This window comes from Leptotrichia sp. oral taxon 879 str. F0557 (assembly GCF_000469385.1).
Lineage (GTDB): Bacteria > Fusobacteriota > Fusobacteriia > Fusobacteriales > Leptotrichiaceae > Leptotrichia > Leptotrichia mesophila.
In genome coordinates this window covers 12,001-69,671 of record NZ_KI271304.1, presented here as the reverse complement: position 1 = coordinate 69,671, position 57,671 = coordinate 12,001, and the positions used below count along the sequence as shown (strand labels likewise).

Here is a 57,671-nt window from a genome sequence, read left to right as displayed (position 1 = left end):
TAATAAATGGAGAAGTTTTAATGAATAATAGTGACAAAGGTATTGAGAAAGAAAAGGATATTGGAAACAAGGACAATATAAAAAATGAAAATCTTGTGATGTATGTTGACAAATTTTTGTATTATGAAGAGGTTATTCTTGGGAAAAGTTTTAATACGATTAGAAGTTATCGTCGAGATTTACTGCAGTTTATGGAGTATCTAGATGAATATGAGGAAATTCATAATTTTGAAGAAATTGAAATGATGACATTCAGATCCTTTATTGCGTATTTAAATTCTCCTCAGAAGCTGGCTAAAGAGGAAGATAAGAAAAAAAAGGATTCTCAGAAAAATACTGCAAATAGAGAAATTGATAATACAGAATCAGAGATTGATAAGATAAAAAGTATTGAAGATATGGAAGAATTAAATACAAAAATGAGTGTCAAGCCAGTGTCTAAAAGGACTATAAATAGAAAGATTTCAGCACTTAGGACATTTTTTAAATATCTTCAGGAAATAAAAGTGATTGAAACGAATAAGGCGGCTTATATTAATGTTCCAAAATTCGAGAAGGAATTGCCAAATGTCTTGAATAGAGATGACTTGAATAGATTGAGAAACGTTATAAATACCGAAAAAATTACTGGGATTCGAGATAGATTGATTATTGAACTTCTTTATTCTAGCGGGCTTCGATCAATGGAACTTATTAATTTGAGTGAATTTATGATTGATATTGAAGAGCGGGAAATTAGAGTTATTGGAAAAGGTGATAAGGAACGGATAACTTTTTTTAGTGAAAATGCTAAGAAATGGCTGATAAAGTATATTGAGGAAAAGAAAAAGCAATATGAAAATTACACTAGGGAAGTATTGATTGTAAACAGTAAAGGAAAAAAATTGACAACACGTTCGCTAAGAAGGCTTATTTCGGCACACGCACATGAAGCTGGGATACAAAAGGAAATAACACCGCATGTATTTAGGCATTCGTTTGCAACAGAACTTTTGAATAACGGAGTGGATATCCGATATTTACAGGAATTGCTTGGGCATAGCAGTATTGCGACAACGCAAGTTTATACACATGTGAGCAAGGCTTTCTTGAGAGATATTTATATGAATACTCATCCGTTGGCTAAGGAATAATGGATTTGATTGGATTGAATTTTAATGTAAAAGGAATGAGAAAATAGGAGGAAATTTTGATTATAAAAAAATGTAGCGGTTGTGGAATTGAACTGCAGTTTGAAGATAAAAATAAGGAAGGATATGTTCCTGAAGAGAAGTTTATAACAGAGGATAACTTACTTTGTCAGAGATGTTTTAAAATTAAAAATTATGGGGAAAACCTTGTAAATAATTTTAGCAGGGAAGATTATCTGAAGGAAGTAAATGAAAGTGTGAAAAAAACTGATATAATACTTCCGATTTTTGATATTATTGACTTTGAAGGCTCATTTACTGAGGAAATTTTGGATTATCTAAGAGACTACAGATCTATAATTTTAATTAACAAAATAGATTTGCTGCCTGACTTTATACATCCAACTGAAATTTCAAACTGGGTAAAGGACAGGCTTGCAGAAGAAGATATTGTACCTGATGATATTGCTTTTATCAGTGCAAAAAATAAATACGGAGTAAATGGAATAATCAGAAAAATTAAAAATATTTTTCATAACAAAAAAGTAAAGGCAACTGTGCTTGGAGTTTCAAATGTTGGGAAATCATCAGTTATAAATTTACTTCTTGGGAACAATAAAATAACGACTTCTAAATATTCTGGAACTACTTTAAAATCAATTAACAATAAAATTCCAAATAGTGAAATTACGATAATTGACACGCCTGGACTTATTCCAGACGGAAGAATTTCTGATTTGATTAGTGTAGAAAATGGATTAAAGCTAGTGCCAGCTGGAGAAATTTCCCGAAAAACTTTTAAACTTGAAGAAAATCAGGTATTTATGTTTGATGTTTTCTGCAGATTTAAAATACTTGGAAATGAACTTTTAGAAAGTGGAAGCAAGCCTATATTTTCTGCTTATGCTTCAAAAAGCGTGAAGTTTCACGTGGCTCGTGAGGAAAGAGTGGAAGCCTTGTTAAATGGAAATTACTTTGAGATTTTACAAGGAAATGAAAAAGAAAAGTATTTTCAAAATAAATTTGTGACTCATGAAGTGGAAATCGAGGAAAATGAGGAACTGGTAATAGCAGGACTAGGCTGGATAAATGTTAAAAGAGGTCCGCTAAAGGTACAGCTTGAAGTTCCCAAAAATGTGAAAGTAATTGTTAGACCATCAATTTTTAAAAACAGGAAATAAATTAAGTAAAGAGAAATTAAGAAAGGAGAACATGATTTTTAAAAATTTCATGTAAGAAAATGGCTTTTGGTAATAGTTATTATGGAAAGAACAAAAATAGAGTGACTAAAAATATTACCCTTCGTGGTATAACTTTTCTTGTGGTAGTGTTTATCGCAATATTTAATGTTGTTATTCTATTTTCAAGAAAGATCGATAAGCTTATAATGGCTGATATTCAGGTTGAAACTGTAAAATTGCAGAATGCAGTGAAGGAATTTAACAAAAAAACTGGCTCAAATCCCAAATTAATCGGGCTTGAAAATAACCTTAGGGATGTGAGAAGCTCAGATGGTAAATATAATTTTGAAGCTTTTTATGGAAGGGATAAAATTTATGAAATTCCTGAAAGCATAAAGGATTCAAGAGAAAGAAGCAATAGAATTGTAACGAAAAAGGATAAAAAAGGTGGATGGGTTTATGATGAGGCAAAAGGGACTATTTCGCCAAATATTTAAAATTATAAAGTGAAAAATGGGGGAGTTAAATAAAGAAACTCAATTAGAAAGAAGATTAGTAAAAAAATGAAATTTTCAAGTTTGGGAAGTGGAAGCAGTGGAAACTCTAGCTATATTGAAATGGGAAACAAGAAATTTCTTATAGATGCAGGATTTAGTGGAAAAAAAATTGTAGAAAAATTGAATAATATTGAAAAAAGGATTGAGGATGTAATGGGGATATTTGTGACACATGAGCATTCTGACCATATTCAAGGACTGGGTGTTGTTTCAAGAAAATACGATATTCCAATTTATCTTCACGAAGTAACTTATAATGTAATTAAGGACAGAATTGGAAAAATTGAGAAAAAAAATTTAAATTTTATAAGAGATGAAAAAATTGTTATTGATAATTGTGTGATAAATAATTTTGAAGTAATGCACGATGCTGAAAAGTGCTTGGGATATACATTTGAATATGAAGGAAAAAAATTGTCCTATGCAAGTGATGTTGGCTGTGTAAACAATATTATTAAGGAAAATTTGAAAAATAGCGATGTAATTGTACTGGAAAGTAATTATGACTATAATATGCTAATGACAGGGCCTTATCATTGGGAACTGAAAAATCGTGTAAAGGGAAGAAATGGACATTTGTCAAATGCAGAAGCATCAAAGCTGATTGGGCAGGTGCTTAGCGAGAAACTGAAAAAGGTTTATTTAATGCATATAAGCAAGGACAATAACACGCCAGAGCTGGCTTATAATTCGCTGTATCAAATTTTAGAGCGTGAAAATAAAAGCCATTTGGAAATTGAAATTATTAACGAAGAGGGAACAGAAATTTATAAAATATAGAATACTAGAATAAAGAATAAGGAAAAAGTTATGTGGAATGACTTAAAGCTGGAAATCGACATTTGTACTAAATGTATATTAGAAAAAACTAGAATTAATCCAATTGTTGGCGAAGGGAATAAAAAGGCAAAAATTTTATTTGTGCTGGATAGCATAAGTGAGGAAGAGGATGTAAAACAGAAACTTTTAATTGACAGAAATGGAAAATATTTTAAAAAATTTTTAGAATATTCAAAGCTCGATTTTAAGAAATGTTATTTTACAACTCTCACAAAATGCAGTTCACATGGTAATTTAATCGAGAAAGACAGCATTTCAAAGTGTAATGAGTTTCTTGTAGCACAAATTGCCTTAATTAATCCAAGGTATATTGTAACAGTTGGAGAAAGGGCAACTAAATCACTTTTAGAAGACGTAGAAAAAGAGGATATAAAAGATTTGGTGGGGAAAGTGTTTGATTTTTATGGAGAAATTAAGGTTGTGCCGATTTACGATATTTCCTATTTGTTTAAAGCGACAGATAAGGAAAAATGGAAATTAATAAAAATTTTGGAAAAATTATAAAATAAAGAAAGGAAATAAAAGAAGAATGATAGGAATAGGAATTGTAGGATTACCAAACGTAGGAAAATCAACATTATTTAATGCAATAACAAAAACACAGAATGCAGAGGCGGCAAACTATCCATTTGCAACAATTGAGCCAAATGTAGGGCTTGTAAGCGTGCCAGATCCACGTTTAAAAGATTTGGAGAAAGTAGTTAATCCAGAAAGAACGGTTGGAGCGACAGTTGAATTTGTAGATATTGCAGGACTTGTAAAAGGTGCATCAAAGGGAGAAGGGTTGGGAAACCAGTTTTTATCAAACATTAGAAATACAGCTGCAATTTGTCAGGTTGTAAGATGTTTTGATGATGACAATATTATTCACGTGGAAGGAAGCGTTGATCCTATAAGAGATATTGAAACAATTAATGCAGAATTGATTTTTGCTGATTTAGACACAGTTGAAAGGGCAATTCAGAAAAATCAGAAGCTGGCTCGTGGAGGAAACGCAGAAGGAAAAGAATTAGTCGCAGTTCTTGAAAGATGTAAAGTTCATCTGGAAGAATTTAAATTATTAAAAACATTGGAATTTACTCAAAGAGAAGAGGAATTAATAAAAGTTTATCAATTTTTAACAGTAAAACCAATGATGTTTGCCGCAAATATTTCGGAAGAAGATTTGACGGCTGGAATTGAAAATGATTACGTAAAAAAAGTGCGTGAATTTGCAAAACAGTACGATAGCGAAGTAGTAACCTTTTCAGCAAAAGTGGAAGCAGAACTAATCGAAATCGAAGACGAAGAAGAAAGACAAATGTTCATTGACGAATTAGGAATAAAAGAACCAAGTCTAAATAGACTAATTAGAGCAGGATTCAAATTGTTAGGACTAATCACATATTTTACAGCTGGAGTAAAAGAAGTAAGAGCATGGACAATAAAACAAGGAACAAACGCTCAAAAATCTGCCAGTGAAATTCATACAGACATTGAAAAAGGATTTATCAGAGCAGAAGTAGTGTCTTTCGACAAATTCATCGAACTAAACGGATGGAACGGCGCAAAAGAAAAAGGTGCAATGAGACTGGAAGGAAAAGAGTACATTGTGCAAGATGGGGATGTAATGTTCTTCAGATTTAATGTTTAAGAAAATATTTATTAATTATAGAAGCTCTTTTTTAAGTTTGTTGCTTATTAAGGAGCTTTTTTGAATTATTTAGGAGATTAAAATGAAAAAATTTGAGATTTTTGTTAAACTATTTGTAGTACTGCTAGTTATTTTTTGTTTTGAAAGTTATTTTAAAGGAGAAATTATACAAAAAACTTTTATGAAAATAAGTGAATATTATCATCTTGAAAGTGGACCCAATCCTTTTTATTCAGTATTTATATGTGAGTCAAAAGGTAATTTAGATTGTTTTGTTGTAGAAGAAATTTCAAATCAGGATAAAAATTATTTAATAGGGAAAATGGAAAATAACCAATATTTTTATATTAATTATTCAGATAATAATAAAAAGAAATTTAATTTAACAAAAGAAGAGATAGAAAAAATTTTTTCTCAAAAAATTAAATTGGAAAAAGCTAAAAAATATATAAATAAATATGGTAAAGATGAATTTAATCTATTTTACGAAATGTTAGTTGCTAAATTTATAATAGCTTTATTTTTCAGCCCTGTTATTTTAATATTAATTAAATTTAAAATATATCCAAAATCTTGGGATAAAGATTAAATGTACTGATTTTTAAGAGTTTGAGAAATTTATTATCTAGAATATTATAATTTATATATTCTGCTTTTAAGCAATAGCTATTTTTAAAATTATAATTGAAATTTAATTAAAAATATAGTATAATAAAATATATATTAATATTTAATTAATAATTTATTTTAAAAATATCAATTAAGTACTAAAATAGAAGATTTTTAAATTTCAGATTATTTTGACTAATAATTACTTTTTATTTATATTTTTGAAAATTTTTTTTATTATAATTGTTATAATTAAATTTAAAGTGTCGTGATTTTTTTGGAATAAAAACGACTGTTTGAGCGAAGTTTTACGTAGCGAGTTTCGTTTTTGTTTCAAAAAAATGCTTAGACTAGCGGGGATTGTAAAGGGGATGGCGATTGATCCCCTTTACGTTATAAAAAAGAAAAAATATATAAATCATTGAAAAAATATTTATTAACAACAATTCTGTTTATAAAAATTAGAAATAATTGTTATTTTAGTACTTAAGGATTAAAACTGTAAAATGATTATTAAATAAAATTAATAAAAGGAAATAATTGAGGTGGTAAAAATGAGTAAAGATGTAAATGTTGAAAATATGTATGAAGGGAAAAATATTGGAATCATACTGAATAAAACAAAGTTAGAGAATTTTGTGATTCAGGAATTTGTGTTGGATGAAAATATTAATGAACATCAGAAACTGGAAATTCAATTGGAAATGGATGATGAGCAGAGAAAAAATCTGGAAAGAATTATTGAAAAAGAAGATGTTGGGATTGAAATTGAACTTGCTAATGTAGATAAGGATGTCAAAAGAAGAGTTTTTAGTGGGATTGTTGATTATTTTGAGATTTTGGATTATGGGAGTTATGGATGCAGGATTTTGATGAGGGCGTTTTCTAAGAGTGTGCTTTTTGACAGGAAAAATGAGAAGAAATACCGGGTTTTTCAAGATAGGAATTTAATGTTTTCAGATATAATTGATGAGATTAATAAGGATTATGCTGATAAAAAGTTGGAAATAAAATATTCTGATATTGCGAAAAAGCAGATAGGCAGTTTGATTGTTCAGTTTGATGAAACAGACTGGGAATTTTTGGTAAGACTTGCAAGTCAATTAAAAACGGGGATGTTTGTAATTGAACAGGGAATAATATTGTTTGGAATAGTAGAAATGGGAGAAATTAAGAAGGAAAATAAATATTTTTCAGATTATTCGCTGGTAAGAGATTATAAAAATCTATATTATAAAGTTCAGTCAAATAAAGTAATAAATTTGGGAGATACTGTTTCTATTTCTGAAAACGCTGTAGAAAATGAAGGAAATGATAAAGATTCTAGTGGGAATAAAGGCAGTTTTTCTGTATTGCAAACTAGAATATTTTTGAAGGATTTTATTTTAAAAAGTGAATTTTTAGCAACGGATATGAAGAGTTATCACATATTCAAGAAATATAATGAAAAAATAAAAGGGTGCAGAATTGAAGCAAATGTTGAACGGGTGTTTGAAGATAGCGGAATTGCGAAAATGGAAGTCAGATTTGCAGAAGGGCTGAAAAAAATTGTTCAGGAAAGAAGCAATGATGAAAGTAATGACAAAGCGTACGATGATTATGGGATAAAAAGATTTCCATTAAGTTATCAGACTTTTTATTCGCAAACAAATACTGGATTTTTCTGCACTCCTGAAGAAAATGATACTGTGGAAGTTTATTTTCCAAATGAAGACGAGCGATTTGCAAAAGTGTCGTGGGCAATAAACAATAAAGGAAATGGAAGGTTTAGTGATTATACCAAAAGAAATTTTCAGGTTAATCAGAGTGATTTTAATTTTAGCTTGAATTTGAACAGTTTTGAAGTGAAAACGGCTGAGAAATATAGCGTAGAATCACCAAATATAGTTGAAAATGCAGATAATTTTGTAAATAAGGCTAATCAAAATATGATAGTGGCTTCTAATAATTATTTGGGGATAGAGTCGATTGGGGATGCTGATTTTTATGGCTCTAAGATAAATATTATTGGGAAAGAGAAGGAAATAACGATGGAATCATTAAGTTCAGATGTTAGAATTAAAGGGAAAAAAGTTCACAGTAATTAATAGCAGTTAATAAAAAAATACAGGAGAATAATAAGATTAGTTAAAGCTTACTGTTCTTCCTGTATTGAAAAGATTTTAGTATAATTTATTTTTTTCTTTTGTTTCTTATAAATTGTATAAAAGTTATAATTTCCTGTTTTTCTGTATCTGTATAATTTTGGGAGTTTAAAACATATTCATCTAAATCATCATCTGGAATTAAATCAGTTTGCCGATTTAAGAAATAACTTGTGATTGCTCCCGTAATCATTCCAAAAGTTCCCATTCCAATCAGTATCAGAAAAATAGCAATTATTCTTCCAATAAATGTATGCGGATAGACATCTCCATAACCAACAGTAGTTGCAGTTACAAAAGCCCACCATAGGCTATTAAAATAAGAGAGTTTTTCGACATAGGAAACTATTAGGGCAGATACTATGATTCCAAGTACAGCAAATATTAACAAATAAATAAGTCCATTTGCTCTCAAGATTTTTTTTATTTTTTTGTAGAATTTTTTTACAGACAAATAAGCTTTTGTCAGTTTTAAATGCTTAAAAACTCTTGCTAAACGTCTAATCTTAAAAATTCTGAATAGCCTAAAAATAGAATAATACGGAATAATTGAGATTAAATCAGGAATATTGCTTTCAATAAAATCTAATTTATTATCTGAATTTGTAAAACGTATAAAATAATCCACTGCAAAAATTAAATAAATTGATACATCAATAAATTCCAGGATTGGATTATTAAAAATGCTAATATCGCCATGTAAATCTAAAAGTGTAGTGACAAAGCTGTATAATGCCAAGAAAATAAAAATAATCTGATAACTTATACGAAATCTTTTGTTTTTATGTAATTTTTCAATTTTCTTTTTCATAAAAACTCCTGTTTTATTTAATAACTTTTCTATATGTTACTAATAACGGATTCCAAACACTTGCATTTGTTGGGGAATATGCAAAGTCAATTTCTATGAATTTTTCAATAGGTGTTTCAAGAGCAATAACAATAGCCATTTGATCTACAAATTGTGCTACTGCTTCTTTTCCTACCATTGCTCCACCAAGAACAATTTTTCTGTCTTTATCGTAAATAATTTCGGCACTTGCAGGAACAGAGTCTTCAAAGCCAGAATTTTTATACATTGCTTTCATTGAAACTACATCGGCATTGTATCCTAATTGCAGAGCTTCTTTTAGAGAAAGTCCAGTTTGTGCTAGTTTTACATCATAAAATGAAGTTGCAAAAGAACGGATTAACCCTTTCCAGCTCACATCTTTTCCAGATAAGTGTTTTGCAAGCAACATTCCATGCTTGTTTGCTACATCTCCAAATGGAGCATATAAATTTCTGTCAGTTTTGTAATATTTGTTAAAAACGCAATCTCCAATGGCATATACATCTTTAATGTTTGTCTCAAATTTATCATTTACAACAATTTTCCCAGAATCAGTTTTTAATTCTTTCGGCAAGAAATCAATGTTTGGAGTAATTCCGATACTAAATAGTGCAGTATCAAAGTCTACAGTTTCCCCATTATCCAATTTTACTGATTTTGCTATATTATTTTCAGAAATTATTTCTGAAACGCCAGAGTTTAATTTTAATTCAACATCATTATTTTCTATTTCTTTATAAATTCTTTTTTTCAAGTTTTCAGAAACATTTGGAAAAATTTGATCAGCCTTTTCAGTAAGTGTAACGTTTAATCCATTTTTTCTGAATGATTCAGCCATTTCAAGCCCAATGAAACCAGCTCCTACGACAACTGCATTTTTTAATTTTGATTTATTTTCGTTAAGATAATCTTTTATTTTAAAGGCATGTTCTGCGTGAGATAGAGTAAATACATTTTCCAGATCCTTTGAATATCCAGTAATATTTGGCACAAATGATTTTGCTCCAACGGCAATTACCAATTTGTCGTAAAAGATTATTCCATTAATTTCATCTCCTTTTACTGTTACAGTTTTATTTTGAAAATTTATTTCTGTAACTTCGTGATGAATTTTTACTTCAATTCCACGATTTATAAAATCTTCAGGTGTTCCGTGAAGAACATCACTTTTTTTCAATTCATCAGCGATAAAATAGGGTGTTGGACATCCAGCCCAAGCCACATAAGAGGATTTTTCAAATAAAATAACCTCATCTTCAGGATTTGCTTTTTTATATTGAGTCGAAAACATCATTCCAGCTGCTCCGCCTCCAATTACAACTATTTTCATAATATTTTTTGTATGATAATTTAAGAATCATACACTCCTTTCATTTTATTATTTTTATTTTTGATTCATTTTGTTAAACAAATATCTAAGTCTGCTTGCTACCATGTTTATACCGACTTTGTTGTCTTTTCCACGTGGAATTATAACATCAGCATATCTTTTGGAAGGTTCAACAAACTCCAAGTGCATAGGCTTTACAGTATCAATATATTGATTTTTTATACTTTCAAAACTTCTTGCCCGCTCGTTTAAATCCCTCTCAATTCTTCTAAGCAGCCTTTCATCATCATCAGTGTCAACAAAAATTTTTGTATCAAAAAGACTTCTGATTTTTTCCATTGCAAGTACTAAAATACCTTCAACGATGATTATATTTGCAGGCTCAATATGCTGAGTTTCATTAACTCTGTTATGAACCTGGAAATCATAAATAGGCTTTTCAATAGATTTTCCATCTTTTAATGCCAGTATGTGCTTTTCCAGCAAGTTAAAATCAATTGCATCAGGATGATCATAATTTAACTTAGCCCTTTCTTCATAAGTTAGATGATCATTTCTCTTATAATAAGAATCCTGCTCCAGCAAAATCGAATGAATTCCCGTTCTTTCTAAATTTTTGATAATAGCTTGAGTTACACTAGTCTTACCAGAACCAGTACCTCCAGCAATTCCAACAATTATAGTTTGATAGCTCATAAAAATATTTCCTCCTGAATAGATTTTTGTAATTTTTGAATTTTTTAGAAGAATTGTATCTTGTTGTATTTTTTAATAATTTTATCATTTTTTTTGCAGTTTTACAATGATGTAAAGGTTTAAAATTTTATATTTTTTTAAAATTAAAAAATCAATAAAAATATTTGAAAAAAATTTAATTATATGATAAAATTAAAATATAATTAAATATTGGAGGGGTTATGAATAGAGAGAATGAAATTTTTGAAAAGGAAATGCTTGGAAAAAGTCTGAGAGAGATGTTTTTTGAGATGAATGTGGAGATGCAGGAGAGATTTCAGGAAATCAAAGATAAGTTTTTAGAAGCGAAAATTAATGAGAGTTCCGAATATGAAGATATTTTTGTTGAAACAGTATTAGTGGAAAAAGAAGATGTATTTAAAATGGATGGAGTGTTTTTTCCTGTGGTTGATAAAATAGATATTATTGATGAGAATTATAAGGATATTTATTTGGAAAATGTATATTTGAATTTGGATTTACGTAAGATTAATGAGGTTTTGGAAAGAGAATTTTTTGGATGGATAGACATTGACGGAGATAATTACGAGGTTAAAGTCAGGTTTGTAAAAGATGAGAGATATTTTGACGAAATAAAAAAATTGTATAATTCTTTTGAACTTAATGGAAAAAAATGGAAAACTATTAATATGGCGCATTTTATGAGGTGTTATAAGATTAAACTGGCTGAGTATGGTTTTGATATGTCGCAGGATATTTTGGAGAAAATTCAAAATGGAAAATATGAGATTACTTATGATTTTGAAGAAATTCAGGATAAAGTTCTAAGAGATAGGGAATTGCTTTGGAATATTGAAAAGAAAAATATAATAAGCACCATTTTTGTACGTCCAACAAAAATTGACATATCTTTTGAATATACAATAAATTTTGAAAGTGATGAACAGATTTTGGTATCAAATAATGAAAATGAAGATATTTTGTGTTGCTATTACAGCGGAAAAAACAAATTAAATATTCTTTCAAAGAAAAATACAGGCGATATTTGGGATGTATTTTCAGTAAAGCCAATCGAAAAATGCATAAAAATTCTTGAACTTTATGGAAAAAGTAGCGAGAATCAGGAAAATTATTTTCATTTTACAAATTTTAGAAATAAGAGCTTTATCGATAAAATTCAAACAAAAAATAGAAATACTAGAAGTCGTGCATTTTTAGAAAAATATTTTTTGGAATATGAATTTACAAAAGATAAAATTTTGTTAAAAGATATTAATTTTAAAGAAAACATTGAAAAAAATATAGATACTTATGACTGTAATGAAAGTTTGAAAAATGATTTTCAAAAGGGATATTCTGATAAAAAGCCAAAGATGAATTTGTTTGTGGAAATAAAGGATTTTGATGATTATTCAGAAGATAAAGTGAGTTTTTTAATTTCAGAAATTCAAAATGACTATAATGAATTTGAATGCAGGGGGTACCTGTATGGCGAATAAAAATAAAAAAGGATACGCATATATATGGGCAGTTCCTCTGAATATGCAATTTGAGCTGGAAAATAGTGTTTCAGCATATATTGAGGTAAATGCAGATTTTTTGAATAATGAAATTGTGAAAAAGAAGGTTGTAAAAGTAAATCCGTATGTGAGGTTTAATAAAATTTTTACCAGTTTTGTAAATTATTATGATAATTTTTTTGAGTTTGAAAATAAGCTGGAAAAAGATACTAAAATTAAAAATCTAACAATGGAAAATACACCTAAAAAAGAGTCTAAAATAAACAGTTTTAGACGTAGAGACAGCATAGTTGAAGAAAAAAAGGGAAATATATCTGTTTTAAAAAAATTTAAGAAAAATATTGAAAATAATGCGATAAATTATTTACAGGAACTTGATTTTGTGAGTGGAACAACGGTAATTGATGTTATTTGTGAAAAAATTTTGGAAGATATAAAAAAAGGAATTCTAGGAATAAGCTTGAAAAAGTATTTTTTATTTTTGAATAGCGAAGAACAGCAATATATAGCACTTTTAATTTATAATGAAAAAATAAATAATGTAAATTGCATGAAAAATTTTAGATTGGGAATAAAATATTTTTTTATTGATTCACTTATTTATAGACAAAAATCAGAAAAAAATAAAATAATAGTTTATATAAATAAACCTAAAAATGAGGTAAATATTGCAAAAATAAAAACTTTGGAATTACTGTTTCTGGAACTTGGAATGGAATTAAAAGTATTTTGGAAAAATCATTTTGGAGTTGTAAATGTTGATGAAACAGTAAAAATTGATGAAATAGCAGTTTTTTAGAAAAATGAAGGGGTGGAATAAATGAAATATAGATTGAAAATTACAGATGAGGAAAATAAAAAGGAAATAAATGTAAGTGAAGATGAAATTATGGAAGTAAAATATAAAATCGGTCTTGCAGAAGATACAAATCTTGCAAACAGCAGAAGCACAGTAGAAATGGAAATAATTGGGAAAATTATTTCAAACTTGGAAAATACAGGAAATAATTTAGAAAATGAGAGTATAAATGATGATTTGTATGAAAAAAATAAAAAAAATATAATAGATTTAGTGGAATGGGCTGAATCATATTTACAAAAGAGTGATTATAGAAATCTGGAAATGTTTGTTGATTTAGGTTCAAATAAAAAAATGGATTTGAAATTTACGAATATGTTTGTGTATAAGTTTTCGCAGGAAATGAGCATTGAAAAAGGGATAGGGATTTTTAAATTGAAGTTGAGACAAAAATTTCATCAAAAAAATAAACTTGATATAAAATAATGAAAATTTTGTGGTATAATAAAAATATAGATATTCTATTAAATGAACTTAAAAATCATTCGATTTCTAAAAAAATTACAAAATTTATTTTAGGAGGAAATACTATGATTATAGATGTTGAATTAAACGAAAAAAAACAAAAACAGTTAAAGGAAGATTTAGAATATGATAACAACTTTATCAATGACTTAATATCAAAAGAATTAGATAAAATAGAAGAAAATGAACAAATTTCCAAATCAGAAATAAAAAGAATAGTGAAGTTATCTGAAAAAGCTAAAAAATCGCCAATGATACCTCTTGAAGATTTTGGAAAGAAAATGGGATTTTAAGTGAAATATAGAGTATTGTTATCTAAATATGCAGCAAAAAAATTACAAAAAATGGATAAAAATACAAGTAAAAAAATTTATGATTTTCTGAAAAAATAGACAATTCTGAAAATCCAAGAATCAAAGGGGAGGCTTTGAGCCATAATTTAAAAGGATATTGGAAGTACAAACCATTAAAAAATTACAGGATAATAGTTGAAATACAAGATGATAAATTAATAGTTTTAGCTGTTGAAATAGAACATAGGAGTAAAGTATATTTGATTTTAAATAAATTAAAAAAATCATTTTTAAAATAAATAATGATAAATTCAAATATAAGGAGTGAGTTTTTATGAATAGAAATATTTTTATTACTGGAGCTACAAGTGGAATTGGGAAGGAAACAGCTTATGCCTTTGCGAAAAATGGGGACAATGTGATTTTGTGTGCCAGAAATGTAGATAAATTGAAAGAGATAAAGGCTGATATTGATAGAAAATATGGTACTAATGCGTATATTTTCGTTCTTGATGTCATGAAATATAATGATGTTGTAAAATTTACTAAGAAAATATTGGATGATGTGAAAAAGGTGGATATTCTTGTGAATAATGCAGGACTTGCCTTGGGACTGGATAAATTTCAGGAATATGATATTGTGGATATTGAACGAATGATAGACACTAATATAAAAGGATTATTGTACGTTACAAGACAAATTTTACCAAGCATGGTTGAAAATGATGAGGGACATATTATAAATATTGGCTCAACTGCTGGAATTTATGCTTATGCAGGAGCTGCTGTATATTGTGCGACTAAATCTGCTGTAAAGGTTTTGAGCGATGGAATCAGGATTGATACAATTGATAAAAATATTAAAGTAACTACTGTTCAACCTGGAATTGTGGAAACTAATTTTAGTAATGTGAGATTCCATGGGAATACAGAGCAGGCTAAGAAGGTTTATGAAGGAATTGAGGCATTGAAGCCGGAAGATATTGCAAATATAATAGTTTATATTGCAAATCAGCCAAAACACGTACAAATTTCAGATATTACAATAATGGCAACAAATCAGGCAACTGGATTTAATATTTACAGAAAAAATCAAAATAAATAATACTGGGTAATAATGAAATTTCAAGAAAATAGTAGTATCTACACATAAAGAGATATATGGGATACAATAAATTCGTTGACTTTTATAGGCAAGTTTAGTATAATATTTGTAGTTATTTTGTAAAAGTGGAAGTATCGCCTAATGGTATGGCAGCAGCTTGGAAAGCTGTGGGCGGTTAAACGTCTTGTGGGTTCGAGTCCCTCTACTTCCGCCATTTATAAAAATAATTTGACAAATTAGTGAAAATATAGTAAACTAATTGAGATATACGCATAAAATTGGTGGCTAATACCAATGATAGCGATAAATTATTTGGAGGTGAACATAAATGTTTGCAGTAATTAAAACAGGCGGAAAACAGTACAAAGTAGAAGTTGGAACTGTATTAAAAGTTGAAAAATTAGCAGCTGATGTTGATTCAGACATCGAAATTAATGAAGTTCTATTAGTTGGAGAAAGAGATAACGTAACAGTTGGAACTCCAGTTGTAGAAGGAGCTAAAGTTGTAGCTACAGTTAAATCTCATGGAAAAGCTGATAAAAAAATTAACTTTAAATATAACAAAAAAACTTACTACAGAAAAAAAGGGCATAGACAATCTTTTACAGCAATTGAAATTAAATCAATCAATGCTTAATTGTATTTTTTAATATAATTTAGATTGTGAAAGCTGTTGTGGTTTGAATGATAAGAATAGAAATTCAAAGACAAAAAAATAAAATAACATATTTTGAAATAAAAGGACATGCAAATTTTTCAGAATATGGAGAAGATGTAATTTGTGCAGCTGTTTCGTCAGTAGGACAAATGACAGTAAATGGACTTATTGAAACTTTGAAACTTAAGAAAAAATTGAAGTTTACTGAGGAAGATGGGTATATTTTCTGTGATTTAAAAAATTCTGGATTGACTGATGATGAACTAGAAAATGCAGATATTTTGGTTGAATCAATGTATTTGTATTTGAAGGAAGTTGCAAAAAGTTATAGTAATTTTGTGAAACTTAAAGAAATAAAAATATAAATTTTAAGTTCAGAAGTTAAGATTTGAAAAGAATCCAAGAAATAAAATATGAAAAAGAAATCGAGGAGGTTGGAAAATGTTATTAAAATTAAACTTACAGTTATTTGCCTCAAAAAAAGGGCAAGGATCAACTAGAAATGGTAGAGATTCTAACCCTAAATATTTAGGAGTAAAAAAATATGATGGAGAAGCTGTAAAAGCTGGAAACATTATTGTAAGACAAAGAGGAAGTAAATTTCACGCAGGAACTAATGCTAAATTAGGAAAAGATTACACTTTATTCGCGTTAACTGATGGATATGTAAAATTTGAAAAATTTGGAAATGGTAAAAAAAGAGTAAGTATTTATCCTGAAAGAGTAGAAGCATAGTAATAAAATTGTATAATATATTTTTGAAATACTGTCTTAGAAATAGGATAGTATTTTTTATTTGAATTTTATAAAATAAATATTTATTAATGGATATTTTTCTAATGATTTATAAGAAAACTTCTTTAAAAGCGAACTCAAAAGCAATGACTACTAACTCAACCCTTATATTTATATGATTTTTAGTATTTCAATTTTGAATGAGTTCAAGTACACATATTTTTTAGTAAAAGAAGTCAATTGAAATTTAGTTTATATCTTTTGTTATCTATAACTTAATGAATAATACCTAAAGGACTATGCAGTATTTTTTTGAAAAAAAATTAAATTAAACTTATTAAAAAAATAAAAATATATTATTTCTTTATTTAGTAGAAAGGGGAGTAAGCCTTTGCAAAAAAAGTTTATAATAAGTTTAAATCTACTATTTTAGTAGTTAATAACAATAAATATCTTTTTTACTGTATTTTTTAACTCGTTACAACCCTATCTACTCTATCCATGTATTTTTCATTTATCAAATAAGCAGTAAGTATCTAAGTTTTTAGAATTTATTTTACTCTTAAAAATTGGAAAAATTAATTAAAAATCCTTGTATTCAGGAATCCATTTTGCATTTTTTATTGCTTCTTTTAAATCGCTTATGGGTTCTGTATTTAATTTTTGATCTAGTACGCTTTGTCCAACTGACAGTGCCACAGTTTCAGAAAATTCTGTCAGTTTTGATACTGGAGGAAGTACAGCAGCTCCAGGTTTTGTTGTGTCGATAATTCCACCTAGTGAATGTGCGGCTGCTGAGATTATTTTGTCGTTTACAATCTTTGATTTTGTTGCGATAATTCCAAGTCCTAACCCAGGATAGATTAGAGCATTGTTTGCTTGTCCAATTTCATAGGTGATTCCGTTAAGCTCTATTGGGTCTGATGGTATTCCTGTTGCAACCAGAGCTTTTCCGTCTGTCCATTCGATAAGATCTTTTGCACTGGCTTCTGCTAGCCTTGTTGGGTTGCTAAGTGGAAAAATTATTGGTCTTGCAGTGTGTTTTGCCATTTCCTGAACGATTTCCTTTGTGAAAGTCTTTGGCACTGTGGAAGTTCCGACAAGTATAGTTGGTTTTACAGCTTTTACAGCAGCTTCCAAAGTAGTTAATTCATTTGCATTTGTAAATTCGCTTCGTTTTCTTGCAAAAGGAGTTTGTTCTGGAGTTAGTCCTTCTGTGTCTTCAAATAATAAGCCTTGTCTGTCAACTAGATAAAACCGTTTTTTTGCCTCTTCTTCAGAAAGCCCCTGTGCAACCATTTCATTAAAAATACGTCTAGCAATTCCAGCTCCAGCAGTTCCTGCACCAAAACACATATAAACTTGCTCAGTAAGCTTTTCGCCTGAAATTTTTAATGCGCCTAAGATTCCAGCTAAAGTGATAATTCCAGTTCCCTGTATATCGTCGTTAAAAGTTGTGATTTCATTTTCATATTTATTTAAAATATTTGCCGCATTTAATCTTCCAAAGTCTTCCCAATGAAGATATAAATTTGGGAAAAGTTTTTCAGCTGTTTTTACAAATTTGTCTATAAAGTTATAATATGCCTCTCCTCGAACTCTCTCAAATCTATTTCCTAGATACAAGTCGTTTTCCAGCAGTTCTTTTCTATTTGTTCCAGCATCAATTACAACTGGCAGGATAGTAGCGGGATTAATTCCAGCGGCGGCAGTGTAAACCATCAGTTTTCCAACTGAAATGTCAACTCCGTTAGTTCCCCAGTCACCAATTCCAAGGATTCCTTCTGCATCAGTAACGACAATTAAACGGATTTTTCTATTGTCAGCAGCATTTTTTAAAATAGTTTCTATGTTTTCTGGTTCTTTTACTGACAAATAAGCCGCATTTTGAGGATTTACAAATAATTCACTGTAATTTTCTATGCTTTCTGCAATTACAGGATCATAAACAATTGGCATAAATTCAACTACGTGTTTGCTAAATAAATAATAAAATAATGTTCTGTTTGTATTAAAAATTTCCATTAAGAAATGTCTTTTTTCAATTAACTTGTCTTTTTTCAGAAATTGTCCATAAGCCTGTTTTGCCTGTTCATCTATAGTCTGAATATACGGTGGTAAAAGTCCTAATAATCCATATTCTTCTCGTTCTTTTTTTGTAAAAGCTGTACCTTTGTTAAGGAATGGATTGTTTAAAATTTCATAACCTAATTTCATAAATAATCACCTCTAAATAATATTTCAAATTTATTTTTTGCAATAATCAGATAATTCAAGTATAACACTGAAATATTCTGAAATCAATTTGTTTATCCTGTTATTTAAATTATTTTTTTTGTCTGTTGTAAAATAATGTAATAATATATTGTAACAAATTTAAAAAATCATGACAATTATGTATTAAAATATTAGTAAGGATAGAATATTAATGAAAAAATATTATAAAAATTGCATTGAATATGTCTTAAGAATTTTTGTTAAATGCCCGAAATCTATAATTTTGTGTCTTTGAGATTACATTCACCCTTTAATTTCTTTTTTATTTAAATCTAGTATGTTTTTTAGTTTAGTATAAACTTAACAGTATATTTGTTAAATAAATACTAGAACAAAATTCTGTTTATAAACATATTCCGCTATTAATATATTCTGAATTATGTTATAGTAAAACTTATTTAAAAGCGAATTCAAAAGCTATGACTACTTAACTCAACTTCTCAATTTATATAATTTTAGCAGTTTCATTTTAAATAGGTTTGGGTGTATATTAAATTTTATTTTTTAAAGTATTTTTTTCAGTTTATTTTAAGGTTCGTATGATAGAATCAATTTGTAAATCAAAATTAGAGCAGGAGAGTGGAAAGTTATGAAAAAATTAATTCTAGTATCAATGTTGGCAATAGGAATGTCTGTATTTGCAGAAAAATTTACACCTTCAAATAAAACATTGGAAATTTCATTGAATGAGGTATTGGAAGGAGCAACTCCTAACGGTTATTACTGGATGGATGGAAGTTTTGATAACAACAAATATCCTGAAAGATATTCATTTTTTATAACGGAGGATAATAAAGGGAAAATAGATGAATTAGTCCAAGGCTATGAAATTGGTAAAAAAACAGGTGGAGAAATACAAGAAAAAATCTATGACGATATTGATGATGACAGTACAGTATACGGATCATATAAAATTTATTCAGCAGGGAAAAAAGGTGTATATTATGTAAATAATTACGTAGCCTTGGATGGAAAAAAACACGCAAGATTGTATTTTGGATTTGATAAAAAACACAATACAGTAGTTATACTTGATAAAAACTTAAATGTAATCGAAGTTCTACAAAGAGTAGCCGTAAATTAAAATCTTAAAATATAAAGTAAAAATTAGAGAGCAGTTCAATATAAGATTGCTCTTTTTTATTTTAATTAATAAGTAATTTGACAAAATATTTAAATTAGAGTAATATATACGCAGAAGGATAAAATAAATTAAAATATCGTTGGTGGAGGTAAAAATTGTGAGCAGTAAAAAATATCAAAATTTATTAATTATAGTAACCTCTGTAATTTCTTCCATACTTGGAAGCAAAGTTATTGATATGTACGGATGGATTCCAGGATTATTGACTGCAGCAGCGATAGGTGCTGTTATTGGGTTAGGCGGAAAGTATTTGTTTAAGTTTTTTAATAAAACTGAATAGGTAATTTTTAATATTGCGCTAGAAAGGGACTTTCTGTATGTTTTGAAGCTCCTATTTTGATATATTTTAAGCTATATAACATAGTCTGTAATTCAAAATGTATTAACATTTACTATTTAAACAGAAATAATAGAAAATAGTTTATTTTATAATTTTCAGTATTTCATTTTTCCCATTTTTATCATTTTAGCTTCATTGTTATTAAAGTACAAAGTAATTTTCCAAATTTATTGCTCCTAAGAAAATATAAAAATAATCAATAGTGAAATAAAAAAGACAACCTTTAGGCTGCCCTTAAACAAACTACACTTTATGCTTTTTTTAGATATTCTCCTTTTTCAAAGTTTTAGTAAACAGTTTTCCATTTTTTACATAATGGTCAGCATTTTTTTGAATATGTTCTATCTCTTCATCAGTCAATTTTCTCACTATTTTAGCAGGACTTCCTAAAATGAGAACACCTTTCTCATAAGGAATTTTATGAGTAACTAAAGAACCTGCACCTATAAGACAGTTAGGAGCGATTTTTGTCCCGTTTAAAACTGTGCTGCCCATTCCTACTATCACATTATCTCCTATTTCACAGCTATGAAGTATCACATTATGACCTACAGTAACATTTTCTCCCACGATACAGGGAAGTCCAAAATCAGTATGTAATGTCGAATTATCCTGAACATTGCTATTTTTCCCTATAATTATTTTCTCCACATCTCCTCTTAGTACCGCACCGAACCATATATTTACCCCGTCATTCAGTTCTACATTTCCCATAACATCAGCACTTTCAGCAATAAACACTTCTCCCAATATTTTAGGTTTTATCCCGTCCAATTCATAAATCATCCTGAACACACTCTCCTAACTACATATTTTTCTTTTTCAAGTATTTCTTATAAACTTTCTTAAATTCTAAATCTTCATCAATATTTTCTAACTTTTTTTTAAACAAATCCATTCTATTCTTCATAGTTTTCTCAATTGAGTGAAACTGCCTATATTCATCAATTTTAGCATGATTGCCACTTCGCAATACTTCTGGAACAGTATATCCATCAATTTCTACAGGTCTTGTATATTGGGGAAATCCAAGAAGTCCGTTGTAAAATGAGTCTGTTTCAAAAGATTCTTTTTTTATTACACCTTCCTTTATACGAATAACAGAGTCCATAATTACAAGGGAAGGCAAGTCACCACTGCTTAGGACATAATCTCCAATGGAAATTTCTTCATCTACAAATTTATCAATTACTCTTTGGTCAAGACCTTCGTAACGCCCTGAAATAAGTACAATTTCATCTTTTTCTGAAAGTTCAGTAACTTTTTTGTGAGTCAGCTGTTTTCCTTGTGGGGATAAGAAAATTACATAAGGTTTTTTTGAATTTTCGTTATTTTCGTTGTTGTAAAATTCATAGTTTTCGTAAAAGAAGTTCCAGTAGGCTTCTGGCTTTAAAACCATTCCAGCACCGCCGCCAAAAGGGATATCGTCCATCTGGCTGTGTTTATTTCTAGTATAGTTCCTTATGTTTACAATATTAAAATCGATGATATCTTTTTCAGTTGCTCTTTTTAGTATCGTTTGGGATAAATATTGTTCAAATAATTCAGGAAATAGTGTGAGTACGTTAAATTTCATTAATTTTACCTCTTGTTTATTTTCAAATTATATCTATTCTCTCATTCCGTCAATCAGGCTTACTTCGATTCTGTTATTTGGAAAGTCTATTTTTGTTACAAATTCATCAATTAATGGAACCATAATTTCTTTTTTTGTATTAATATCTTCTATAATTAAGATGTTGTGTGCTGCAGTTTCCATTACATCAATAATTTCTCCAATTTTTTCATTTTCAGAAAATACTTCTATTCCAAATAAGTCTTTTACATAAAAATCATCTTCATTTCTTTCAGGGAGCAAATCACGGCGTATTTTGACCTTATAGCCATTCAGCTCTTTTGCGGCATCAATATTTTCAATTCCTTCAAAGTCTAAAATTGCTTTTTTGTCATTTAGCCTTTTTACGTTTTTTACGACAAGTAATTTCTTTTTGTCATTTTTTTCAAGAAGAACACGCTCATTTTCGATAAGCTCGATATTTTCAAAAATTGAGGTAATTTTAACGCTGCCACGTAAATGATGTGTTCCGACAATTGTTCCTATATTTACTAAGTTTTCCATTATTTGTTATTGCTTCTCTCTTTCTTGAATTTTTTTAAATTTCTTTTTTTAATTTTGTGAATTTTCTGCTATCTTCAGCAATTGTTTTTAAGTCAGCTAAGCTAATTCCATCAAAGTTAGCTGCAACTGCTGAAATTATTCCTTCCACCAATGGGGCATCTGCAATTTTTGCTTCAACTTGCCCTTCCAGCTCTTTTATTGCCTTAGCTGCATTAAATACAGAACTTCCCATATCTACGAAAACAAGTACTCCAGCACCGTTATCAGCACGGATTATTGCTTCCTTGACATTTTCGATATTTGTTCCGTAAACTTCCCTGCTTGCATTTCCACCATTTTCCAATGCAAAGTCTTCCTGCTTAAATACTTTTACAAAATTAATAATTTCCTGTGCAAGTGTGTTACTGTGGCTAACTACCACAATTCCTACTAAGTTATGATTATTTTCTTTCATTTTTTATTTATGTCCTTTCATATTATGGTTATATTTTTAGTTTTCTCCTAGCAATCTGTCTAAAATTATTGAAACAGCACTTCTGACAGACAAATGATTATATCTGGTATTCCCACGGATTGGCTCCAGAATTTTATAGGATAAATCCATAATTTCATTTGTAAGGCCCCATCCTGTTCCAAATAAAATTAAATACGGAGTATCATCTTCGATGATTTCTTTGCCTAAATCAGCATATCCAACAGTATTTGGAAAAATTTTTGCTGAAGTTGTAATAATTTTTGGTTTTTTTCCTTCAATTTTTTCAATTGTTTCTATAGCACTTTGGACAGAATCTTCAAGTTCTGTATTTTCAAAGGCTTCGTTTCTATTTTTGTTAAATTCTATCCCATTTCCTTCAGTCCAGTATCCGATAATTCTGCCAGTCAGCTCTTTTTGGGCATCAACTGGAGTTATAATGAAATATTTTTTTATATCGTAAGTTCTGCAAGTCCTAGAAATATCGTGTATATCAAAGTTTGTGACAGAAGTTGCCACAACATCGTTATTTCTGTTGTAAACAGGGTAGTGGACAAGCCCCACATATATGTTATCTCTCATTTTGATATTCCTTTCAGTTTTTTATTTATTTCGTCTCTGCCTGTAGCCACGTATCTGTTCATTTTGCTCCTTATAAGCTAAAGCCATAATAAATAGTAGTACAGTTTGTACCCAAAAAATTGCAAAATCGGTAAAATTATGTACTACAATTCCAGCAATCAGAGCAATTTTTAACACATTATTTCTGTCATTTCTCAAAATATCATATAAGTAGCGTAAAAACACAGCAAATAATGCTATTGTCCCAATTAGTCCGTAACTTAAAAGCAGTTCTACAAGTGCATTATGTGAATGTGGATACACATAATTGGTAAATTTGTAGTAAAAAAAGTTTCCGTGTCCATACAGGATATTGGTTTTTTTAAAAATTCTAAACGCCATATCAATAATTTCAACTCTCAGCCAGAAATATTCTATTAATGTACTTTCACGCAAGAATGGGAAAACGCCTGAAACTACTCCCAAAATATATGATAAAAGAATTAAAATACATCCAGCAAAATATCTTCTTCGTAAAAAGTAGAAAAATAATGTAAATATTCCTAAAACAACTGCAATTAACGAAGATCTTGAACCAGTAAGCAGTATTGTCAGAATATTCATTAAAAATACAGCAAAATTAATTTTTGATTTTTTTTCAAAAGTAAAATATAAATTTATGATTGCTGACATCATCATAATGCTTCCTAAATAATTTGGATTAAAGTACGCAAAGTATCCGATTCTGTTATGTGTGAATAAAAATTCTCCTAACCCAACTAAAAGCGAAATTCCCGAAAATTTTGCCATCCATTCCAAATTATTTTTTTTAAATTCTACATCAACAATTAACGTATAATAGCGCCCAACTACAATACATAAAAATATGGGAATTGCCATTAGACCTAAAATATTTTTATAAAAGGCGGAAGTTATAAGTGAAAATCCCAAAACAATTCCCACTGTAATGAGCGACTTGTCCTTAAATATTTTTTTATATTCTCCAGTTATAAATATATTTATTAATATTAGAATGCTAAATAAGATAACTAAAGCATAATGTATAAAAATTGAAGCACCTAAAAGTAAATACAATTTTTCTAGATACTTCTGATTTTTTGTATCCAAGTTTCCTCCTTATAGTTATAATAACATAGTAAAACTAAATTTTAAATTTTTTTATAATACTCCCTGCTCAAAGGCATAAGGAGTATATTTTCCACTTTTTGTATCAATGCTTTTAATAATTTTTTTCACTTCCGTTGCTGTTTCAAATGTGAAATCTAGCCTCAATTCATCTAAATTCAGTTCATAAATATCATCCAGCCTTGGTATCAGATTCATTGGCTTATCTAGATAGAGTTCAATATTATCGAGTTCATTTTTTACAATTTTGTACTTGTCATAAAATTCTCCTTCCAGCTCCTTGTATTCCTTATCAAAAATTTTATGTTCGATATACATTCCTTTTAGGTAACCGTAAATCACAAGCCCTTTTTTCAGTTTGTCAGATTTTATGTTTTTTAATTGCCGATAACTTAATTCTGGCGATAAAAATACTGTTTCAAGATTATTGAAAGTAGAAAACATATCAATTGTATGATTATTGAAAACATTTAAGTTCCAGTCCAGCGTTTGTCCTTTTGCTCCAGTTTTTTCTCCCATAATTGCCTGATAAAGATTGGAAACTAGGTTTGTACCTGTTTTTATCTTATCTGTTTTTGACAAATTCTTTTCCTTTGCAACATCAAACTGTTTTCGGTAAATTTTTGTTATTCCCATTTCACGGCAGGCGTTTTCCTGCTCATCATTTGTAACAAGTGCTGAAATAACAGGTTTTTTACTATCTTTAGATTTTCCATTTTCCAGATTAATTGTTTCAAAATTATATTTTTTTCGCTCAATAGCAGTTCTTTTGTAAGAGCCAAGCAATTTTTCCAAAAGTTCTGAAACACATTCTCTTTTGAGATTTTTTAGTTCACTAAAAGGAATGAACGAAGTTCCATCATAATTAATCTGAATTTTACCAAGTTCAAAAGTCGTATCTCCAAGTTCGCCAATTTTCTCTGCGATTTGTTCTTTCGTAATCAATTTTTTGGCATCTTGTTCAATAAGATTCCCTTTCTTTGTCACAGAAATTATCTCGTTTTTCAAATTTTCAATTTCCAGCGTAAGTTCGATTTCTTGACCTTTTTTTGCAAGTAATGTTGCATTAACAGCGGCATATCTTTTGGAAACTTTTATATTATGGATAATTCTGTCGTTAATTTCTTTAGAATAATTTTTGTAAATATATTTTGTTCCTTTTGGTAATTTTCCGATTGAAACAATGTCAAATCTATTGGCTTTTTGGACTTTTTCTTTCTCATTGTGACTATTTTGCTTTTTATTTTTATTTTCAGAATTTTCACTTTTTCCAGTTTCAATAATCCGAATTTTATTTACATATTCTCCGCCAATCTGCTCAAAATTCTCATCTACAAATTGAACACCATCTCCTAAAATTAATTCATCATCAATTTTAAAGTTATTTGATTCTCCAATTCTTGCTCCAAGAAAATATCCAAAATTTGAAGAATATTTAAAGTTCATAAGTTTGTTATCCAAATAAAAATACCCTTTTGAATATCCACGGTTAAACAACTTATAACTTTCCGTCGGACGTGGAGTGCCTTTTAAAATATTGTCATAGTAGCTTACAGTCTCGAAAACGTACTCGCTCGATTTTTTTCGCCCTTCAACTTTTATCGCATCAATTCCAATATTTTTTAACATATTGATTTCTTTTTCTTGTAATAACTGGTCATTAGGGCTTAAAAAATAAGCACTTTCTCCATTTTCATCGGTAAACTTTTTACGGCAGGAATAGGCACAAAGTCCACGGTTTCCGCTTCTTCCACCAATAAAGCTGCTTATGTAGCAATTTCCAGAATAAGAAATACAAAGTGAACCTGAAACAAATATTTCCAGTTCAATGTCAGTTTTTTCACGAATGCTTTTTATTTCTTCAAAGGAAAGTTCTCTTGCAAGGCAGACACGAGTAAGTCCTAATTCTTTTAATTTATTGGCTTCTACGTGATTTGCCACAGTCATCTGAGTACTTCCATGAATTTTTAAATTTGGAAAATTCTCCTTCAAAAACTTAACAAATCCCAAATCTTGTACAATGAACCCATCAATTCCGTGTTCATAGACTCTTTTAATATTGTTATACATGCTGTTAATTTCGCTATCCTTTAAAATTGTATTCAAAGTCATAAGAGTCTTTACTCCACGTGAATGAGCATAGTCAATTCCGTTAAGTACTTCTTGTATAGCTAGATTTTCGTTATTTCTTCTTGCTCCAAATCCTTTTAGACCAAAAAATACTTCATTAGCTCCAGCTTTTACAGCGGCGACTAGTTTTTCATAATTTCCAGCTGGCGCTAAAATATTCATTTTTCTTTTTTTATCAAAATCTATTACTTCTTCCAATTTAATTTTCTCTCCATTTTTTCTAAAAATTTTATCTCTTAATATTATAGCAAATTTGCTATTTTTTTCCAATTTATTTTTTAAAATAAAAACCAAATTCTAAATTGTACAAAATTAGTAATTTTTTATATTTTGATTATAGGTTCAGAATTTACGGAAATGAGTAATTTTAAGTAAATAAATTATAAAAGATATTTATTAAAATTTACCTCTTGATAAACTTTAAATAAAAATCACTAATTTGAAAATTTTAAGAATAAAATTTAGAAACATATTTAGAAATTCAAATTATTTTTTTTATAAAATTCTTTATTTATTGATAAAAAAATGATATTATTAAAGCAACTAAACTATAAAAAGGAAGGAGAAAATACCAAAATATGGAATTTTATAATTTTATTTATTTGGAGAACAAAAAAATTATAACTGATAAATTTTTTCTTATTATGATTGTTTTAGTAATTGCATTTGTATTATTTGCATTTTGGAAATGGTTTAAGGGAAGTATTTCTTTAAGAGATAAGCAGCTTAGCATGCTTGGACTAATGTTTATTTTTCTGTTTGGCTTGTATCATTTTGAAAATTATAGGGCTAGAAATAATCAGGAAAAAGTTTATAAAAATTCGGCAAGTGTTATTAAAAAATTAGCTGAAAAATTTAAAGTAAGAGAAGATGAGATTTTTATAAATACTCCTGAAATAACAGAGCATACGGTTTATAAAATAAGAGATAAATTTTATCAGATTCATTGGGTGGATAACAATATTCTAGTTGAACAAATGACAGTACCTTATGTGGATGAGATTAAGACATTTAAAAAATAGTGATATTTTTTATTTCTAAAAAAGCAAAAAATAGTAAAGAAAGTGAGATGATGTAATTTGGATTTTATAATTCCTGTGGCGATAAAACTTACAATCGGATTTATTGCTTTAGTAGTATTTATGAATTTAAACGGACGAAGCCAGCTAGCACCAACTTCAACAGAAGATCAGATAGGTAACTATGTTCTTGGGGGAATTATTGGAGGTGTAATTTACAATCCGAGCATAACAATAGTTCAGTTTTTAATAGTACTGTTAATATGGGGACTGTTAATGACAACGATAGATTTTCTAAAAAATTCAAACAAAAATGTAAAAAAAATGATAGATGGACAAATTGTATACTTAATAAAAGGTGGAAAAATGCTAACAGAAAATTTTGCTCAGGCAACTCTTTCTATTCCTGATTTTTATACAAAGTTAAGAACAAAAGGAATTTTTAAAATATCTGATATTGAAGATGCTTTCATGGAATCAAACGGACAGCTAATTGTTATACAAAAAAATGATGAAAATTATTCAAATTTATTAGTTTCCGAAGGTAAAATAATGGAGGATAACTTAGAGCATATTGGAAAAAATGATGAATGGCTTAAGGAAGAACTAGCAAAGTACAATGTTTTAGATATTAATGATATTTTCCTGGTGGAATACAGTAATGACGATAAGCTTTTTATTGTGAAAAAATAATATAAAATATAAAATACTCGGATTTAATAGCGTGAATTATTATTTTGGGTATTTTTTTTATTTGTACTATTTCTTTGAAAAAATTATTTTTCAGCAAATTGAATATTATATTTTTTAAGTTATTGTTTTCAAGAATACAAAATTCCATTGAGAAAATAATTACTGCTTTAATAATATTGTATTATTTTATATATAGACGGATAATAATTTAAAAAACTTGAAAAATAATTAGCATTCTTAGAAAAAAAATTACAATTTTTTGTGGAAAAATAATAGAAAAATTAAAGAAAATATGATATAAATATAGCGAAGGGAGAATTTATCTAAAATTTGAACTTTAATAAGAAATCACAATCAAAAAATAAAAATAAGAGAGGATTGGTTTGATGAACGGAGCAGCAGCTAGTGCAATTAATTATCAGCAGATGGCATTTGGATTCCTGGGAGGACTGGGATTATTCCTATTTTGTATAAAGTATATGGGGGACGGGCTGCAAATGGCAGCTGGAGATAGGCTTCGATATATTTTGGATAAATATACAACTTCACCGTTTTTAGGAGTTCTAGTTGGAATTTTTGTAACAGCTTTGATACAGTCGAGTTCAGGAACATCAGTTATTACTATAGGTTTAGTTGGAGCAGGACTTTTAACTTTAAGACAGGCAATAGGAATCATTATGGGAGCAAATATCGGTACAACAATTACAACTTTCATAATTGGATTTAACATTACGCATTATGCATTGCCAATACTGTTTTTAGGAGCGGCGTGCCTATTTTTTGTAAAACATAATTTCATAAATAATTTGGGTAGAATTTTATTTGGTTTTGGAGGAATATTTTTTGCATTGACATTAATGTCAAGTGCAATGGAACCGCTTAAACATTTACCAGCATTTACAGAATTAACAATAAAATTAAGCAATAGTCCAGTTTTAGGAGTATTTATCGGTACAATGATTACAATGCTGGTTCAGGCTTCAAGTGCCACAATCAGTATTTTACAAAATGTGTATCAGGAAAATCTTATAACGTTAAAAGCCGCATTGCCTGTGCTTTTTGGAGATAACATCGGAACAACTATAACAGCAATAATTGCAGTAATTGGAGCAAATACTTCGGCAAAAAGACTTGCTTTGTCTCACACAATGTTCAATGTTATAGGAACAGTTATTTTTATGATTTTCTTATCGCCATTTTCAATGTTTGTGGAAAAAATGGCTCAGTTTTTTCATTTGAATCCAAAAGTAACAATAGCGTTTGCACATGGATCATTTAATATTATGACAACAATTTTATTATTTCCATTCATTGGAGTTTTGGAATACATCGTTGTAAAGTTGATTAGGGAAAAAGATGAAGATCAAGTTGAACATAAGCCAAAATATTTAGATTCAGCATTGATTTATACACCTTCGATTGCATTAGGGCAGGTAAAGCAGGAAATGCTTTCAATGATTTCGATAGCATTAAAAAGTTTAGGAAGAGCAGTTGAATTTTTTCATGAACGAAATGAAAAATTAGCAGAAAAAGTTGAGAAAAGAGAAGAGGCAATAAATAATATTGATCAGGAAATTACAAAATATCTAACTTCATTATCCCAAGAACATATAACTGAAAAAGATGGAGAAGAAATCAGCATGTATCTTGATATGTGCCGTGATGTAGAGCGTATAGGAGATCATGCGATTGGAATTGTACGAGATGTACAATATGAAATTAAGAAAAAATTGGTATTTACTAAAACGGCTCATGAAGAAGTTCAAAAATTATTCTTTATATCAAAAGAAATTATAGAAACAGCTGCAGAAGCCTTGAAAAATGATGATACAGAAAAAGCTTTTGCAGTAGTTGATTTACATAATAAACTTTATGCTAAAGAAAAGGAAGTAAGAAAAGCACATATAAAACGTGTAAGCAAACATGAATGTGATATAAAAGCAGGACTTTATTACATCGATGTCATATCACATTTCACAAGAATTGGAGATCATGCGAGAAACTTAGTTGAGAAAATGATTGAAAACAAAGCAAATTAGAGGATATAAAAATAAGCTAGTGATAGCTTATTTTTATATTTTGTAGATAATTTAAGAATAAAAATTTTTTTCATACGAAATTTCATTTAACTAACAGAATAAATCTATTGACGAAGAGTTATACTTTTTACCAGTTTATCTGTAAGTGAATTTATAGTGTCACATAGTCTATCAACTACAATATTTAATATTTTGAATATCCTGTTGTGTATTATTTGTTTTCAGATTTGTTTAATGGGGGTGGCGGTAGATGTGCTAATAATGTTTCTGGGCGTCTTTAAATCTTTTGATTTATACCATCTCCATTTAGTTAATTTGGAAAAACGCTAATGTTACTTGTATTGCAGTTGGGTATAACTAAAGCATATCTGTCCTTATACAATGACAGGAAATACTGGATCTGAACTTGTTGCTGCATCAGAAGTACCTAGATTTTTCCAAAACTCGCTTCATCTTCAAATATTATTCTTAATTGTCCTATCTGGGTTTTTTGTTTTGGTTTCCTGCACAAGACTTGCAACTTTTTTAGACTGCTCGATTACTTTATCATTCGCTTTCTTTGAATGTCTGCTTCTAGGATTATTTTTTCTGTAGCCAAGAACTCTGTATATCTGTTCATAAAGTGTACCCTAAAGTTTAGATGGTTTTTACTTTCTCTATTTTTTTTAAGATTTCTTCATATTCATTTAAACTTGTAAATACTATTTTACTGTGTATTTTGTATTATTATATTAAAAATTATTTAGAATTGTACTATCTTATCAAACAAAATACAGAAGTAAGGGCTTCCTCAAGCATATTATAGTAAAACTCATTTAAAACTGAACTAATTTATTAAATAAAACAGAAGTAACTGCTTCTTCCAGTGTATTAAAATTATGAGCTATGTCTTCTAATTTCTTTTTAAGGTTGACCCATACTTTATTTAGATCTAGTGAATATGGTGGAAGAAATAATCGACAATGCTCCATTTCCTTAATTACCTTTTTTATATCCTTTTTCTATGAAATCTGATATTATCCATAAATATTAGTACACACTTCTTTAATTTTTCAATATTTCTTAAAAATATTTTTCTGAACCATTCTTCAAAAAATTTACTTTCCATTATTTCTGTGTTTTATCTGTTTTTTTTATTGTGTATCTTAATTTTTTCAGTGATGCCCTCACTGTCTCCTTCTTAAGCTTTATCTATTCATACAGTGTGCTAGAACTTATATTGAATTGAAATAATGTTTTTGTTTTTCCATTTTTGTAATAAAAATTTAAAATTGTTTTTCTATAATCTTTTTCATATATATAATACTATTATATTTTTATATTTTTAGATCGTTTTCGTATAGGTTTTATTATAATATTTTTTTGTAACAAATGTTTGACATTTATACAGCTTTTTAAAAAAAATTTTAGAATTATAGTGAAATAAATTTAATTTTAGTGTATAATATAGGAAATATTTTATATAAAGGAGTCTGATAGAAAATGTACTAAACTTATGTAAATTTCTATTATTTAATAGAATGAAAAATATATAAATTATAAAATTAATTTTAGTATAATTTTAAAATATATTCATTTTTTTTGAAATTTAAATAAAAAAGTAAATATAATTATAGAAAGAGGTGTAAAAATTATGTGGTTTACAAAATCACAAAATGAAGTTTTAAAGGAATTAAATGTAAATCATAAGGTTGGATTGACAACAGATGAGGTAAATACAAGGCTCGAAAAATACGGGCAGAATAAATTAAAAGGGAAGGCTAAAAAGACATTGCTGCAATTATTTATTGCACAACTTCAAGATATGCTAATTTATGTGTTAATTGCGGCGGCTGTGATAAATTTGATAGTGGATATTAAACACGGCTGGACGGATGCTTTGATTATAATGGCGGTAGTGCTTATAAATGCGATAGTCGGGGTGGTACAGGAGTCTAAGGCTGAAAAGGCACTTGAGGCACTGCAGCAAATGACAACTCCTAAGAGCTTGGTTCGAAGAAATGGAGAAGTTATAGAGGTTAACTCAGAAGATTTGGTTCCAGGAGATATTTTGGTAATTGATGCTGGGAGATTTATTCCAGCTGATGTAAGACTTATAGAAAGTGCCAATTTACAAATTGAAGAGTCGGCACTTACGGGAGAATCAGTACCAAGTGAAAAAAATGCTGATTTTATTACAAAAGATGAAAAAATTCCTGTTGGAGATAAGGAAAATATGGCATTTATGTCAACTATGGCTACTTATGGACGTGGAGAAGGTGTTGTAGTTGCAACAGGAATGGAAACTGAAATTGGTAAAATTGCAAAAATACTTGATGAAGATGAAAATACATTAACTCCTCTTCAAATAAAGCTGGATGAACTTGGTAAAACTCTTGGTTATATTGCAATGGGAATTTGTGCTGTAATATTTATTGTTGGAATTATTCAAAAACGTCCTATCTTAGAAATGTTTATGACGTCAATAAGTCTGGCAGTTGCCGCAATCCCTGAAGGACTTGTTGCAATTGTTGCAATTGTGCTTGCAATGGGTGTAAATAAAATGTCAAAGAAAAATGCGATTGTAAGAAAATTGCCTGCAGTTGAAACATTAGGAGCAGTAAATATAATCTGCTCGGATAAAACAGGAACATTGACGCAAAATAAAATGACAGTTGTAAAAACTTATACACTTGATAATTTGAGGGATATACCGTCAGAAAGTAGAGATTTTGTGGCAAATAAAGATGAAACTGAATTAATTCGTTCGTTTGTCCTTTGTTCAGATGCTTCTATTGACAGTGGACAGGATATTGGAGATCCTACAGAAGTAGCGCTGGTTGTACTGGGAGATAGATTTAATCTTGAGAAAAATACTTTGAATGTAGAGCATAAAAGAGTAAGCGAAAATCCATTTGATTCAGACAGAAAATTAATGTCAACCTTAAATGAAGAAGGGGATGGCAAGTATAGAGTCCATACAAAAGGTGCTATTGACAATATTCTAGTAAGAGCAGATAAAATTTTAGTGGATGGAAAAATTGTTGCATTGACTGAGGAAATGAAAGAAAAAATATTAAAAGTTGCAACAGAAATGTCTGATGATGCACTTCGTGTGCTAGGAGTAGCTTTTAAAGATGTGGATACTGTAATTTCTCCAGAGAAAATGGAAAAAGAACTGGTTGTAGTTGGAATTGTTGGAATGATTGACCCTCCAAGAACGGAAGTAAAAGATTCGATAACAGAGGCAAAAAGTGCCGGAATTACTCCGATTATGATTACAGGAGATCATAAAAATACCGCAGTTGCCATTGCGAAAGAATTAGGAATTGCTACAGATATAAGTCAAAGTTTGACTGGTGCTGAAATTGATGAGCTTTCAGATAAGGAATTTTCTGAAAATATTAGCAAATATAGAGTTTTTGCAAGAGTATCGCCTGAACATAAGGTAAAAATTGTAAGAGCATTTAAGGAAAAAGGTAATATTGTTTCAATGACAGGAGATGGAGTAAATGATGCTCCGTCGCTTAAATTTGCTGATATTGGTGTCGCTATGGGAATTACAGGAACTGATGTTTCCAAAGGTGCAAGTGATATGATTTTGACTGATGACAACTTTACTACGATTGTTCATGCGATTGAAGAAGGAAGAAACATTTATAATAATATCAAAAAAACTATCATATTCTTGCTTTCATGTAATTTGGGAGAAATAATTTGTATTTTCTTATCAACATTATTAAATTGGGACTTGCCATTAGTTGCAACACAGTTATTATGGGTAAATCTAGTTACTGATACATTACCTGCATTGGCACTTGGAATTGATCCAGGGGATAAAGATGTAATGAAGCGTTCTCCAAGAAATCCTAAGGAAAGTTTCTTTTCGGAAGGTGCAGGAATGCGGGCAGTAATTGGTGGAACATTAATTGGTTTGCTGACATTAGCTGCATTTTATATTGGAATTAACGAAACTGGAATGATTGGGAACTTAGGACAGCTGGAAGCAATGGCAAAAAATGGAAATGAAGCTGCAAAACACGCATTGACACAAGGTAGAACAATGGCGTTTATCGTGCTTACGGTGTCGCAGTTATTTTATTCATTAACAATGAGAAATAGCCAAAAAACAATATTTGAAATTGGAATTTTCAAGAATAAATATTTAATATATTCAATTATAATCGGAATTGCGTTACAAATAGGATTGACTTCATTTGCACCAATTGCAAAAATATTTAAAGTGACAAACATTTCATTTGGAAATTGGGATGTAGTGCTAATATTTGCACTAATACCATTCGCAGTTAATGAAGTAATAAAGCTAATTTCAAGAAAGAGAAGCAGTAGTTAGCTATTTAATGGAAATCAGGCAGGGATAAATAGTCTTGTCTGATTTTTTCACAAATATAAAAAATAAAATATCGACTTATTAAGAAATTTCAATTTAATAAATCGATATTTTTTATTTGTATTTAATATGCAGCTTGCTTTAACATACAGTTCCGCCAGTTTCTTTGATGTCTTCATCATTTTTTACAATAGCTTCAATTGCTGCAGTCAATCCTTTTACAATGGCATTTAATTCCATTGAAGGTGTATTTTTTTTGTCGATAACTTGCTGTGGTAAAAATGGGATGTGGATAAATCCAGCTTTTTTACCTTTATACTTTTTGTTTACAAGATAAAGAGTACCATAAAGAACGTGGTTACATACAAAAGTTCCTGCAGTGTATGAAACTGAAGCTGGAATTTCGTTTTTTTGTATATTTTTTACCATGGCTTTTACAGGCAGATTTACGAAATAGGCATTTTCTCCATCTGGAAAAATTGGTTCATCAATAGTTTGATTTCCTTCGTTGTCGGGAATTCGGAAGTCATCAAGATTTATTCCAACACGTTCGATGGAAATGTCAAATCTTCCGCCTGCCTGCCCAATTGACAGGATAACATCTGGATTATGCTCTTCAATAGCTTTTTCAATTTTTTCAATAGATTTTTTTTTCACTGTCGGGATTTCCAGTTTGATAATTTCGGCTCCTGCAATATTATCTGGTAATTTTTTTACTGATTCGATAGCAGGATTTATAGGCTCTCCTCCAAAGGGGTCAAAGCCTGTAACAAGTATTTTCATATATTTATTGCACGATACTATAACGGTTTATAATTTCGTGCACTCCTTTCTTTACATTAATTAAATTTTTGATATTTATTTTACTCCAAAAAGAAACAGCATAAGTACAATGTGTGATAAAAGTAGCAATAAAGCCATTGGAGCTTGAATTTTTATAATTCCATACTTGTCCTTTATTTCAAGGATTGAAGCAGGAACGATATTAAAGTTTGCTGCCATTGGAGTCATAAGAGTACCGCAATAACCTGCAGTCATTCCCAAAGCACCTATAACAGCTGGATTTCCACCGTGCTTTATGATAAAAGGTATACCAATACCTGCAGTTATTACTGAAAATGCAGCAAAGGCATTTCCCATAATCATAGTAAATATAGCCATTCCAACTGCATAAATAATAATTCCTATAAAAATATTTCCTGTCGGTACAACTGAAGAAATGCTTGTTGCAATTACTTTTCCAACACCAGCTTTTGTAAATACTGCACCTAATGCTGCAAGAAGCTGTGGAAGAATGGCAGTAGCACCAATTTGCATAAGAAGCCTTGAAGTATCTTCATTTGTTTCTTTAAATTTTGGTTTTATAATAATGGCAGCTGCTAACAGTGCAACAAGTGAACCTCCACCAATACCTAATGCAGGCGGTATTGCAGTTTTTCCGATTTTAAACTGAAGTATTAGAAAAGCGGCAATTCCAATTAATGCAGCAGGAATGAAAATTTTGTTTTTTAGTCTTTCACTTTGTGCAATTTTGAATTGTGATGAAATATTTTCAAATTTTCCTATATGAAGCTGTTTTGTTACAGTAATTATAGCAAGAACTACAAGGAGTCCGCCAGTAACTTTGTATGGAATAACAGGTCCAAAAATAAATATTATTCCAAGAATAAACCAGAATAAAAATGTTCCTATTCTTGATTTTTCATTCTTCAGACCTCTAATCGCAGTAGCAATACTGACAAATCCACAAAGGATATAAACAATTTCTGTTAAAATTTTTAAAAGGGCTTTTACATCCATTATTTATTACCTCCTTTGTTTGCTGTTATTTTTTTATCATAAATATAAACTTGAATAAAGGTCAAGATTATTGCGATAATTCCCATTGGTATTGAGAATAATGCTAATTGCTTTAATGACACATTGTATCCATTTTCCTGTAATGTAGTCTGAATTAGAAGAAGTCCTGATGCACCGATAAATATGTTCTGAGCAAAGAAGTTTCCGTAGTTGTCGATTGCGGCACTCAAACTTTTCAACTTTTCTGTTTCTTTTTCTGTAAGCTCCTGTTCTTTATGAGATTTTGCAGCAGCTTCAGCCATTGGATAGATAAGAGGACGTATAAACTGCACATGTCCTACAATTCTGATTGATAATACACTTGCAATTGAACGGATAACCATATAAAATCCTAAAATTCTACCAGCAGTCGCATTTTTCAATTTTTCAATTAAAGTTGCACTTCTCTCTCTAAGTCCATATCTTTCAAGAACTGCAATAACTGGCAAGCTGACTAGAAAAACAGACATAAGTCTATTATCCACAAAAGCCTTTCCAATAATTCCAAGTATTTCTAAAAAATCCATTTTTGCAGCGATTCCTGTAGCAATACCAGCAGTAAGCACCACTGCCAGCACATCAAGCTTCAATGTGAATCCTACTACAATAATAACAATACCAATAAGTATCCATAAATTCATAAGTTTTCCTCCCTAAAAAAGTTTTTATAATATAATTTTACCTTTAAAGTGACAGAAATGCAATAGTTTAAAGGAAAAATTGTATATTTTTGATGAATTTTTTAATAATCAGGAATAAAATAAAAGAATTTAAAATATGCTGGAAGAAGACAAATTTTTATTTATTAAAACTTGTGTTTTAAAAAATTTTATAATAAAATATATTGTAAATACAAAAAATACAAAAAATACAAAAATTTTAAAATTAGGAGAGAAATAAAAAATGGATAATAAAGGGTCAAATGAGATGATGCAAAGAGCAGAACTGCATAGAAAAATATGGTCTATTGCTGATAATGTACGTGGAGCAGTAGATGGCTGGGACTTCAAGCAGTATATTTTAGGAATTTTATTCTACAGATTTATTTCTGAGAACATGGTGGAATTTTTTAATAAGGCAGAACATGAAGCTGGAGATTTAGAATTCAATTATGAAAATATCTCTGATGCAGAAGCAGAAGAAGATTTTAGACCTAATACAGTAGAAGATAAAGGTTTTTTTATTTTGCCAAGCCAATTATTTCAGAATGTTGTAAAAACAGCGAGAAATAATGAAAATTTAAATACTGATTTGGCTAATATTTTTAAATCCATTGAGGCAAGTGCTATCGGTTTTGAATCGGAAAATGATATTAAAGGATTGTTTGAAGATGTCGATACAACCAGTAACCGTCTAGGTGGAACGGTAGCAGAGAAGAATACAAGATTAGCAGATATTTTAATAGGGATTTCTGAAATTAATTTTGGAAGTTTTCAGGATAATGATATAGATGCTTTTGGAGATGCATACGAATATTTGATTTCAAATTATGCCAGTAATGCTGGAAAATCTGGAGGAGAATTCTTTACACCACAGACAGTTTCTAAACTTTTGGCAAGACTTGTAATGGAAGGAAAAACAAGTATCAATAAGGTATATGACCCAACCTGTGGAAGTGGTTCTTTATTACTTCAGATGAAAAAACAGTTTGAAGAACATATTATTGATGAAGGATTTTTTGGGCAGGAAATAAATATGACTAACTTTAATCTGGCTCGTATGAATATGTTTTTACATAATGTAAACTACAATAATTTTTCAATAAAACGTGGAGATACATTACTTAATCCGTTACATAATGATGAAAAGCCTTTTGATGCAATTGTTTCGAATCCTCCGTATTCGATAAAATGGATAGGGGACGGTGATCCGACACTTATCAACGATGTACGTTTTGCACCTGCTGGAAAGCTCGCACCAAAATCTTATGCAGATTATGCATTTATAATGCATTCTTTAAGTTATTTATCTAGCAAAGGTAGAGCAGCAATAGTATGTTTTCCTGGTATTTTTTATCGTAAAGGAGCAGAAAGAACTATTCGTAAATATTTAGTGGATAATAACTTTGTAGATTGTGTGATACAGCTGCCGGAAAATCTATTTTTTGGAACATCTATTGCAACTTGTATTTTAGTAATGGCAAAAAATAAGACAGAAAATAAGACACTTTTTATAGATGCAAGCAAGGAATTTAAGAAAGAAACAAATAATAATGTTTTAAATCCTGAAAATATTGAAACGATAGTTAAGGAATTTAAGGAAAGAGCAGATGTAGAATATTTTGCAAGATTGGTAGATAATAGTGAAATTGCTGAAAATGACTATAATCTGTCAGTTTCTACGTATGTTGAAAAAGAAGATACACGTGAGATAATTGATATTAAAGTGTTAAATAAAGAAATTGAGGAAACAGTAAAAAGAATAGATGTACTCAGAGCTTCCATAAATGAGATAGTAAAGGAGCTTGAAAATGAGTAATGATATGATTATTTATAATACAGAAGATGGAAAGTCAAAGATAAGCCTAAAGCTAGAAAATGGAACAGTATGGCTAAGTCAGCTGGAAATTGCAGAGCTTTTTGAAACAACGAAACAGAATGTGAGTAAACATATAAAAGCTATATTTGAAGATGGAGAATTATTGGAAAAAGTGGTTGTAAACTATCAGTTGACTACCACTCAACATGGTGCAATTAAAGGGAAAACTAACTGTTAACTAATAGTTGATATTCGAATCTTACTTATTTAATTTTTTAGATAATATTTATGAAATTAAATTAACTATATTATAAAGAATAATTATAGATACTACACTGATATACTTAATAATTTTTAATAGATTTATTTTAAGGAAATTATAAAAACAGAAACAAATTAAGGAAAAATAGAAAATGAGAAATTCCAATAAATCATAAAAATTAATGAAAAATAAAAATCGAGGAGACAAATAATGTTTACAATAGATGTAGATGAGGGGAAATGGAAAAAAGAAATCATAGAAACTCTTCTCATTGATAGAACAACAAATAGAAATATTATATGGGGAACAGATGACTATGAAATTTTAGGAAGAGAATATGATTCACATTATCCAATCCTTTATAGTCTTATTACTGGAAAAAATTCTAATGTTATTCAGCCAAGGATATTAAAAACAAAAGAAAGCCAAGGTAAGAGAACAAAAGGAAAGGCAGAAGTTTTTACACCGAGCTGGGTTTGCAATGCACAAAATAACCTTGTGGATAATGCTTGGTTTGGGAGCGAAAATATATTTAATAGAGAAATTGAAAAGGGTTGGGAAACGAACACAGAAAAAATCAAATTTCCCGATAAAAAGAATAAAACTTGGCAAAAGTATGTTGATGAAAAAAGACTTGAAATTACTTGTGGCGAAGCACCTTACTTAGTTAGCAGATATGACACAGTTTCTGGAGAACCATTAGAATTGAAAGACAGAATAGGTATGCTTGATAGGAAAATGAGAGTTGTATGTGAAAATACCGATAGTGATACGGAATGGCTAAAATGGTCTGAAAGAGCTTTTCAGAGTGTATATGGATTTGAATTCCAAGGAGACAGTCTTCTTATCGCAAGGGAAAATCTGCTTGCTTCGTATTGTGATTACATGGAAGAAAAGCTGAATAGGTACCCAACAGAAAAAGAACTGGTAAATATTGCAAAGATAATTTCATGGAATTTATGGCAGATGGATGGGCTTACTTATACTATTCCGTATGAAGAAGCAGTAGAGCCTATAGAACAGATAACTCTGTTTGATTTTCAAGAAAAAGACAAGAAAAGCTTGTGCATTATAAAAGATTGGAGAGCAAAGAGAAATTACACTTTCCAAGATTTAGTAAATAAAGGAGGTAATTAGATGAATAAAATGAAAATAGAAGCAATTGATGTGCTTGATAGAATTATAATCGGTCGTGTAGATCCGCACATTTATGCTTTTACAACAAATACTGTGCCGAATTATCTAAAAGTCGGTGATACATATAGACCTGTATCTCAAAGATTAAACGAGTGGAGAGTATTCTTCCCTGAGCTTGAAAAACAGTATGAGAACAAAGCTGTTATAGATGATGAAACCTATTTTAGAGATTATGCTATTCATCAATTTCTTGAGCAGGATTTAAGAAGAAAACGCCTCAAATCATCCGATTTAGAAGAGGGCATTTATTTTAGTAGGGAGTTTTTCAAAGAAACCAAAAATGCAGATATAGACAAAGCCATAGAAGATATAAAGAGTAACTATAACGGTAATACAGGGAAATATGAATATTACCGTTCTGAAAGCAGACTGCCTGAAAGATACCACTATGAAAGAGGAGAGAAGTGGAATTTAAGACCAAATCAGGCTGATGCGGTAAAATCTTTTGTAAATGCAGTACATAATGGGAGAAAAAATCTTCTAATGTATGCAGTAATGCGTTTTGGAAAGTCTTTCACATCTCTTTGTTGTGCATTAGAAATGAAAGCGGATTTAGTGTTAGTAGTATCGGCTAAGGCAGATGTAAAAGATGAATGGAAAAAAACAGTTGAAAAACCTGGCAATTTTGTAGATTATGAATTTTTTGAAGCAACTGATTTAGCAAGAAATGAAAGTGCTATTAAGGATAAGTTATCTGAAGAGAAAAAAATTGTTCTATTTTTAACTTTACAAGACTTACAAGGTAATAATATTAAAGACAAACACAAAGAGTTATTTGGGAAAGAAATAGATTTACTAATTATTGATGAAACACATTTTGGTGCAAGAGGAAAATCTTATGGGAAATCTATAGATAATAAAGGATATGATAAAAATGAAGAAAAAAATATAAAAAAACTTGAAGATGAAAGAATTGAGATTAATAAAGCTGAAAAAAAATTAAAAAAAATCAATGCAAAGATAAGGTTACATTTGTCAGGAACTCCATATCGTATATTGATGGGAAGTGAATTTGAAAAAGATGACATAATTTCTTTTGTTCAATTTTCAGATATTGTTAAAGAACAAGAAGAATGGGATAAAAATAATCTAAATAAAGATGAAGTTAACGAATGGGATAATCCTTATTATGGATTTCCTCAAATGATTAGATTTGCATTTAATCCTAATAAATCATCACGTGAAAAAATGGAACAACTAAAGAAAAGAGGTACTAGCTATACTCTTTCAGATTTATTTAAACTAGAATCTAAAGACGAAGATACTACTAATAATAATTATAAGAAGTTCAAGAATGAAAAAGAAATTCTAGATTTACTACAAGTTATAGATGGTAGTAAAGAAGATGAAAATATATTAGGATTTTTAGACTATGATAAAATTAAAGAAGGAAAAATGTGTAGACATATGGTTATGGTACTACCATTATGTGCTTCATGTGATGCGATGGAAGAGTTGCTGAAAGATAAAAAAGATAGTTTTAAAAATTTAAGTGAATACGAGATTATCAATATTTCTGGATTTGAAGCTAAAAAAAAGTATAAAAAAATTAAAGATATAAAAAAAAGAATTAAAGATTGTGAATATAAGAATAAAAAAACATTAACCTTAACTGTAAATAGAATGCTAACGGGTTCAACTGTTGAACAATGGGATACAATGATTTATTTTAAAGATACAGCATCGCCACAAGAATATGATCAATCTATTTTTAGACTTCAAAATCAGTATATAAGGATATTATCTAGTGATAAAGGGATTATTAAAGAGAATCTAAAACCTCAAACATTGCTGGTTGATTTTTCTCCAAATAGACTTTTTAGGATGCAAGAGCAAAAATCTTTAATTTATAATGTAAATATTGATAAAAATGGAAATAGAAAACTTAAGGAAAGAATTTCTGAAGAACTTCGTATTTCTCCGATTATTATGATGAATCATAATAAAATTAAAGAGGTAGATGCGACTAATATCTTAGAGGCAATCAGTGAATACAACAATCAAAGAAGTGTATCGGACGAAGTTTTGGATATTCCGATAGATTTATCAATATTAAATGATGAAACTATTAGGAAAGCCATTGAACAACAGGTAAAATTCAATTCTAAGCAAGGACTTATGATAGCTCCAAACCAAGGCGAAGGTGATGAGCTTGATATTAAAGAAGCTGGTGAGGAAGGTAAAAATTCTGAAGAAAATCAAGAGAAACCAGAGAGTAAGGATTATACTGAAGAAAAAAGCGATAAAGAAATAGATAAATTAGAAGGTCAGATTAAAACATATTACCAGAGGCTTTTATTCTTTTCTTTCTTAACAAAGGATAAAGTAGCTTCGCTTGATGATATTTTAAGCGTGATTGATAAGGATGAAAATATTAGGTTATCTAAGAATTTGTTTTTGGATAAAGGTATCATTGAAAAGATAAGCAAGGTAATGGATCCGTTCAAGCGTAGCAGGCTGGACTATAAGATACAAAACATCTCAATGCTTGCTTGTGATGAATCGGTTACACCGCTTACAAGAGCAATGACATCTATCAAAAAATTTAATAGAATGTCTGAATCAGAGGTTATTACACCATCTAAGGTATGTGATGAAATGGTTTACTTATTACCTGAAGAAGGATTAAAAGAGATTGTATTTAAGCAAGATAAGTTGCTTGATATTGCAAGCAAATCAGGAGAATATGCAGTTTCTTTATATAAGAGATTAACATCTGAACTTGGATATTCGCATGAAGATGTAAGGGATATTATTTATTCGATTCCGACATCATCTATCGCATATGAATTTACAAGAAGGTTCTATGAGATATTAGACATCAATGTTGAAAATATTGCGGCGGGGTTCAATGCATATGATTTAATTGATGTGAAAAATGATAAAGATGAAGTGGATTATGAGAGAATAAGTGGCATATTAGAACAAGGAAAGCCGTTCAGTAAAATTACATTAGAAGATGAAATAAAGGTAGGTGAGAAAACAGTGAAGTTCGGAGCAGTGATAGGGAATCCTCCTTACCAAGAAGAGTTGATAGGAACAAGCGCTAAACAAATATATAACTTATTTATGGAGATTGGGTATTCTATATCAGATTTAGCAGTATTTATTTCACCAGGAAAGTTTTTGTTTAATGCAGGAAAAACTCCTAAGAAATGGAATTCTAAAATGTTAAATGATAAATATCTAAAGGTTATGCGCTATGAATCTGATGCAAAAAAAATTTTCCCTGACATAGCACTTTCAAGCTCTATAGTAATAACAGTAAGAGATAAAAAAATAATATCACATCCAATTATAAAGTTTTATCCCGATAAAATCATAAGAGAAATTGTAGATAAAGTAATTAATTATAAGGGATTTGAACCAATAACAAATATAATATATCTTCAATCAAAATTTAACACAAAAAAACTTTTTGAAGATAAACCACAATTTAAGAAGATAATTGGAACTGAAAGAAGGCTAATTACATCAATACTACAAAAAGATCTGGATGTGTTTCATTTGAGCCCGTTAAAAGATTCAGTAAAAATATATGGAAATGATAATAAAGGTATATTAACTTCAAAGTATATTAACAAAATATATCTTGATTCAGAACAGCATAATTTAAATGGTTGGAAGATAATTATTGCTGCAACGAATGGTGCTGCAGGCAATTTAGGTAATGACAATCCTAGAATAATAGGAGAACCTAAAATAATAGAAAAAAATTCTGGATTTACCCAAACATTTATTTCAATAGGAGATTTTGAAAGTAAAGTTGAGATTGAAAGTTTGAATCAATATATAAAAACAAAATTCGCAAGATTTATGATAGGAACTTTAAAAGCAACACAAAGGTTAAATAAAGAAGTGTTCTCTAATTTACCCTTACAAGATTTTACAGAGAATTCAGATATAGATTGGTCTAAACCAATAGATAATATTGATGAGCAACTTTTCGATAAATATAATTTTTCACAAGAAGAAAGAAAACATATAAAAAATTCAATAAAGGATATGGAGAAGATTTAAGAATAATACAAGATATAATTGTCAACCTCATTGTTGCAATAATTACTTATTTTGCTGCAATTATATTTCATAATAGATTAAGAATAAAAATATGGTTTTAGTCTCTTTTGAGACGGAATAAAAATATAAAAATAAAACAAAATGGAAAATATCTTTTGATTAAGGGAAATCAAATAGAACAATATCAGCCAGTTAGCGGAGTTTATAAATACTATAATTCGTTCAATGAACTTAAGTCGAAGTTGAAATTAAAAGATGAATCCAAAAGCCATTTTATGAAGGTGGAGATTTAAGAATGATAGGAAAAGGGATATACCTCGTAAAATTTCTTGTGTATAAACAGAAAATATTTAATATCTATGAGACAGAAATACCGTCTGATATGATTAACATGGTATTGAGTAGTGACAGATATTGTCTTGTTTAGGTGGAAGAAATAGAAAAATTTTGTTGTATGAGGGATAATCTTTCTAAAAAGATTTTCAAAACTGTATTATCAGACAATGAAGGAATATCAGAAATTTCAGCCTGATAGTGTAAATGGTAGTAAAGATACAAAAGAACTTAAACGAAGTATTGAAAAACAGGATAACAAAATAGTTGTTACAACAATTCAAAAATTAAATGAATTTGTCAAAAAAAATCCAAGCCATGAAATTTACGATAAACATTGTGTCATAATTTACGATGAATGTCATCGTTCACAATTTGGAGATGCACAAAAAAATATTAGGAAATCTTTTAAAAATTATTATCAGTTTGGATTTACAGGAACACCAATTTTTCCTGAAAATGCTCTTGGAAGTGATACAACAGCTGGAATTTTTGGAGCTCAATTACATAGTTATGTTATAACAGATGCTATTCGTGATAAAAAAGTTTTAAAATTTAAAGTGGATTATAATGATATTAGGGCAAAATTTAAAGCGGCTGAAACAGAAACAGATGATAAAAAGCTCAAGGAACTTGAAAAAAGAATGTTGTTACATCTTGAGAGAATTTCTAAAATAGTAGAATATATTTTAAAAGTATATAATACAAAAACTCATAGAAATGAATATTATAATATAAAACAGAAACGGCTAAACGGATTTAATGCTATATTTGCTGTTCAAAGTGTAGAAGCGGCAAAACTTTATTATGAAGAATTTCAAAAACAGCAAGAAAATTTGCCTGAAGAAAAAAGACTGAAAGTAGCGACAATTTATAGTTTTGCTGCGAATGAAGAGCGGAATGCGATAGGAGATATTCCTGATGAAAATTTTGAGCCAAGTGCAATGGAATCGACAGCGAAAGAATTTTTGGATAAAGTGATATCTGATTACAACGATTATTTTAAAACAAATTTTTCAACAAATGGAAATGAATTTCAGAATTATTATAAAGATTTGTCTAAAAAGGTTAAGGATAAAAAAATTGATATTTTAATTGTTGTAGGAATGTTTTTGACAGGATTTGATGCACCAACATTAAATACTTTGTTTGTTGATAAAAATTTGAGATACCACGGATTAATTCAAGCGTTTTCAAGAACAAACCGTATTTTGAATAAAGTTAAAACTTTTGGAAATATTGTATGTTTTAGAGATTTGGAAAAGGCTACAAAAAATGCTATTAAAACTTTTGGAGATGATAATAGTGTAAATATAATTCTTGAAAAAAGTTATAACGATTATATAAATGGATTTAAAGACGAGGAAACAGGGAAATCAGTAAAAGGATATGTAGGTTTATGTAATGAAATAGTTGAAAAATTTCCAAAGCCTGTTGAAATTGAAAAAAATCAAGATAAAAAGGAATTTGCAGAATTATTTGGAGAATTACTTAAAACAGAAAATATACTTAAGAATTTCGATGAATTTGAAAATTTTGAGAAAATAATATCAGATAGACAAATGCAGGATATGAAAAGTGTTTATGTGGATATTTGTGAAGGTATAAGAAATACTGGAAAAAATGATGAAAATAGAAATGGAGAAGAGGAAATTGATTTTTCTGACATTGAATTTCAAATTGATTTGCTTAAAACAGATGAAATAAATCTTGATTATATTTTATCCTTAATTTTGAAGAAATCAGAAGAACACGACGATATTGAAACTTTAAAGTCTGAAATACGTAGAATTATTAGAACGAGTTTAGGAACAAGAGCTAAAGAAGATTTAGTCATGAATTTTATTAATAAAACTGATTTATCTGAACTGAAAAATAGCAGTGATATTCTTGAATCATTCTATAAATATGCAAATGAAGAAAAGAAAATAAAAATTAATGAATTAATAGAAAATGAGGGTTTAAAGAAAGATTCAGAACGTTTTATAGAAAAATCTATAAATAAAGGATTTGTTGATTATGCTGGTGCAGAATTAGACAGCATCCTACCACCAACTTCACGTAGAAAGGGAGCAAGAGAGGCGAAAAAACAGACTGTATTACAGAAAATAAGAAATATAGTGGAAATTTTTATTGGGATTTAGATTTCTGTTTTTTTTGAATAATAACTATTGAAAAGTATAATAGTTATTTTTGTGATTTGATATTAAAGGTTAAAAGCAAAAGAAATTGATGAGATACATCGAAAATATTTCATCTAGACAAAAAAATTAGGAGATAAAATGAATCAAAAAAATATATGTTTTACAGTTTTTATCCATTACATCTTTTGTTAATTGTGTTGTTAAAATTATATTTATACTAAACTCTGTTTAAAAATAGGAATAATTTTCTATAATAAGGCTGTTTGATAACTAATTTATAATTTATTCAACTAAATTATTTTTTATTATTTTCCAGCTTTTATTCCTTTCTTCCAGTCAATAACTTTTACTAAAATAAAGAATATTATTCCAGCCAGTGTATTTGAAAATAAATTTCCCCAGAATATTGAATAAAGTCCAAGATATTTTTGTGTCAGTAAAATAAAGATGTATCTTAATAGCCAGATTCTTAAAATTGACATAACTAACGGAACTTTTGTTCTTCCAAGTGCTATAAAAACTCCTTGTGCTATCATAAAGACACTGAATCCGATTACTGAGTATGTGTAAATATGGAGAGCCTTGTCAGCAATTTCTATTACTTTTTGAACCTTTGTAAAAGTTAATACGAGTGGTAATGAAATAGGCAGGATTAAGGCAATAGTCAAAATTGAAATAGTAACGCCAGTTATCCAGCCCACCTTAAACACATCCTTAGATTTTTTTACATTTCCAATTCCCATATTTATACTAATCATTGAGGAAACGGTGGTTCCTATTGAGGATGGTAAAATAAAGCAGATTGCATTGATATTGGAAGCAATTCCCTGAGCATTTAAGGCAACAGCTCCAAATTTTTCCATTTCCTTGTTTATAAGAAAAAATCCAAGATACAAGAAGGCGTAATTTAACATTGAAGGAAAACCGATTTTTAATAATCGTTTTATAATTGGCAATTTTATTGTGTAACTTCGTAAATTAAGTTTTATATCTCCACTTTTTAAAAATAAATCGTAAAACATCCAGATCGTAACAACTATGTAAGAAAAGAGTGATGCCATTACTGCACCCACAATTCCCATTTTTAAAACATATAAAAAAATTGAATTAAAAATAATTTTTAAAATTAACAAAAGAAAAATTCTAACAAATGTAACCTCAGGACGTCCAATTGCATTTTTTGAAGAATTGTAAATGGCAGCTAAAAATATAAAGGGCATTATGAGTGAATAAAGCGAAATATATGTATAAACATTGTTACGAATTTCAGAGGTTGTGCTATTTGAAATTAAAAAAGCTGTAAACATACATACAGGAATTAATAAAAGTCCAATAAAAAAACTGAATACAAAGATTTGTAACATCGTTTCCTTAACAGCCAACATACGCCCTTTTCCATACAGCCGCCCAAGCATAACCAGTGTAGCCACTCCCAGCCCTTGTGATAATGCAATCATAATATTCAGTACAGGCTGGCTGAACGTGACGGAGCTGGCAACTTCCACACTTGTGAGCCTATTTAAAAATAGACTGTCTGAGAGTGGGATAAGTGCTTGAATAATTCCGACAAGCAATGTTGGAATAGATAAAAAAAGTAAAGTATTAATAACTTTCCCATTTAAAATCATCTGACGGCGTTCTTCATTCGATTGAGCTTCAAATAACATTTTAATTTTCCTCCCTTTAAAATTTATTGCATTTTTTAATTATAGCACTTTTTTGTGAAATTTAAAACAATTTTATAACCTTTATTTTTTGATATGTAGTAAAAGTATATAGATTTGATAAAATAAAAAAAGTAGAAAAATGGTTAAGAAAATTGGGATATTAAATTTAGATGACTGAAGTAAATAATAAAAACGTAGGCTATTTAAAAAAATTGGTAAAATGTCGCAATTAATATTGCAATTTATGATAAATTCACTATTTAAATGAGGTCTAGTATTAAAAAGGAAATATTAGATAAAAAATAGGGTATAATATTACTGTATAAAATTAAAAATATAAATTTTGTTAATACTGAAAAAATATAGAAAGGGAAAGTTATGAAAAAGATAATTTTAATTTTGGTAAGTGTATTATTTTTAGTGAGTTGTAGTGGGGGTATTCCTTTCTCGGAGGAGGAAAAAAGAGCTTTAAAAAAGGCAAAAATGGAAATTGCTCAAATGAAGAAAAATCCGACAATGGCAGAAAAGGAAAGAATTTTGCAAAAGGGGCTGGAAGTTCAGGAAAAATATTTACGAATTGGGGTAGTGTATTTTAAAAGTGTGGAAAAGGATATTCCAATAGCAGATTATTATCTAGCAAGAAACTATAGTGCGAGAGGGGAAAAAGAAAAGGCACTCAAATGGGCAAGAAAAGGCTCGGACAGAGGAGTGAAGGAAGCAAGTGCATTTGCAGGACATATTTATGCTAATCAGAGAGATGAAATGAATGCAAGAAAATATTATATAAAGGCAATGGATCAGGGAGATTATAAGGAAGATACCTTGTTTAGAGTGTGGGTGTATGGAGAAAGGAAAGAAATTAATAGCGAAGTGGTGGAAGCGTTTAAAAGAAATTTAAATAAAAATATTGAGGTAAAAAATGCTTTGGCTTTTTATTATCAGAGGCACGATTACTTTGATGAAGCTGAAAAACTCTACAAGGAGCTTGTTAATGAAAAATATCCGAATGCAGAAAGACTTTTAGGGGAACTTTATATGTGGAAAAAAGATTATGACAAAGCTGAAGAATGGTTATTAAAAGAATCGGAAAAATTATTTTCACATTCAGAAGACAATGTGAAACGGATTGAAGAAAAAAGAGCAAGATTATTGCGTCTGTTAGCAGAAGTTTATGAAATGAAAGGAGATTACGGCAAGGCTGAAAATAACCTTTTAAAAGCAAAAGAACTTGCATACAAGGAACTTGCATTAAAAAGTTTAGCCAAATTGTACAAAAAGCAAGGGAAATATAGTCAAGCTTTGAAAATAAATGAAGAATTGGTAGAATTGAAAAAAACAAAAAAAAAAGAAAAATTAAATCATAAAATAAATAAAAAATGGAGAATTTTATGAGAATAGAAAAACTGGAATTTGTAAAAAATATTGATAAATTTGAAAATAATTCTGATGAATATGTGGAGATTAATTTAAATAGGAAGGTAACGGAACTTTCAAGCGTTTCGTATGAAAAAAAATTATACAGTTTTTATTTATTAATAGGAGAAGACGGGAGAATAAATTCGCTGGAAATTCTCAATATATTGAAAATGGCTAAATTTACACATAAAATAGAAGTTCCTGAAAATATAATAGAAGGCGATATTTATTTTAAGAGGGAAGAATACAATGAAGCTGGTATAAAAGTTAAAGAATTAGATTTTTTGGAGATTAATATTTCTAAAAATATTATCGGATGTTATTTTACTGATAACAGGCTTAATATTTATTTTGGAGTAAAAATTTTCGAAAATATAGTAATCTTAATTAATAGGAATAATTATGCAGAAGGAATTTTGATTTATGGAAAATTTGAAATTGAAGATGATAGATTTTACTGGAAAAAGTGAGAATGTGGTAAGTGAGCGGGATATGATTTTTTCTTTTAATAATGAAGAGATAAAAATATATTTGTCTTATGAAACAGGAGAACTGAAAAAAATAGAAATAGTTAGTGAAAATGAAAAAATTGAAAAAAAAATTGAACGGGAAGCGGTATTAAAATTTCAGGGGAATTCGGTTATTTTGGATTATGAATATGGATTGTATGAGTATGTAGAAATAGAAATTGAGGATAAGCTCGAAAAATATTGGGCTGATGGAAAAACAGTTTATTTAAAGGAAGGGAAGAAAATTTTTTTAGAAGTTGAAATTTGGGAAGGATATTTGCTATTTTTTGATGATGAATATAGGATGGCAGGATTTGGTATAAAAATCGGAAGGAATAAAAACTTTGAAAAGGCGGAATTATAAATGAATAAATGTATTTTACTGATGTTACTTTGTCTGTTAATAGGATGTAGAAATCAAGGAAATGATGTAGTAATAAAAGATGTTGATGATGTTTATTTTTATCTCGAAAATAAGCAAAATCCTGAAAAAGCTCAATTAATGGCAAGAATTGCCTATGAATTGAACAGAGAAAACTATAAAGAAGCAGAAAAGTATTTTTTAAAAGTGGCAAAATATGACAAAACTGCTTATGTTTCAATTGCAGATATGTATTATGAACATATTGATGAAAATGAAGGGAAAAAGAGGTATGAGATAGCTTTTGAAAAAGGAAATAAAAAGGCAGGTACAATTTTAGGTATGATTGCTGAGGATAATAATGATTATAAAAAGGCAGAAGAATGGTACAAAAAATCATTGGATAAAGAGAATGTATTAGGATATAAATCTTTTGCTACGTTTTTATATAAAACAAATAGAAAAAATGAGGCTGAGAAATATTTTATAGAAGCTGGAAATCGCAAAGATGCGGATTCGATGTTAGACTTAATAAAAATATATTATATGAAAAAAGATAATGAAAAATTGAAATACTGGCAAGATAAAATATTAAATACAAAAGAAATTTTTAGATTTGATGATGAAGCAAATGATTTACTGGAATACAGTTTATCAAAAGATAGAATGGATAAAGAGTTCTTTGAGTTGTATATAAAAGGAGAGGAAAGTATTTTAAAAAAAGATTATGATACAGCAGAAAAATATTTTTTACAAATGGAGAAGTTAAAAAAAGAAGGAATTTTGTATACAGCTGATTTTTATTATCGTTATAAGGATGAAAAAGAAAAAGGAATGGAAAAATATAAAAAAGCATATGAAAATGGTTTAAAGAAAGCTGCTGTTTTTATAGGAATTATTGAGCATAGAAATAGAAATATTGATGAAGCAAAAAAATGGTATCGGATAGCAGCGAATGCAGGATACACTGATTCACAAATATATTTAGCACAAATTTTGGAAGAAGAAGGTTATAAACTCGAATCTTTTGATTTGTATTTAAAAGCGGCTGAGCTAAAAGATTATAGAGCAATAAATTATTTATTAAAATATTACTACAGAGAGAAAAATTTAAAAGAAATAAAAAAATGGATAGATGTAGTTAAAAAATCAAATGGATTAAAAAATTATAGTGAAGCTGACAGTGGAAGAATAAAAGAATATGCAAAATTTTTAAAAGAAAAAGAGTAAAATGTTTAATTAATTGTGAAACAAAATTATGAATAGAGGTATTTTGATATGAAAATGAAAAATGGAGATTTTATGTTTGATGAATATGATGTAGTAAAAGCAAAAAGAAAATTGTCTGATAAAGTTTTAAAGAATTCGATTGGAACAGTTGTGATGATATTTCCTGAATTTTTAAATGATTATATGATGGGGTTTATGGAAGATGAGAAGACTTTGGATATTTTAGTTATTAAGGAGGAGGATATTGAAAAAATTAATATAAATTTGTAAACACAAATACTCTTGTTTTTTTATAAAAAATGTGGTATTCTTAAGACAAGGAAATCTAATTTTATAATGAATACAATTATGTAACTATAATTGTATAAAATGGAAAGGACGAAGAAAATGAAAAAATATGATGCAATAATAATTGGATTTGGAAAAGGTGGAAAAACTTTGGCAGGATTTTTAGCTGGGAAAGGTCAAAATGTGGCTTTGATTGAGAAATCGGACAAGATGTACGGAGGGACTTGTATAAATATTGGGTGTATTCCTACAAAAAAACTTGTTGACAGTACAAAAGTTCTTAAAAATAAAGGATTAAGCGGTATTGAGGAAAAGGAGAGATTTTATACAGAAAGTATAAATAATAAAAATACACTGATTGGTGCGTTACGTGGAAAAAATTATGAAATGTTGGCTACAAAGGAAAATATCGATATTTATGATGGATTCGGAAGTTTCGTTTCAAAAAATGTAGTTAATATTGAAAGTAATGGAGAAAATGTTCAGATTGAAGGAGAAAAAATATTTATAAATACAGGTTCGACTACAATAATTCCTGGTATAAAAGGACTTAAAGAAAGTAACCACGTTTATACAAGCACTTCAATTATGGAACTAAAGGAACTTCCTAAAAAATTGACTATTTTAGGAGCAGGGTACATTGGGTTGGAATTTGCTTCAATGTATGCTGATTTTGGGTCAGAAGTTACAGTTATTGATTTGGCACAAAGACTTATGTCTAGGGAAGATGAAGAAATTGCTGACAGGGCAAAGGCAATATTTGAGGCAAAAGGGGTTAAATTTTTACTAGAATCAAAAATTGAGGAAATCATTGATAAAAATGGAAAAGGATATGTGCAAATTTCACAAGGGGCAAGCAAGAGCGAAATTGAATCAGACGCAATTCTTGTGGCAATCGGAAGAAAACCTAATACAGAAGGGCTTAATCTAGAAGCGGCAGGAGTAAAAACTGACGAAAAAGGTGCTGTTGTAGTTGATGAAACATTGAAAACGACAGCTGATAACATTTGGGCAATGGGAGATGTGAAAGGCGGACTTCAATTTACATATATTTCTCTTGACGACTTTAGAATAATAAGAGATAATCTTTACAATGGAGGAAACAGAACAGTAAACGACAGAAATGTAATTCCATACAGCGTATTCATAAATCCGCCATTATCAAGAGTTGGAATGACTGAAAGTGAAGCAATTGCCAAAGGATATGAAGTAAAAACAGGAAGACTTGAAGCAATGGCAATTCCAAAAGCAAAAATAGAAGGTGTAACAGATGGACTGCTTAAAGCAGTTATAGATGCAAAAACAGACAAAATACTAGGATGTACTTTATTATGCAACACTTCCCACGAAATGATAAACATTGTTGCAGCAGCCATGAAAGCTGAACAAAAATATACATTCCTAAAAGATATGATATTTACTCACCCAACAATGAGCGAGGCTTTGAATGATTTGTTTGGGAGCGTGAAATAAAAATGGATAATTCATTTTCTAAAAAAGATAAGGAACTGTGTACGGAAAATTCAAGAAAAATTTATGAAAAAGCTAAAGAGTCAATACCGGGTGGAGTGAACAGTCCAGTTAGAGCGTTTCAGTCGGTGGATAAAGAATATCCAATTTTTATTAAAAGTGGAAATGGAAGTAAACTTTATGATGAAGACGGAAATGAGTATGTAGATATGATAGGTTCCTGGGGACCGATGATTTTGGGACATAATTATCCAAAAGTTTTGGAAGTTGTGAAGAAAGAACTTGAAAATGGAACTTCTTTTGGGCTTCCTACGAAAAAGGAAGTAGAACTGGCAGAACTTGTAAAGAGCTGTTTTCCATCAATTGAAAAATTAAGATTGACTACTTCAGGGACAGAAGCGGCTATGGCAAGTGTGAGAGTTGCTCGTGCATTTACTGGAAAAAATAAGATTATAAAATTTGAAGGATGTTATCACGGACATTCAGATTCATTACTGGTTAAGGCTGGATCAGGGCTTTTGACATTTGAGCATCAGGATAGTAACGGGATTACTGAGGGAGTTGTGAAAAATACGATAACATTGCCTTTTGGAGATTTTGATAAATTAAAGAAAACTTTGGAAAATGATAATGATATTGCATGTGTGATTATTGAGCCAATTCCGGCAAATATGGGGCTTATTGAAACAGAGAAGGAATACTTGGAAAAGGTACGTGAAATTACAAAAGAAAAAAATGTGGTGTTAATCTTTGATGAAGTAATTTCTGGATTTAGGGTTTCATTAGGTGGTGCTCAAAAAGTATTTGGAATTACACCTGATTTAACTGTTCTTGGAAAAATTATTGGTGGTGGTTATCCAGTTGGTGGATTTGGTGGAAAAAAAGAAATTATGAACTTAATTTCGCCAGTTGGTAATGTTTATCACGCTGGAACGCTTTCTGGAAATCCAATTTCAGTTGCTGCAGGAATAGAAACAATTTCGATTTTGAAGGAAAATCCTGAAATTTATGAAAATGTAAATAAAAAAACGGAGAATTTGGTAAATAAAATTAATGAATTAATAAAAAAATATGATATTCCAGCAAGTGTGAACTACTTCGGAAGCTTATTTACAATATTTTTCTCAAAGGAAAAAGTGAAAACTTTGGAAGATGCAATAAATACAAATGATAAATTTTACAGCATATATTTTGATACAATGCTTGAAAATGGAGTAATTGTGCCACCTTCAAAATATGAGGCACATTTTGTTTCTTATATTCATAATGATGAGGATGTGGAAAAGTTGTTGAAGGGTGTGGAAAAAACTTTTCAAAAAATTGCTGAAAAATTAAAATAAATTTGTAAATAGAGGAATATATATGGAAAGCATAAAGAGTAAAATTACAGGAGAAATTTTATTTGATACAATAAAAAAAATAATGGCTTTAGATAGAAATAAAATGAAAAAAAAGGAAAATGAACTGAATTCATTGCTAAAAACTCCAAATGGACTAGGAAAACTCGAAGAGTTGGCAATCAGGCTTGAGGGAATGAGCGAAAATTATAAACCTTGCAAAAAAATTGTGCTTGTAATGGCAGCCGATAACGGTGTGGAAAGAGAAAAAGTCAGCAAATCCAAAAGAGTAATAACACAGTATGTAGTAGAAGCAATGTTAAATGGCAAATCATCAATTAATGCTCTCTCAATGGCATATAATGCTGATGTGAAAGTGGTAGATCTAGGAATTGATGAGAGTTCGGACATTAAAAAAGAAATAGATTTATCGGGAATTATCAACAGAAAAATTATGAAATCAGGTACTAATAATATTGCTAAACAAGCCGCAATGGAGTATGAAGATGCTGTAAAGGCTATAGAAACTGGGATTGAAATGGTTGACGAGTTTGCAAGAGACGGATACAATTTATTTGCAACTGGAGAAATGGGGATTGGAAATACTACGACTAGTAGTGCTATTTTGAAGGTTCTGACAGATTTGTCACTAGATGAGATTGTCGGATATGGAAGCGGAATTGATGATAAAACTTTGGAGCATAAGAAGAATGTCGTTAAAAAAGCAGTTGAAGTAAATGGATTGTCAAAATTTTTTGAAGAAAATATAAATGGAACAGGAAAAAAAGAAAAATTTGAAAAAAATAAAATAATAGATGTACTGGCAAAAGTTGGGGGACTTGATATTGCTGGAATGGTGGGAACTTATCTAGGATGTGCAAAAAAACGTGTACCTGTTGTGATGGATGGTTTTATTTCAGCAATTTCTGCTCTTGTTGCTTATAAAATTTGTCCAAACTGCAGGGATTTTATGATTGCTTCCCACTTGAGCGAAGAGCCTGGAATGAAGTATATTATGAAAGAACTGGATTTAGAGCCAATGCTCTTTATGAATATGAAATTGGGGGAAGGTACTGGGGCTGTTATGATGTTCCCTGTGATTGAGGGAGTTTGTAATATTACTGAAGTTGTAAGAAAATATCCTGATGTATAATTTAAGAAATCTGTAAAGTTTTAACAATTTTTATTTCTCAATTTACAAGATAGTTTTTTCTATGACGATACTCAATAAAAACAAATATAAAAATAATAAAATTGCTTAAGAAAGATTATAATTTATAATTTATGTTTATTGCTAATTAAATATGGGATTTTAAAGATTTTTTAGTTGTGATATTTACATGTTTTTTAAATTTAAAAAATTAATTTCATAAAGAATTTTTTAAGATAATTTGTTGACAAAGTAATAAAAATTTGGTAAACTGTAATTGGTAATAAAATAATTATTAAAAAATAAGAAATGGAGGTAATTTTTGTGAAAAAATTAGTGTTATTATTGGGACTAGTTGTAAGTGCAACTGCTATGGCTGGTGTTGCTGAAGTTAGAATAGGTGGAGACTTGACAAATCGTGCAACATTTAAAGATACTGACAATTCAACATGGAGAATCAACAAAGATGCATTAAAGAGAGGATTTGAAATTACAGGTGAATATAGAACACCAGTATTTAATGAAAATCTTGAAATGGGTGGTGGAATTGCTTATAAATATAATAAATTAAGCAGTAAAAACTTACCAGGAGTTAGTGTAAAAGGACTTAGTTCAGTACCTGTGTATTTTACAACAAGATATAACTTTAAAAATGATTCTGAAGTTACTCCTTATGTAAAAGGTAATTTAGGAGTTGCATTTAATTCTGGAAAAATAGAAATTAAAGAAGGACCTTCTAGTGTTAAATTCAAATATAATTCAGGAATTTATTATGGAATTGGAGCTGGAATTCAATATAAAAATTTTGTAACTGATTTATCATATAATATAAATAGTTTGAAAACAAAATTAGATGTGGATCTTCCTGGATATAAAGCAAATAATAAATTTAATACTAATCACGGAGCACTTACTTTAGGAGTAGGTTATTCATTTGGATTATAATTAAATTAAGTACAAATATAATAGAGTTTAAATATTTTAACTGTCTTTCAAAATTGAAGGGCAGTTTTTTTGGTATCATAAATCATAGTATTAAATGCAACATTTTTTAGATTCCCTCAAATTTAATTTCACGCAAAAATTTTTCAAATGGTGTTGCATAGTTTAAAC

The 57,671-nt window shown here is 29.2% G+C and carries 54 protein-coding genes and 1 tRNA gene; 40 read left to right on the top strand and 15 right to left on the bottom strand.

The genetic code is table 11. From position 1 onward, the window contains the following. Positions 1 to 20: 20 nt before the first annotated feature. The 8 genes from HMPREF1552_RS04040 (at position 21) to HMPREF1552_RS04005 (ending at position 8,037) form a co-directional block, all read left to right on the top strand. Positions 21 to 1,133 (top strand): tyrosine-type recombinase/integrase, encoded by a 1,113-nt coding sequence (locus HMPREF1552_RS04040; RefSeq protein ID WP_039901143.1) that lies wholly within the window; start codon positions 21 to 23, stop codon positions 1,131 to 1,133. 56 nt (positions 1,134 to 1,189) lie between these two features. Further along, on the top strand, positions 1,190 to 2,311 hold the full coding sequence (yqeH, locus tag HMPREF1552_RS04035) for a ribosome biogenesis GTPase YqeH (RefSeq protein WP_021743818.1): 1,122 nt from the start codon (positions 1,190 to 1,192) through the stop codon (positions 2,309 to 2,311). 59 nt (positions 2,312 to 2,370) lie between these two features. Next, positions 2,371 to 2,808: a hypothetical protein gene (locus HMPREF1552_RS04030; protein ID WP_021743817.1), complete on the top strand. Its 438-nt coding sequence runs from the start codon at positions 2,371 to 2,373 to the stop codon at positions 2,806 to 2,808. A 66-nt stretch (positions 2,809 to 2,874) separates the two neighbouring features. Continuing rightward, positions 2,875 to 3,648 (top strand): MBL fold metallo-hydrolase, encoded by a 774-nt coding sequence (locus HMPREF1552_RS04025; protein ID WP_021743816.1) that lies wholly within the window; start codon positions 2,875 to 2,877, stop codon positions 3,646 to 3,648. Between the two features lie 30 nt (positions 3,649 to 3,678). Then, positions 3,679 to 4,212 carry a uracil-DNA glycosylase family protein gene (locus HMPREF1552_RS04020; RefSeq protein WP_021743815.1) on the top strand — a complete coding sequence of 178 codons (534 nt, stop codon included), beginning with the start codon at positions 3,679 to 3,681 and terminating at the stop codon, positions 4,210 to 4,212. 25 nt (positions 4,213 to 4,237) lie between these two features. Further along, positions 4,238 to 5,341, top strand: a complete 1,104-nt coding sequence (ychF, locus tag HMPREF1552_RS04015) for a redox-regulated ATPase YchF (RefSeq protein ID WP_021743814.1) — start codon at positions 4,238 to 4,240, stop codon at positions 5,339 to 5,341. Positions 5,342 to 5,423: 82 nt separating this feature from the next. Then, positions 5,424 to 5,930: a hypothetical protein gene (locus HMPREF1552_RS04010; protein ID WP_021743813.1), complete on the top strand. Its 507-nt coding sequence runs from the start codon at positions 5,424 to 5,426 to the stop codon at positions 5,928 to 5,930. A gap of 574 nt (positions 5,931 to 6,504) precedes the next feature. After that, positions 6,505 to 8,037: a contractile injection system protein, VgrG/Pvc8 family gene (locus tag HMPREF1552_RS04005; protein ID WP_021743811.1), complete on the top strand. Its 1,533-nt coding sequence runs from the start codon at positions 6,505 to 6,507 to the stop codon at positions 8,035 to 8,037. Between the two features lie 85 nt (positions 8,038 to 8,122). Here HMPREF1552_RS04005 and HMPREF1552_RS04000 read toward each other — a convergent pair whose 3' ends face one another. The 3 genes from HMPREF1552_RS04000 to udk are packed head-to-tail and all read right to left on the bottom strand — an operon-like array spanning position 8,123 to position 10,952. Further along, positions 8,123 to 8,905 carry a potassium channel family protein gene (locus tag HMPREF1552_RS04000; protein WP_021743810.1) on the bottom strand — a complete coding sequence of 261 codons (783 nt, stop codon included), beginning with the start codon at positions 8,903 to 8,905 and terminating at the stop codon, positions 8,123 to 8,125. 13 nt (positions 8,906 to 8,918) lie between these two features. Beyond that, positions 8,919 to 10,256 (bottom strand): FAD-dependent oxidoreductase, encoded by a 1,338-nt coding sequence (locus tag HMPREF1552_RS03995; RefSeq protein WP_021743809.1) that lies wholly within the window; start codon positions 10,254 to 10,256, stop codon positions 8,919 to 8,921. 54 nt (positions 10,257 to 10,310) lie between these two features. Next, on the bottom strand, positions 10,311 to 10,952 hold the full coding sequence (gene udk / locus HMPREF1552_RS03990; RefSeq protein WP_021743808.1) for a uridine kinase: 642 nt from the start codon (positions 10,950 to 10,952) through the stop codon (positions 10,311 to 10,313). A gap of 221 nt (positions 10,953 to 11,173) precedes the next feature. Here udk and HMPREF1552_RS03985 point away from each other — a divergent pair, with 221 nt between their 5' ends. The 10 genes from HMPREF1552_RS03985 (at position 11,174) to rpmA (ending at position 16,587) form a co-directional block, all read left to right on the top strand. Then, positions 11,174 to 12,451 (top strand): hypothetical protein, encoded by a 1,278-nt coding sequence (locus tag HMPREF1552_RS03985; protein WP_021743807.1) that lies wholly within the window; start codon positions 11,174 to 11,176, stop codon positions 12,449 to 12,451. After that, a complete protein-coding gene (locus HMPREF1552_RS03980) occupies positions 12,441 to 13,271 on the top strand; it encodes a hypothetical protein (RefSeq protein ID WP_021743806.1) in 831 nt (276 codons plus the stop codon). The genes HMPREF1552_RS03985 and HMPREF1552_RS03980 overlap by 11 nt, the downstream gene beginning before the upstream one ends. 21 nt (positions 13,272 to 13,292) lie before the next feature. Then, a complete protein-coding gene (locus HMPREF1552_RS03975) occupies positions 13,293 to 13,757 on the top strand; it encodes a hypothetical protein (RefSeq protein ID WP_021743805.1) in 465 nt (154 codons plus the stop codon). Positions 13,758 to 13,861: 104 nt separating this feature from the next. Beyond that, the gene (locus HMPREF1552_RS03970) at positions 13,862 to 14,089 is read left to right on the top strand and encodes a hypothetical protein (RefSeq protein WP_039901142.1); all 228 of its coding nucleotides are present in this window, start codon (positions 13,862 to 13,864) and stop codon (positions 14,087 to 14,089) included. A 134-nt stretch (positions 14,090 to 14,223) separates the two neighbouring features. Beyond that, a complete protein-coding gene (locus HMPREF1552_RS11790) occupies positions 14,224 to 14,388 on the top strand; it encodes a type II toxin-antitoxin system RelE/ParE family toxin (protein ID WP_021743803.1) in 165 nt (54 codons plus the stop codon). 35 nt (positions 14,389 to 14,423) lie between these two features. Further along, complete coding sequence (locus HMPREF1552_RS03965; protein ID WP_021743802.1) at positions 14,424 to 15,194, top strand: SDR family NAD(P)-dependent oxidoreductase; 771 nt, start codon at positions 14,424 to 14,426, stop codon at positions 15,192 to 15,194. Positions 15,195 to 15,321: 127 nt separating this feature from the next. Continuing rightward, a tRNA-Ser gene (locus HMPREF1552_RS03960) sits at positions 15,322 to 15,408 on the top strand. Positions 15,409 to 15,522: 114 nt separating this feature from the next. Further along, entirely contained in the window at positions 15,523 to 15,831 is a 309-nt protein-coding gene (gene rplU, locus HMPREF1552_RS03955) for a 50S ribosomal protein L21 (protein ID WP_021743801.1), read from the top strand. A 47-nt stretch (positions 15,832 to 15,878) separates the two neighbouring features. Beyond that, a complete protein-coding gene (locus HMPREF1552_RS03950) occupies positions 15,879 to 16,217 on the top strand; it encodes a ribosomal-processing cysteine protease Prp (protein ID WP_021743800.1) in 339 nt (112 codons plus the stop codon). Between the two features lie 76 nt (positions 16,218 to 16,293). Beyond that, positions 16,294 to 16,587 carry a 50S ribosomal protein L27 gene (rpmA, locus tag HMPREF1552_RS03945; RefSeq protein WP_021743799.1) on the top strand — a complete coding sequence of 98 codons (294 nt, stop codon included), beginning with the start codon at positions 16,294 to 16,296 and terminating at the stop codon, positions 16,585 to 16,587. Positions 16,588 to 17,169: 582 nt separating this feature from the next. Here rpmA and HMPREF1552_RS03940 read toward each other — a convergent pair. Continuing rightward, positions 17,170 to 18,804: a malolactic enzyme gene (locus HMPREF1552_RS03940; protein WP_021743798.1), complete on the bottom strand. Its 1,635-nt coding sequence runs from the start codon at positions 18,802 to 18,804 to the stop codon at positions 17,170 to 17,172. Positions 18,805 to 19,453: 649 nt separating this feature from the next. Here HMPREF1552_RS03940 and HMPREF1552_RS03935 point away from each other — a divergent pair. After that, positions 19,454 to 19,948: a hypothetical protein gene (locus tag HMPREF1552_RS03935; protein WP_021743797.1), complete on the top strand. Its 495-nt coding sequence runs from the start codon at positions 19,454 to 19,456 to the stop codon at positions 19,946 to 19,948. A 157-nt stretch (positions 19,949 to 20,105) separates the two neighbouring features. Continuing rightward, entirely contained in the window at positions 20,106 to 20,288 is a 183-nt protein-coding gene (locus tag HMPREF1552_RS03930; protein WP_039901140.1) for a hypothetical protein, read from the top strand. Positions 20,289 to 20,609: 321 nt separating this feature from the next. Here the strand turns inward: HMPREF1552_RS03930 and HMPREF1552_RS03925 are convergent, their stop codons facing one another. The 7 genes from HMPREF1552_RS03925 to HMPREF1552_RS03895 are packed head-to-tail and all read right to left on the bottom strand — an operon-like array spanning position 20,610 to position 26,974. Continuing rightward, entirely contained in the window at positions 20,610 to 21,134 is a 525-nt protein-coding gene (locus HMPREF1552_RS03925) for a gamma carbonic anhydrase family protein (protein ID WP_021743795.1), read from the bottom strand. Between the two features lie 19 nt (positions 21,135 to 21,153). Beyond that, a complete protein-coding gene (gene trmD / locus HMPREF1552_RS03920) occupies positions 21,154 to 21,924 on the bottom strand; it encodes a tRNA (guanosine(37)-N1)-methyltransferase TrmD (protein ID WP_021743794.1) in 771 nt (256 codons plus the stop codon). 33 nt (positions 21,925 to 21,957) lie between these two features. Beyond that, positions 21,958 to 22,467: a ribosome maturation factor RimM gene (rimM, locus tag HMPREF1552_RS03915; RefSeq protein ID WP_021743793.1), complete on the bottom strand. Its 510-nt coding sequence runs from the start codon at positions 22,465 to 22,467 to the stop codon at positions 21,958 to 21,960. A gap of 34 nt (positions 22,468 to 22,501) precedes the next feature. Next, positions 22,502 to 22,921 carry a PTS-dependent dihydroxyacetone kinase phosphotransferase subunit DhaM gene (locus HMPREF1552_RS03910; protein ID WP_021743792.1) on the bottom strand — a complete coding sequence of 140 codons (420 nt, stop codon included), beginning with the start codon at positions 22,919 to 22,921 and terminating at the stop codon, positions 22,502 to 22,504. Positions 22,922 to 22,957: 36 nt separating this feature from the next. Then, complete coding sequence (locus HMPREF1552_RS03905; RefSeq protein ID WP_021743791.1) at positions 22,958 to 23,521, bottom strand: RNA methyltransferase; 564 nt, start codon at positions 23,519 to 23,521, stop codon at positions 22,958 to 22,960. A 21-nt stretch (positions 23,522 to 23,542) separates the two neighbouring features. Then, positions 23,543 to 24,628 (bottom strand): O-antigen ligase, encoded by a 1,086-nt coding sequence (locus HMPREF1552_RS03900; RefSeq protein ID WP_021743790.1) that lies wholly within the window; start codon positions 24,626 to 24,628, stop codon positions 23,543 to 23,545. Positions 24,629 to 24,679: 51 nt separating this feature from the next. Further along, entirely contained in the window at positions 24,680 to 26,974 is a 2,295-nt protein-coding gene (locus HMPREF1552_RS03895; RefSeq protein WP_081686573.1) for a U32 family peptidase, read from the bottom strand. 380 nt (positions 26,975 to 27,354) lie between these two features. Here HMPREF1552_RS03895 and HMPREF1552_RS03890 point away from each other — a divergent pair, with 380 nt between their 5' ends. The 5 genes from HMPREF1552_RS03890 to HMPREF1552_RS03875 all read left to right on the top strand — a co-directional run bounded on the left by HMPREF1552_RS03890 (position 27,355) and on the right by HMPREF1552_RS03875 (position 34,860). After that, the gene (locus HMPREF1552_RS03890) at positions 27,355 to 27,798 is read left to right on the top strand and encodes a DUF3290 family protein (protein WP_021743788.1); all 444 of its coding nucleotides are present in this window, start codon (positions 27,355 to 27,357) and stop codon (positions 27,796 to 27,798) included. Positions 27,799 to 27,855: 57 nt separating this feature from the next. Further along, positions 27,856 to 28,488 carry a DUF421 domain-containing protein gene (locus HMPREF1552_RS03885; protein WP_039901138.1) on the top strand — a complete coding sequence of 211 codons (633 nt, stop codon included), beginning with the start codon at positions 27,856 to 27,858 and terminating at the stop codon, positions 28,486 to 28,488. Between the two features lie 386 nt (positions 28,489 to 28,874). After that, positions 28,875 to 30,527 (top strand): Na/Pi cotransporter family protein, encoded by a 1,653-nt coding sequence (locus HMPREF1552_RS03880; protein WP_021743786.1) that lies wholly within the window; start codon positions 28,875 to 28,877, stop codon positions 30,525 to 30,527. Positions 30,528 to 30,908: 381 nt separating this feature from the next. Beyond that, positions 30,909 to 31,121 (top strand): hypothetical protein, encoded by a 213-nt coding sequence (locus HMPREF1552_RS12150; protein ID WP_021743785.1) that lies wholly within the window; start codon positions 30,909 to 30,911, stop codon positions 31,119 to 31,121. Positions 31,122 to 32,160: 1,039 nt separating this feature from the next. Beyond that, the gene (locus HMPREF1552_RS03875; protein WP_021743782.1) at positions 32,161 to 34,860 is read left to right on the top strand and encodes a cation-translocating P-type ATPase; all 2,700 of its coding nucleotides are present in this window, start codon (positions 32,161 to 32,163) and stop codon (positions 34,858 to 34,860) included. A 138-nt stretch (positions 34,861 to 34,998) separates the two neighbouring features. Here HMPREF1552_RS03875 and pcp read toward each other — a convergent pair whose 3' ends face one another. The 3 genes from pcp to HMPREF1552_RS03860 all read right to left on the bottom strand — a co-directional run bounded on the left by pcp (position 34,999) and on the right by HMPREF1552_RS03860 (position 37,337). Further along, entirely contained in the window at positions 34,999 to 35,640 is a 642-nt protein-coding gene (pcp, locus tag HMPREF1552_RS03870) for a pyroglutamyl-peptidase I (RefSeq protein WP_021743781.1), read from the bottom strand. A gap of 75 nt (positions 35,641 to 35,715) precedes the next feature. After that, a complete protein-coding gene (locus HMPREF1552_RS03865) occupies positions 35,716 to 36,657 on the bottom strand; it encodes a DUF979 domain-containing protein (protein WP_021743780.1) in 942 nt (313 codons plus the stop codon). Further along, the gene (locus HMPREF1552_RS03860; RefSeq protein ID WP_021743779.1) at positions 36,657 to 37,337 is read right to left on the bottom strand and encodes a DUF969 domain-containing protein; all 681 of its coding nucleotides are present in this window, start codon (positions 37,335 to 37,337) and stop codon (positions 36,657 to 36,659) included. Before HMPREF1552_RS03860 ends, HMPREF1552_RS03865 begins: the two co-directional genes overlap by 1 nt. A gap of 262 nt (positions 37,338 to 37,599) precedes the next feature. Here HMPREF1552_RS03860 and HMPREF1552_RS03855 point away from each other — a divergent pair, with 262 nt between their 5' ends. From HMPREF1552_RS03855 to HMPREF1552_RS03835, 6 genes are all read left to right on the top strand, one after another. Further along, entirely contained in the window at positions 37,600 to 39,174 is a 1,575-nt protein-coding gene (locus HMPREF1552_RS03855; RefSeq protein WP_021743778.1) for a type I restriction-modification system subunit M, read from the top strand. After that, positions 39,167 to 39,412 (top strand): hypothetical protein, encoded by a 246-nt coding sequence (locus tag HMPREF1552_RS03850; protein ID WP_021743777.1) that lies wholly within the window; start codon positions 39,167 to 39,169, stop codon positions 39,410 to 39,412. Before HMPREF1552_RS03855 ends, HMPREF1552_RS03850 begins: the two co-directional genes overlap by 8 nt. Before the next feature lie 234 nt (positions 39,413 to 39,646). After that, positions 39,647 to 40,573, top strand: a complete 927-nt coding sequence (locus HMPREF1552_RS03845) for a hypothetical protein (RefSeq protein ID WP_021743776.1) — start codon at positions 39,647 to 39,649, stop codon at positions 40,571 to 40,573. After that, positions 40,574 to 44,653 carry an Eco57I restriction-modification methylase domain-containing protein gene (locus tag HMPREF1552_RS03840; protein WP_021743775.1) on the top strand — a complete coding sequence of 1,360 codons (4,080 nt, stop codon included), beginning with the start codon at positions 40,574 to 40,576 and terminating at the stop codon, positions 44,651 to 44,653. 107 nt (positions 44,654 to 44,760) lie between these two features. Beyond that, a complete protein-coding gene (locus HMPREF1552_RS12145) occupies positions 44,761 to 44,946 on the top strand; it encodes a hypothetical protein (RefSeq protein WP_196808119.1) in 186 nt (61 codons plus the stop codon). A gap of 168 nt (positions 44,947 to 45,114) precedes the next feature. Then, positions 45,115 to 47,130, top strand: coding sequence for an HsdR family type I site-specific deoxyribonuclease (locus HMPREF1552_RS03835; protein WP_369750436.1), 2,016 nt, complete (start codon positions 45,115 to 45,117; stop codon positions 47,128 to 47,130). Between the two features lie 305 nt (positions 47,131 to 47,435). Here HMPREF1552_RS03835 and HMPREF1552_RS03830 read toward each other — a convergent pair whose 3' ends face one another. After that, on the bottom strand, positions 47,436 to 48,797 hold the full coding sequence (locus HMPREF1552_RS03830; protein WP_021743772.1) for an MATE family efflux transporter: 1,362 nt from the start codon (positions 48,795 to 48,797) through the stop codon (positions 47,436 to 47,438). Positions 48,798 to 49,175: 378 nt separating this feature from the next. Between HMPREF1552_RS03830 and HMPREF1552_RS03825 the strand changes: the two genes are divergently transcribed. From HMPREF1552_RS03825 to HMPREF1552_RS03785, 9 genes are all read left to right on the top strand, one after another. Continuing rightward, complete coding sequence (locus tag HMPREF1552_RS03825; protein WP_021743771.1) at positions 49,176 to 50,189, top strand: lipopolysaccharide assembly protein LapB; 1,014 nt, start codon at positions 49,176 to 49,178, stop codon at positions 50,187 to 50,189. Next, positions 50,186 to 50,683: a hypothetical protein gene (locus HMPREF1552_RS03820; protein ID WP_039901136.1), complete on the top strand. Its 498-nt coding sequence runs from the start codon at positions 50,186 to 50,188 to the stop codon at positions 50,681 to 50,683. Before HMPREF1552_RS03825 ends, HMPREF1552_RS03820 begins: the two co-directional genes overlap by 4 nt. Then, positions 50,637 to 51,086, top strand: coding sequence for a hypothetical protein (locus HMPREF1552_RS03815; protein ID WP_039901135.1), 450 nt, complete (start codon positions 50,637 to 50,639; stop codon positions 51,084 to 51,086). Before HMPREF1552_RS03820 ends, HMPREF1552_RS03815 begins: the two co-directional genes overlap by 47 nt. Beyond that, a complete protein-coding gene (locus tag HMPREF1552_RS03810) occupies positions 51,087 to 52,313 on the top strand; it encodes a Sel1 repeat protein (protein WP_021743768.1) in 1,227 nt (408 codons plus the stop codon). A gap of 48 nt (positions 52,314 to 52,361) precedes the next feature. Next, on the top strand, positions 52,362 to 52,583 hold the full coding sequence (locus HMPREF1552_RS03805) for a DUF4926 domain-containing protein (protein ID WP_021743767.1): 222 nt from the start codon (positions 52,362 to 52,364) through the stop codon (positions 52,581 to 52,583). 117 nt (positions 52,584 to 52,700) lie between these two features. Next, positions 52,701 to 54,074: an FAD-dependent oxidoreductase gene (locus HMPREF1552_RS03800; protein WP_039901133.1), complete on the top strand. Its 1,374-nt coding sequence runs from the start codon at positions 52,701 to 52,703 to the stop codon at positions 54,072 to 54,074. Between the two features lie 35 nt (positions 54,075 to 54,109). Then, the gene (gene hemL, locus HMPREF1552_RS03795; protein ID WP_039901160.1) at positions 54,110 to 55,411 is read left to right on the top strand and encodes a glutamate-1-semialdehyde 2,1-aminomutase; all 1,302 of its coding nucleotides are present in this window, start codon (positions 54,110 to 54,112) and stop codon (positions 55,409 to 55,411) included. Between the two features lie 22 nt (positions 55,412 to 55,433). After that, positions 55,434 to 56,561 (top strand): nicotinate-nucleotide--dimethylbenzimidazole phosphoribosyltransferase, encoded by a 1,128-nt coding sequence (cobT, locus tag HMPREF1552_RS03790; RefSeq protein ID WP_021743764.1) that lies wholly within the window; start codon positions 55,434 to 55,436, stop codon positions 56,559 to 56,561. 321 nt (positions 56,562 to 56,882) lie between these two features. Further along, the gene (locus HMPREF1552_RS03785) at positions 56,883 to 57,503 is read left to right on the top strand and encodes an outer membrane beta-barrel protein (RefSeq protein ID WP_231370747.1); all 621 of its coding nucleotides are present in this window, start codon (positions 56,883 to 56,885) and stop codon (positions 57,501 to 57,503) included. Positions 57,504 to 57,671 lie beyond the last annotated feature (168 nt).

What these genes read in the sequence shown, in the direction of transcription:
- HMPREF1552_RS04040 (WP_039901143.1), top strand. Translation starts at nt 21, where the DNA reads ATGAATAATAGTGACAAAGGTATTGAGAAAGAAAAGGATATTGGAAAC.
- HMPREF1552_RS04030 (WP_021743817.1), top strand. Translation starts at nt 2,371, where the DNA reads ATGGCTTTTGGTAATAGTTATTATGGAAAGAACAAAAATAGAGTGACT.
- HMPREF1552_RS04025 (WP_021743816.1), top strand. Translation starts at nt 2,875, where the DNA reads ATGAAATTTTCAAGTTTGGGAAGTGGAAGCAGTGGAAACTCTAGCTAT.
- HMPREF1552_RS04020 (WP_021743815.1), top strand. Translation starts at nt 3,679, where the DNA reads ATGTGGAATGACTTAAAGCTGGAAATCGACATTTGTACTAAATGTATA.
- ychF (WP_021743814.1), top strand. Translation starts at nt 4,238, where the DNA reads ATGATAGGAATAGGAATTGTAGGATTACCAAACGTAGGAAAATCAACA.
- HMPREF1552_RS04010 (WP_021743813.1), top strand. Translation starts at nt 5,424, where the DNA reads ATGAAAAAATTTGAGATTTTTGTTAAACTATTTGTAGTACTGCTAGTT.
- HMPREF1552_RS04005 (WP_021743811.1), top strand. Translation starts at nt 6,505, where the DNA reads ATGAGTAAAGATGTAAATGTTGAAAATATGTATGAAGGGAAAAATATT.
- HMPREF1552_RS04000 (WP_021743810.1), bottom strand. Translation starts at nt 8,905, where the DNA reads ATGAAAAAGAAAATTGAAAAATTACATAAAAACAAAAGATTTCGTATA.
- HMPREF1552_RS03995 (WP_021743809.1), bottom strand. Translation starts at nt 10,256, where the DNA reads ATGAAAATAGTTGTAATTGGAGGCGGAGCAGCTGGAATGATGTTTTCG.
- udk (WP_021743808.1), bottom strand. Translation starts at nt 10,952, where the DNA reads ATGAGCTATCAAACTATAATTGTTGGAATTGCTGGAGGTACTGGTTCT.
- HMPREF1552_RS03985 (WP_021743807.1), top strand. Translation starts at nt 11,174, where the DNA reads ATGAATAGAGAGAATGAAATTTTTGAAAAGGAAATGCTTGGAAAAAGT.
- HMPREF1552_RS03980 (WP_021743806.1), top strand. Translation starts at nt 12,441, where the DNA reads ATGGCGAATAAAAATAAAAAAGGATACGCATATATATGGGCAGTTCCT.
- HMPREF1552_RS03975 (WP_021743805.1), top strand. Translation starts at nt 13,293, where the DNA reads ATGAAATATAGATTGAAAATTACAGATGAGGAAAATAAAAAGGAAATA.
- HMPREF1552_RS03970 (WP_039901142.1), top strand. Translation starts at nt 13,862, where the DNA reads ATGATTATAGATGTTGAATTAAACGAAAAAAAACAAAAACAGTTAAAG.
- HMPREF1552_RS03965 (WP_021743802.1), top strand. Translation starts at nt 14,424, where the DNA reads ATGAATAGAAATATTTTTATTACTGGAGCTACAAGTGGAATTGGGAAG.
- rplU (WP_021743801.1), top strand. Translation starts at nt 15,523, where the DNA reads ATGTTTGCAGTAATTAAAACAGGCGGAAAACAGTACAAAGTAGAAGTT.
- HMPREF1552_RS03950 (WP_021743800.1), top strand. Translation starts at nt 15,879, where the DNA reads ATGATAAGAATAGAAATTCAAAGACAAAAAAATAAAATAACATATTTT.
- rpmA (WP_021743799.1), top strand. Translation starts at nt 16,294, where the DNA reads ATGTTATTAAAATTAAACTTACAGTTATTTGCCTCAAAAAAAGGGCAA.
- HMPREF1552_RS03940 (WP_021743798.1), bottom strand. Translation starts at nt 18,804, where the DNA reads ATGAAATTAGGTTATGAAATTTTAAACAATCCATTCCTTAACAAAGGT.
- HMPREF1552_RS03935 (WP_021743797.1), top strand. Translation starts at nt 19,454, where the DNA reads ATGAAAAAATTAATTCTAGTATCAATGTTGGCAATAGGAATGTCTGTA.
- HMPREF1552_RS03925 (WP_021743795.1), bottom strand. Translation starts at nt 21,134, where the DNA reads ATGATTTATGAATTGGACGGGATAAAACCTAAAATATTGGGAGAAGTG.
- trmD (WP_021743794.1), bottom strand. Translation starts at nt 21,924, where the DNA reads ATGAAATTTAACGTACTCACACTATTTCCTGAATTATTTGAACAATAT.
- rimM (WP_021743793.1), bottom strand. Translation starts at nt 22,467, where the DNA reads ATGGAAAACTTAGTAAATATAGGAACAATTGTCGGAACACATCATTTA.
- HMPREF1552_RS03910 (WP_021743792.1), bottom strand. Translation starts at nt 22,921, where the DNA reads ATGAAAGAAAATAATCATAACTTAGTAGGAATTGTGGTAGTTAGCCAC.
- HMPREF1552_RS03905 (WP_021743791.1), bottom strand. Translation starts at nt 23,521, where the DNA reads ATGAGAGATAACATATATGTGGGGCTTGTCCACTACCCTGTTTACAAC.
- HMPREF1552_RS03890 (WP_021743788.1), top strand. Translation starts at nt 27,355, where the DNA reads ATGGAATTTTATAATTTTATTTATTTGGAGAACAAAAAAATTATAACT.
- HMPREF1552_RS03880 (WP_021743786.1), top strand. Translation starts at nt 28,875, where the DNA reads ATGAACGGAGCAGCAGCTAGTGCAATTAATTATCAGCAGATGGCATTT.
- HMPREF1552_RS12150 (WP_021743785.1), top strand. Translation starts at nt 30,909, where the DNA reads ATGACAGGAAATACTGGATCTGAACTTGTTGCTGCATCAGAAGTACCT.
- HMPREF1552_RS03875 (WP_021743782.1), top strand. Translation starts at nt 32,161, where the DNA reads ATGTGGTTTACAAAATCACAAAATGAAGTTTTAAAGGAATTAAATGTA.
- pcp (WP_021743781.1), bottom strand. Translation starts at nt 35,640, where the DNA reads ATGAAAATACTTGTTACAGGCTTTGACCCCTTTGGAGGAGAGCCTATA.
- HMPREF1552_RS03865 (WP_021743780.1), bottom strand. Translation starts at nt 36,657, where the DNA reads ATGGATGTAAAAGCCCTTTTAAAAATTTTAACAGAAATTGTTTATATC.
- HMPREF1552_RS03860 (WP_021743779.1), bottom strand. Translation starts at nt 37,337, where the DNA reads ATGAATTTATGGATACTTATTGGTATTGTTATTATTGTAGTAGGATTC.
- HMPREF1552_RS03855 (WP_021743778.1), top strand. Translation starts at nt 37,600, where the DNA reads ATGGATAATAAAGGGTCAAATGAGATGATGCAAAGAGCAGAACTGCAT.
- HMPREF1552_RS03850 (WP_021743777.1), top strand. Translation starts at nt 39,167, where the DNA reads ATGAGTAATGATATGATTATTTATAATACAGAAGATGGAAAGTCAAAG.
- HMPREF1552_RS03845 (WP_021743776.1), top strand. Translation starts at nt 39,647, where the DNA reads ATGTTTACAATAGATGTAGATGAGGGGAAATGGAAAAAAGAAATCATA.
- HMPREF1552_RS03840 (WP_021743775.1), top strand. Translation starts at nt 40,574, where the DNA reads ATGAATAAAATGAAAATAGAAGCAATTGATGTGCTTGATAGAATTATA.
- HMPREF1552_RS03830 (WP_021743772.1), bottom strand. Translation starts at nt 48,797, where the DNA reads ATGTTATTTGAAGCTCAATCGAATGAAGAACGCCGTCAGATGATTTTA.
- HMPREF1552_RS03825 (WP_021743771.1), top strand. Translation starts at nt 49,176, where the DNA reads ATGAAAAAGATAATTTTAATTTTGGTAAGTGTATTATTTTTAGTGAGT.
- HMPREF1552_RS03820 (WP_039901136.1), top strand. Translation starts at nt 50,186, where the DNA reads ATGAGAATAGAAAAACTGGAATTTGTAAAAAATATTGATAAATTTGAA.
- HMPREF1552_RS03815 (WP_039901135.1), top strand. Translation starts at nt 50,637, where the DNA reads ATGGAAAATTTGAAATTGAAGATGATAGATTTTACTGGAAAAAGTGAG.
- HMPREF1552_RS03810 (WP_021743768.1), top strand. Translation starts at nt 51,087, where the DNA reads ATGAATAAATGTATTTTACTGATGTTACTTTGTCTGTTAATAGGATGT.
- HMPREF1552_RS03805 (WP_021743767.1), top strand. Translation starts at nt 52,362, where the DNA reads ATGAAAATGAAAAATGGAGATTTTATGTTTGATGAATATGATGTAGTA.
- HMPREF1552_RS03800 (WP_039901133.1), top strand. Translation starts at nt 52,701, where the DNA reads ATGAAAAAATATGATGCAATAATAATTGGATTTGGAAAAGGTGGAAAA.
- cobT (WP_021743764.1), top strand. Translation starts at nt 55,434, where the DNA reads ATGGAAAGCATAAAGAGTAAAATTACAGGAGAAATTTTATTTGATACA.